Below are 47637 nucleotides of genomic sequence, written 5' to 3'. Positions count from 1 at the left end.
TCATTGATTTAACCGGGAATCCCCGCGTTTCATGGCAACTAAGCGGCCATTGATTTAACCGAGAATTTCGCGCTACAGGCAGGCGGCAAGCTGTGAAATCCCCGGGAGCTTACATAAGTAAGCGACCGGGGTTGAGGAGCGCAGCCAACGCACCTGTAGCGTGAAAGGCGAAGGTTAAATTATTTGGCGTCGGTCGCCGTGCCATCGGCATGCCAGGTAAACACGCCGAACTCGAAGCCTTTCAGATCGCCTTTCTGATCCCAGGAGAGCGGCCCCATAACGGTATCGACAGAGTTGGCCTTCAGGTATTTCGCGATCGCCGCCGGGTCTTCGGACTGATTCAGGCCCGCCTGCAGCGACTGAATTGCCGCGTAGGTTGTCCAGACGAAGGCGCCGCTCGGATCCTGTTTCTTCGCTTTGATCGCGTCAACAATCGGTTTGTTCGCCGGGACCTGGTCATAGTTCTTCGGTTTCGTGACCAGCATGCCTTCCGCAGACTGACCGGCAATGTTAGACAGGGAGACGTTGGCGACGCCCTCCGGTCCCATAAACTGCGTTTTCAGACCTGCCGCGCGGGACTGACGCAGAATCTGCCCCATTTCCGGGTGGTAGCCGCCGTAATAGACGAAGTCGATGTTTTCTTTCTTCAGGCGCGCAACCAGGGTAGAGAAATCTTTCTCCCCGGCGGTGATGCCGTCAAAGAACACCACGTTAGCGCCGCCCTTCTTCAGACCATCCTGCACCGCACGCGCCAGACCTTCACCATATTGCTGTTTGTCATGCACGATAGCGATGCGCTGAGGTTTAACCTTCTCAATAATGTATTTCGCCGCCGTCGGCCCCTGGTCAGAATCGAGACCGGTGGTACGCAGAATCATTTTATAGCCGCGGGCGGTCAGCTCCGGCGCTGTCGCAGCCGGGGTGATCATCAGAATGCCTTCGTCTTCATAGATATCGGACGCCGGCTGGGTAGAGGACGAGCACAAATGGCCGATAACGTACTTAATGCCATCGTTAACCACCTTGTTGGCGACGGCCACCGCCTGTTTCGGGTCGCAGGCATCATCATATTTCACGATCTGCAGCTTATTGCCTTTGATCCCACCCTTCGCGTTAATATCGGCAACCGCCTGCTCAGCACCGGTAAACTCCTGGTCACCGTACTGTGCCACCGGGCCAGACATCGCGCCAACCACGGCAATTTTGATATCTTCCGCCAGCGCGGCATTGCTCATAATTAAGGCGATACATCCTGCCAGTAGCGCTTTACCCTTCATGTTCATCCTGAGGCTCCCCATTATTATGGTTTTTTGCATTTGTTGTGATGTTGTTTGTTAGCGCATTATTCTAATTTAAGTCATAAATAAAGCATATGACGTCTACTTTTAGGTCTGCCGCCTGCGCTTTTGCAGCATACTATGCTAAACATACCGCCATTCAGGAGAATTTGAAATGACAAAATTGCGGGTTATGTAACAGATAAGTGACAAATAAAAAACCGCGTCAGGATGAACCGGACGCGGTGGAGTCAGGCGCCAGATTACCAACCGGCGGGCAGGTAGCCCAATGCGGAAGCTATCGCGTAAACGGCGCTACACAGGTAAAGCAACACAATGAAGGTCTGGATCAGCGGATGGGTTATCAGCGGCGGACAGCTCCAGCCTGGCGTGATATCACCGCGCTGCCGGGCGCCTTTGAGCATCAGAATCGGCATGATGGATAAAATCACGCCGCTAAAGACGCCGGCAAAATAGAGTGCATTCACAAACGACACCATGCCGCTGTATGCCAGAATAAATGGCGGGATGGCCACGATAGTCAGCACCATCAGGCGCTTGCGCGGTTGCTCATCGTTGCCGAGGCGAAACTGATCGAAAATATTCGTCAGGAAACTTCCCCCCAGACCCCAGTAAGAAGTCAGCATCGCACACAGGGCAAACAGGTTAGCGGAGAAAAAGGCCCACTCACCGAGCGCCCTGCCCCAGGAGATCGTCGCCACGTCGGAAATATTATCCAGCCCGCTCAGGGCGATCACCGACAGCGGGACCAGCGCCAGCAGGCAGAAAGTCAGCCCCATTCCCACCATAATGGCTTTCGGCAATTTCTCCGGCTTATCCGCAAACCCGCGGGCCATTTCCGGAACGATATACTGCGCCGAGAAACAGAATGCGACCACGTTGAACACCGGCACCATATACAGCCAGTTGCCGTCGAGCAGATAGCGGACCTGGGTCGTCTCTTTGAGCAGCGTCGCCGCCACCAGCACGGCGATCATGACCACCATGCCGATACTGATGAATTTTTCACCTCGCCCGATGGCCTTCAGCCCGAGATAAAGCACGCCTGCCGCCGGGATAAAAAAGAGCGCGCTCCCCAGCGCCGGAGAGATACCGAACAGCGAATGCAGCAGCTTACCGCTTCCGGTCATATAGGCCGTCAGCGCGCCGATGCTGTTCACGCAAACCGACAGGAACATCATCAGCGCCCCGAAGCGCCCGACATAGCGATGCGACAGCCCGCTCAGCTGTAAATGCTTACGGGTGCGCAGCGTCGATTCTGCGACATACAGCATGGTGACCGTCGTCAGGCTGCCGACCACCACCAGCCAGAACAACAGCGGTAAAAAGCCGGCCTTGCTGGACGCATAGGCGATAGACAGAACCCCGGCACCGATATTGGTGCCGACGATCATCGAGACCCCTTCCACGAAGCTAAGGGATTTTGCAGGTACAGCGGTACGCTCCCGGCTGGTGAGAACCGAGGAAAAGGTGGAATGTTCAGACATAATATTTTCCGTTTTATTCCGGCGACAGGCGCCGCCGGAAAAAAGGTGATATCAGGGTGATAAACCACTCACGCTGAGTATGAAAACTCGTGTGCGGCATCCTGTTTTATCTGGCTTCCCTGCCGCCGCACAGGAGTCGGGCACATCATCCCTTCAGGACGCGCGCCAGAATATCCAGCGCTTTTGTAAACTGCGCATCGGGGATAGTTAACGGATACAGGAAACGGATAACGTTGCCATAGACGCCGCAGCTCAGCAGCAGCAGACCATTTTCCTGCGCCTTTTGCTGAATGTGGCGGGTGAACTCCGGTGACGGCGCGCCGGTCTGCGGATCGTTAAATTCCACGGCAACCATTGAGCCCTGGCCGCGAACATCAACAATCGCCGGACAATACTCGCGCGCCTGATTCAGCACCTCTTTCAGGTGGCTGCCAAGCTGTTCCGCACGTTGACACAGCTGCTCTTCTTCAATGACGTCAAGGACCGCATGAGCCGCGGCGACCGCCAGCGGGTTACCGGCATAGGTGCCGCCCAGTCCGCCCGGCGCCGGCGCATCCATCACCTCGGCGCGCCCCACTACGCCTGACAGCGGGAAACCGCCGGCAAGGCTTTTCGCCATCGTCATCAGGTCCGGCTTCACATCGTAATGCTGCATAGCAAACAGCTTGCCGGTGCGGGCAAAACCGGTCTGCACTTCATCGGCAATCAGCAGGATGCCGTGGGTATCGCACAGCGTACGCAGCGCCTGCATAAACTCCGCTGGCGCGACGTTAAAACCGCCTTCGCCCTGAATCGGCTCGAGGATAATTGCCGCCACCTGGTCCGGGGCAATATCGGCTTTAAAGATACGCTCAAGGCTTTTCATCGCCTCATCGGTGGTGATGCCGTGGGCAGCATTCGGGTATACCCCGTGATAAACCGAACCAGGGAACGGTCCAAAACCGATTTTGTAAGGCGCGACTTTACCGGTCAGCGCCATGGTCATAAAGGTACGCCCGTGAAAGCCGCCGCCAAAAGTAATCAGCCCCGGACGGCCGGTATAAGCGCGGGCAATCTTCACCGCATTTTCCACGGCTTCCGCACCGGTGGTGAAGAAAGCGGTTTTGGCCGGGCCATCGACCGGCGCCAGCGCGTTAATGCGCTCCGCCAGCGAAACATAGCTTTCGTAAGGGACAATCTGATACGCCGTATGGGTAAAGGCCTCCAGCTGCTGCGCGACGGCGGCAACAATTTTCGGGTGGCGATGGCCGGTATTGAGCACGGCGATTCCCGCAGCAAAATCAATCACCTCGTTACCTTCCACATCCCACAGCGTAGCATTCTCCGCCTTCTCAACAAAGTAATTGCACATTACGCCTACGCCGCGCGGCGTCGCCTGCTGGCGACGTTGATTCAGTTCTGAACTTTTCACCCTCGAATCTCCTGTCATGTGTGTCACGTTATCGCAACAATCTCGAAACTATGTCGTTTATTTACACAGGAGTTGGCCCTATAATCGAGTACCAATTTAGATTATCTGAGGGATCCAATTGCGCTCACTCGTCGGTGACCTTGTGCTGGTCAGATTGCAGGAGGAGACAGACCCGCTGCTGCATAAACGCTTATACAACGCGGTTCGTCGCTCGATTCTGGACGGTTCTTTAGCGCCCCATAGCCGCCTGCCCCCCTCGCGAGATCTGGCCGGGGAGCTCGGCGTTTCAAGAAACACCATATTAACAACTTATGAACAATTGCAGGCGGAAGGATATGTGGTTTCCCGCCGCGGAAGCGGCACATTCGTCGCGAAAACCGGGCCGGATATTTCTCTTTCTACTGGCAGCATCGCCGAAAACAGCAGCGACTTGACGGCAACCCCCTTTTTGTCGCGCCGCGGGCAACAGCTGCTCAGCCACGTCAGCGCCAGCCCGCGCCAGTGGGGAGCGTTTATCCCTGGCGTACCGGACGTCAATGCTTTCCCCCACCCGCTATTTAGCAAGATTCAGGCCCGTATCAGCCGCCGCCCGAAACCCGAGCGACTGAGCTACAGCTGTAACGGCGGTACGCCGGAACTGCAGCAGGCGTTAGTGGATTACCTGCGCGTGTCCCGAGGCGTTCACTGCCAGGCAGATCAAATTCTTATTACGGAAGGGATCCATCAGGCAATCGATCTGGTGACGCGTATGCTCTGCGATAGTGGCGATCTGGCGTGGGTCGAGGAGCCCTCCTACTGGGGGATCCGTCACGTGCTGGCGATGAATGATGTGCGGGTCAATCCCATTACCGTCGATGCCAACGGCCTGTGCCCGCCGGAGACAGTTGAGGCGGCGCCGCACCTGATTTTTGTCACCCCATCGCATCAGTATCCGCTGGGGGCGGTGATGAGCCTGGAGCGCCGTCAGCGCCTGTTGGCTCTGGCGCGCCAGCACGGCTGCTGGATCGTCGAGGATGATTACGACAGCGAATTTCGCTTTTCCGGCCAGCCGATTCCGGCGCTGCAGGGACTGATTGCCGACGCGCCGGTCGTCTATATCGGAACATTCAGTAAGACTCTCTACCCGGGGCTGCGGTTGGGGTATGTCGTGCTGCCGCGTCCGCTGATTGGCGATCTGAAAAGCGCCCATGCCGAACTCTATCGCGGCGGCCACTCGCTGATTCAGATGGCGCTGGCGGAATTCATTAACGCGGGCCATTACTCCGCCCATATCCGACGAATGCGCCTGCTGTACAGCCGCCGTCGCGCCTGCCTGACCGAGCTGATTCAGCGCTATTGCAGCCCGCAGGCGCTGTCAGATTTCAGCGATAACGCCGGTCTGCATCTGATCCTCAACTTGCCAGACGACGCGGACGATGTCGCGATCGCCAGACAGGCCAATGCCCACAATATTCTGGTGCGTCCGCTCTCGCGCTACTATCTGACGGAAGAACGTAAGAAGGGGCTATTGATGGGCTTTGCCAGCCTGGCAGAAGCGCAAATGGAGCCGGCCTTCCGTATCCTGCTGGCATGTCTGCAGACGCTATGCCCGCAGGTGCTGGCCGAAAAAGCAGACGCAGAAAAACAAAACGCCCCAACGTAATGTGGGGCGTTATCGGGTGCCTGCACAGAGGCGAGTATGTACGCTGTTGCGTTATGCTTCGATGGCAGTACGCAGTTTCTTCATCGCGTTCTTTTCCAGCTGGCGCACGCGCTCAGCCGACACGCCATAGCGATCCGCCAGTTCCTGCAGCGTCGACTTATTGTCTTCGTCCAGCCAGCGGGCGCGGATAATGTCCTGGCTACGCTCGTCCAGACCTTGCATCGCGTCGGTCAGCTTGTTGGCCGCCTGCTCTTCCCAGTTATCATCTTCAATGCCATCGGCAAAGTTAGACGTTTTATCCTGCAGGTAGAGCACCGGTGCCATCGGCTGGCTATCGGACTCGTCGTCCGACGACATGTCGAAGGTCATGTCCTGCGCCGCCATACGGGATTCCATTTCACGTACGTCTTTGCTCGACACGCCCAGCTCACGGGCCACTATCTCGACTTCATCCTGGTTAAACCAGCCCAGACGCTGCTTAGTTTTACGCAGGTTAAAGAACAGCTTACGCTGCGCTTTGGTGGTCGCGACTTTCACAATACGCCAGTTACGCAGAACGTATTCGTGAATTTCAGCCTTAATCCAGTGTACGGCGAAGGAAACCAGACGCACGCCCACTTCCGGGTTGAAACGACGCACGGCTTTCATCAGGCCAATGTTGCCTTCCTGAATCAGATCCGCCTGCGGCAGGCCATAGCCCGAGTAATTACGAGCAATATGAACAACAAAGCGCAGGTGAGACAGGATCAGCCTTTTCGCTGCTTCCAGATCGCCCTGGTAATGCAGCTTTTCAGCAAGCTCCCGCTCTTCATCAGCCGATAACATCGGCCAGCTGTTCGCAGCCCGGATATACGATTCCAGGTTACCAACGGGGGCTAAAGCTAAAGTTTGCATATCTTTGGTCATTCAAATCCTCTCAATCGATATCGTCTGACGTGATGGTTCCCATGAGATGAGCAACAAACATGCCAGCGTTTATGAGCAACGAGAATATCACCCACATTAGTATCAGACAGTGATTTTATCCACAAGTTCCATGCAACGATGTGAATAGATTACGCACAAAATGTGACATGGAAATGAAACGTAGGGAAGAGACAACAGGGACTCTTTCCCTGCAGAGAGACATTCATCAGTGCAGGGAAAGATTATATCAGACTTTTTTTAATCGGGGGTAAAGTGACGTAAATGTTGCACGGTAGCCAGCCAGGCCGCCACCCAGCCAATCATCGAGCAGACAATCAGCATCAGCAGACACTCGTCGAAGCCTAACCCGCTGAGTTCAAACTTGGTTCCAAACACCTGCGCGACTTCCGTCACCGCGGACGACAGGCGCATCACCATAATTTCCGACAAAATCAGCGATAAAAAGGCACCGCAGAAGCCCAGCAGCGCACCGCCATACAGGAACGGACGCAGGATGAAGCCGTCGGTCGCGCCAATCAGTTTTTGCACGTTAATGGTATCGCGACGAGCAAAAATGCTCAGGCGTACGCTGTTGCCGATAACGAGGAACACAGCCGCCACCATCAGCACGCCAATCAGCGCCGACACCCGGCCCACCAGCCCGGTCAACGAGGAGAGGCGGGCAAACCAGCTGTCATCCATACGCACTTCGTCCACGCCCTGAATGTGCGTCACGCGATCGCGCAGCGTATTCAGCGCATTGGTGCTCTGGAAATCCAGCTTCGGCACGACAATCGCGACGGCCGGAAGGGGGTTCTCTTCCAGCATATCCAGCGCGCCACCAAAGCCAGACCAGTTGCGGAACTCGCCAAGCGCTTCATCCCGCGACAGATAGTTCACCTTCTCTACGCCTTGTTCTGCCTGGAGCTGGCCAACCACTCGCGCCGCCGCGTCATCGTCCAGCGTTTTCTCAAGATAAACGGTGATCTGCGGCGACGGGTAGTACTGCGCCGCCGCGCTGTTGACGTTCTTGTACACCATGTAGCACACGCTTGGTAGCGTCAGCGAAATGGCGATAACCATAATGGTCAGGAAGGTAGCCAGCGGCGTACTTTTTAAATCCTGGACCGCACCATGCCAGGCATAGCGAACCTGTTCGTTAAAGACATTGCTCTTACGGGAAGCCGGGCCCGGCGCTGCTTTTGGCCGCTTCGGCGCATTACGCCCACCGCCGCCGCCCGCGCCTGCGCCATTGCGGAGGCGATCGAGCCTGCTACCGAACTGGCGAATCTGGTTTATTGCGTCGCGCTTATTCACCCCAATGGCCTCCATGCATATGACCGTCGCTCAGGGTCAGCATGCGATACGAGCGGCTGGAAATCAGCCCCAGGTCGTGCGTCGCCATCAGAACCGTTACGCCTACGCGGTTAAACTCCTCAAACAGGCGTAAAATCCCTTCCGAGAGCGCCTCGTCGAGGTTACCGGTAGGTTCATCCGCCAACAACACCGCAGGCTTATTGACCACCGCGCGGGCAATCCCCACGCGCTGCTGTTCGCCGCCGGAGAGTTGAATAGGGAGGTTTTTCGCTTTGTCCAGCAGCCCGACCTTGTCCAGCGCCGCCGACACACGGCGACGAATATCATCGCCGCTGGCGCCGGCAATAATCAGCGGAATAGCGACATTATCAAACACCGTACGGTCCATCAGCAGGTGGTGGTCCTGGAAAATCATGCCGATCTGACGGCGCAAAAACGGCACCTCACGGCTTTTCAGGCGGCTAATATCGTGGCCGCCGAATAAGATTTTCCCGGCGCTCGGCCGTTCAATACCGCAGATAAGCTTAAGCAGGGTACTTTTCCCCGCGCCGGAGTGGCCGGTCAGAAATGCCATCTCGCCCGACTGCAGGTGGAAATTCACCCCCTGCAGCGCTTGTCTCCCACCGAGATAGGCTTTGCTGACTTGTTCAAAGCGAATCATGATTAATCCTCTCGGGCAAAAAGTGCCTCAATAAAGTCGCCCGCATTAAACGGACGCAGATCCTCAATACGTTCACCGACGCCAATGTAGCGAATCGGAATACCGAACTGGTCGGCGACCGAGAAGATAACCCCACCTTTCGCGGTACCGTCCAGCTTAGTCAACGTGATGCCGGTCAAGCCAACGGCTTCATGGAACAGTTTGGCCTGGCTAATCGCGTTTTGCCCGGTGCTGGCATCGATGGTCAGCATGACCTCATGCGGCGCATCTTCATCCAGTTTTTTCATCACCCGGACAATTTTCTTCAGCTCTTCCATCAGGTGCGATTTATTCTGCAGACGACCCGCGGTATCGGCGATCAGCACGTCAACATTTCGCGCCTTCGCGGCCTGAATAGCATCGAAGATCACTGATGCCGAGTCCGCGCCGGTATGCTGAGCAATCACCGGAATGTTGTTGCGCTGACCCCAGACCTGCAGCTGTTCTACCGCCGCGGCACGGAAGGTGTCCCCGGCCGCCAGCATCACCGATTTACCCTGCTGTTCGAACTGACGCGCCAGCTTACCGATAGTGGTGGTTTTACCCACGCCGTTCACGCCCACCATCAGAATAACAAATGGCGTTTTCCCTTCAACATTCAGCGGCTCATCCACTTTCGCAAGGATATCGCCCATCTCTTCTTTCAGCAGGCCATACAGCGCTTCCGCATCACGTAGCTGCTTACGGCTGGCGCCTTCGGTAAGATTGGTAATGATCTTACGGGTCGTTTCCACGCCGACGTCAGCAATCAGCAGCTGCTCTTCCAGCTCTTCAAACAGATCATCGTCGATTTTTTTGCCGCGGAACAGACTGATAAATCCGGAACCGAGGTTCTGTTTGGTTTTAATCAGGCTGCGTTTCAGACGGGCGAAAAAGCCCTCTTTCGTCGGTTTTTCCTGCTCCTGCTGAGCGGAATCATCCGGCTGACTCTGTTCTTCCGTTTCAACAACCTCTTTATCATCAATAGGTTGAGTGGAGAGCGCCAGAGCTTCAAGCTCTTCATCAGACAGAGCAGATTCAGGCTGCTCCTCACCGCGCGGCTCATCACTCACCGCGTCGTCCACGGCAGCGACTTGCGGCTCATCCGTCACCGCTTCCGGCGTCTGCCCTGCTACCGCTTCCGCGACAACCGGCTGAGCGATCGCATCTTCGACCAGCGACTCCGGAGCAGCGAGGTCTTCCGCCGGCAGCTTTTCAGCAACCGTCTCTTCAGCAGCGGTCTCAGCCACAACCTGTTCAACGGCAGCCTCTTCGACCCACGTACTGGCGGCTGGCGCTTCGTCAATAGCAGCGTGCGGCTGAGGGATCGCTTCGACTTCGGCCGGGGCTTCAACCGCAGGCGTCACCGGCTCAGAGTGCGGTAATTCGCTCTCAACAACCTGTTCAGTCACCTCAACGACATCGGCCGCAAAAGCTTCCGCGTCCTCTTTCTCCACCGTAGAAGCGCTTACCGTATCCGCTTCTGGTGCCGCCACCGTCTCAGCAGGCAACGCTGTAGCCGAATGCTGTTCGGCAACGTCGGTTTGCCCTTCTACTTTCTGTTCGGTCTCGGTTTCCTGCGCCTGTTCTTTTTGTCCAAAGCCCAGCCAGGAAAAGAAGCCACGTTTTTTCTCTTTTGCCATTTGCGACGACACTCCCGCTGTTTATTCATGGCACAGCTTCGGCATAACAATAGCGGAAGCTGAAAAATGATGAAATTAGTCGGATAGTCTATCACTTAACTTAACTCGCATCACCGCCCCCGGATTAAGGTTTCGTCATCCGCGTTCGATCGCTAGAATAGCGGGCTGAAAGTGGAGACCTGAGCAACGAGATGAAGAAACCAAACCACACGGGCAGCGGCCAGATCCGTATTATTGGTGGGCAATGGCGGGGGCGGAAATTACCGGTGCCCGAGAGCCCGGGCCTGCGCCCGACTACCGACCGGGTCCGTGAAACCCTTTTTAACTGGCTGGCGCCTGTCATGGTCGATGCGCACTGCCTCGATTGCTTTGCCGGCAGCGGCGCCCTCGGGCTGGAAGCGCTGTCGCGCTATGCGGGCAGCACCACGCTGCTGGAAATGGAGCGCGGCGTCGCTCAACAGTTGCAAAAAAACCTGGCGACCCTGAAAGCCAGCCATGGCAAGGTGGTCAATACCAATACGCTCAGCTACCTTAATCAGCCAGGCACGCCGCACCATATCGTGTTTGTCGATCCGCCTTTCCGCAAAGGTCTGCTGGAAGAGACGCTGCGTCTGCTGGAAAATAACGGCTGGCTCGCCGATGAAGCGCTCATCTACGTTGAGAGCGAAGTCGAAAATGGCTTACCGCCGGTGCCGACATGCTGGCATCTGTATCGTGAGAAAGTGGCCGGACAGGTCGCCTACCGTCTCTATCAACGTGAGGCAAAAGGAGAAAATCATGCTGATTAATTTTGGCCGCGTGTTGATGCTGTGCGTCTGGGCATTTTTATTATTAAACCTGTTTCAGCCTTTCCCGAAGCCGCTGAACATCTTCGTTAACGTTGCTCTGATCTTTATGATCCTGATGCACGGTCTGCAGCTGACGCTGCTGAAGGCCACTCAGCCGAAAGATGCCCCGCCGCTGGGCCGTTTTGAACAGGTCCGTATTTTTATCTTTGGCGTGTTTGAACTGGTGGCCTGGCAGAAAAAACTCAAGGCCACGCTACGTAAGAAGTAACCTCGTGGGCTCAAGGTTCTGGCGTAAACGCGACAAACCTTGAGCCTTTGTAGCTCAGCGTTCCCCGGTCACCGACGCTGAGCGCATGATATTGCGCCGCCTCAAGCCGAAAACTGACTTCCAGGCCACCGGTTTCCGGCCTGAAGCTCACGTCATAGCGCATATCGCTGCCGGCGGGGGCTACGGTTTGCTGGCGCGACCGGCGATCGTTGAGCACCTTCTCCCGCTTGTTACTCACCACCACCCGCTTTTGTAGCAGCGGCGCGGCGTCGTTAGCCATATTTTCCCGTCGTTGCTGTACATAGCGTACCGATGCGGCCACCACAATAATGGCGACGACGATAATAAAAAACAGGGGAACCTTGCTCATTCATCTCACCCATAAGAATTCTCAGGAATAAGCATACCGCGCCTTGATTAACGTTGTCATCTGCCCGCCCGAACCACTACACTAAGTTTCAGTACTGCCAATACACCACTCACTTAATAATAACAGATACAAGGACTTACTATGCTTTGGTCGTTTATTGCTGTCTGTTTCTCCGCATGGCTTTTCGTCGATGCGTCCTATCGCGGCCCCACGTGGCAGCGCTGGGTTTTTAAACCCGTCACGCTGATCCTGCTGCTGCTGCTGGCCTGGCAGGCGCCAATGTTCAACGCTATCAGCTACCTGGTACTCGCCGGGCTGTGCGCTTCGCTGCTGGGCGATGCATTAACGCTGCTGCCGCGCCAGCGGGTGATGTATGCGGTGGGGGCCTTTTTCCTGTCGCATCTGCTGTACACGATCTGGTTTGCCAGCCAGATGACGATGTCGTTTTTCTGGCCGCTGCCGCTGGTGCTGCTGGTTATCGGCGCGCTGCTGCTTGCGGTTATCTGGAGCCGGCTGGAAGATCTGCGCATGCCGGTTTTCACCTTTATCGGCATGACCCTGGTGATGGTCTGGCTGGCCGGTGAGCTGTGGTTCTTCCGCCCGACGGATACCGCATTCTCAGGCTTCGCCGGTGCGACATTCCTGCTGTTGAGTAATATTGTCTGGCTGATCAGCCACTATCGCCGTCGCTTCCGCGCCGATAACGCCATCGCCGCCGCCTTCTACTTTGCCGGCCACTTTCTGATCGTCCGCGCGCTGTATCTGTAATTTTGCGCTTGACTCTGGAGTCGACTCCAGAGTGTATCCTTCTGGTAATGAGAAAATTATCATTACCGGGAGGGTCCCATGTCGACTCCAGAAACGCAGGATAAAAAAGTCCCACAGTTCTCGTCATTCAAATTAAAGCCGGTTGTCGCCCAGGCTGACAGCTGCTGCACGGAATCTGGCTGTGCCGCCGATAACGCCGCCGACAGCGATGGGTTAAACGAGGCGCGCTATCGCTGGCTGGTTGAAGGCATGGACTGCGCCGCCTGCGCCCGTAAAGTCGAAACGGCGGTGCGCCAGGTACCCGGCGTCAACCAGGTGCAGGTTCTGTTTGCCACCGAAAAACTGCTGGTCAACGCCGATGCCGATATTCGCACTGCCGTCGAAAGCGCGGTACGTGCCGCGGGCTATACGCTGCGCGATGAAAGCGCCCCGCCGCCGGAAACCTCACCTCTGCGCGAGAACCTGCCGCTGATAACGCTGGTACTACTGATGGCGCTGAGCTGGGGTCTGGAGCAGCTCAACCACCCCTTCGGCGAGCTGGCATTCATTGCTACCACGCTTGTGGGTCTGTGGCCCGTCGCTCGTCAGGCTTTGCGCCTGATCCGCAGCGGTAGCTGGTTTGCCATTGAAACACTGATGAGCGTCGCCGCCATCGGGGCACTGTTTATCGGCGCAACGGCCGAAGCCGCGATGGTGCTGCTGCTGTTTATGGTTGGCGAGCGCCTTGAAGGCTGGGCGGCCAGCCGTGCCCGCCAGGGGGTAAGCGCGCTGATGGCGTTAAAACCCGATACCGCCACTCGCCTGCGTGACGGCGTGCGGGAAACCGTCGCCCAGCGCGATCTCCGCCCTGGAGACGTAATTGAAGTCGCAGCAGGTGGTCGCCTGCCCGCCGATGGTCAGCTACGCACGCCGTTCGCCAGCTTCGATGAAAGTGCCTTAACCGGTGAGTCGGTGCCGGTCGAGCGTCGCTCCGGAGAACGCGTGGCGGCAGGCGCCACCAGCGTCGACCGTCTGGTGCAACTGACGGTGATTTCTGAGCCGGGCGACAGCGCCATTGACCGCATTCTGAAGCTGATTGAAGAAGCGGAGGAACGTCGGGCGCCGATTGAACGCTTTATCGATCGTTTCAGCCGGATTTACACACCGGCCATTATGGTCGTCGCCCTGCTGGTCGCCATCGTACCGCCGCTGTTCTTTGCCGCCGCCTGGCTACCGTGGATCTACAAAGGTCTGACGCTGCTGCTGATCGGCTGTCCTTGTGCGCTGGTCATTTCCACTCCGGCGGCCATTACTTCCGGGCTGGCGGTGGCGTCGCGTCGCGGTGCCCTGATTAAAGGCGGCGCAGCGCTTGAGCAACTGGGTCGCATACGTCAGGTGGCTTTTGATAAGACCGGGACGCTAACCGTCGGCCAACCGCGCGTCACCGCCGCCATCGCCCTGAATGACGTGGATGAAAATGACTTGCTGGCGCTGGCGGCGGCAGTGGAACAAGGCTCCAGCCACCCGCTGGCGCAGGCCATCGTGCGCGAAGCCCAGCAGCGCCAGCTGACGATTCCGTCTGCCCGCGGTCAGCGCGCACTGGCGGGTTCGGGCATTGAAGCCGAAGTCGACGGTCATCAGATACTGATTTGCGCGGCAGGCAACGACGCCGCCGCAGAGCATGAGGCGCAGATTCAGCAGCTGGAGAGCGCGGGTCAGACGGTTGTGCTGGTACTGCGCGAACAGTCTCTGCTCGGCATTCTGGCGCTGCAGGATACGCTGCGAGACGACGCCCGTCAGGCGGTCGACGATCTGCATCGTCTGGGGGTGCAGGGCGTAATTCTGACCGGTGATAACCCGCGGGCGGCTGCCGCCATTGCCGGGGAACTGGGGCTGGAATTCCGTGCCGGGCTGCTGCCGGCCGATAAAGTGGAGGCGGTCACGGCGCTCAATGCCGCTGCGCCGCTGGCGATGGTCGGTGACGGGATTAATGACGCGCCGGCAATGAAGGCCGCCACCATTGGTATCGCCATGGGCAGCGGAACCGACGTGGCGCTGGAAACCGCCGATGCCGCCCTGACGCATAACCGCTTAACCGGTCTGGCACAGATGATTTCCCTGGCCCGCGCCACCCACGCCAATATTCGGCAGAACATTGCGATTGCGCTTGGCTTAAAGGGAATTTTTCTTATCACTACGCTGCTCGGACTGACCGGGCTGTGGCTGGCGGTGCTGGCCGATACGGGGGCAACGGTGCTGGTGACCGCTAACGCCCTGCGACTGTTACGTAAGAAGTAAGCGGAAAGACCCCGGTGGCGCGTTGCTAACCGGGACTACGGAAGCGTGCGTTTTTTGGACTTTATAGCCCCGCCTCCGGGAAGACGGCCTGCGGCAATCGCACCGTTTACCCCCGGTGGCGCGCTGCTTACCGGGGCTACGGGAGCGTGCGGTCTTTGGATTTTGTAGCCCGGACAGGGGCATTGCCCCGCCTCCGGGAGAGGCACGCAAACCCGTGCTTAATGGCTTTTACGAATCAGATAGCGATAGGGCAGCGCCGCGGTTTCTTGCGCCAGCAGCTCATGCTCCATAAAGCGGCAAAAACCCGGAATATCACGGGTTGTCGCCGGATCGTCGGCGATAATCAGCAGCGTTTCGCCCACCGGCATTGTACGTACGGTCTTACGCACCATCATTACCGGCTCCGGGCAACGCAGGCCCTGAGCATCCAGAGTGTGGTCAGGGCTGGAGAAAAGTTCGGTCATTTTCATCTCACATCAACAAAACGGCCCTAGTTTACCCCCACTTTTCCGCTACGCAAGTCAGGTTAACGTTTGCGCGAAAAACAACCATTGCAATACCCGCTCAACGCAGTATCATTCTGCCGCTTCAAACTGGTACTCGTGGGTTGGCAAAACACGGCACGAGTATTGATTTATTGGGTTCCCTCACCCCAATCACTAAAAAGGTCACAATATGAGTCCATTTACAACGTCACAGCGTCAAAAAGCGCTGGTCTGGCTTTCTCTTTTTCATTTGCTGGTTATCACCTCCAGCAACTATCTGGTGCAGCTCCCGATCTCCATTTTTGGTTTTCATACCACCTGGGGCGCGTTCAGCTTTCCGTTTATCTTCCTCGCCACCGATCTGACGGTGCGGATTTTCGGCGCGCCGCTGGCACGACGCATTATCCTGGCGGTGATGGTCCCGGCGCTGCTGATCTCCTATGGCATCTCGTCCCTGTTTTATATGGGCGAATGGCAAGGCTTTGCCGCGCTGACCCACTTTAACCTGTTCGTCGCCCGTATCGCCGCCGCCAGTTTCATGGCCTACGCGCTGGGCCAGATCCTCGATGTCCACGTCTTTAACCGCCTGCGTCAAAACCGCCGCTGGTGGCTGGCGCCGACCGCCTCGACCCTGTTCGGCAACGTCAGCGATACCCTGGCCTTTTTCTTCATCGCTTTCTGGCGTAGTCCGGACCCGTTTATGGCGGCGAACTGGGGAGAAATCGCGATTGTCGACTACAGCTTCAAGGTACTGATTAGCATTGTTTTCTTCCTGCCGATGTATGGCATGTTGTTGAATATGCTGCTGAAAAAACTGGCAGATAAATCTGATTTATCCGCATTGCAGCCAGGTTAAGAGTACTCGCAGGTTGATGTGATAAGATAAGCGAATGAGCCGTTAATGGCCGTTTATCGAAAGGAAGATGTCAATGCGCAATTTGGTTAAATATGTCGGTATTGGCCTGCTGGTTATGGGGCTTGCGGCCTGTGATAACAGCGACACAAAAACGCCGACTGCCGGGGCTGCTGCGGAAAGCAACGCCAGCGGACAAAATATCAGCCTGCTGGATGGCAAGCTGAGTTTTTCCCTGCCAGCAGGAATGACCGATCAGAGCGGCAAGCTGGGTACCCAGGCCAATAACATGCACGTCTATTCTGACGCCACCGGACAGAAAGCGGTGATCGTGATTGTTGGTGACAGCACCAATGAAGAATTGAGCGTGCTGGCTCAACGCCTGGAAGATCAGCAGCGCAGCCGCGATCCACAGCTGCAGGTTGTCACCAATAAATCGATTGATATCAAAGGCCACACGCTGCAGCAGCTGGACAGCATCATCTCCGCCAAAGGCCAGACCGCCTGGTCTTCCGTCATTCTCGGCAAGGTTGACGATAAGCTGCTGACCCTGCAGATCACGCTGCCGGCAGACAATCAGCAGCAGGCGCAAAGCGCAGCTGAAAACATCATCAATACCCTCGTCATCCAGTAACTACTGGCCTGACGTAGCGGCCTCCGGTGACACCGCCGGGGGCCGTTTTTTTAACCGCCAGCTCAGCAACAGCGCCACCGCCACCAGCCCCGCCGCCGCCAGATAAATGGTGGAAATCCCGGCCCATGCCATCAGCAGCCCGGCCAGCGGCCCGGTAATGCCTAAAGACAGATCCATAAATACCGTATAGGTCGCCAGCGCCGAGCCCTGATTCTGCTGCGGCACCGCCTTCACCGCCACCACCCCCAGCGCAGGGAAGACCAGTGAAAAACCGGCGCCAGCAAAGAAGGTCCCGACTTTGGCGATCGATGAAGTCTCAGCCAACCCCACCAGCAGAAGTCCGACAATCTCAACGCTAAAGCACAGCATCGCGACGTTCAGTCCCCCCAGACGATTAATGCCATTGGGGAACAGCAGACGCGTGCCAACAAACGCGCAGCTAAATAGCGTCAGCGCAAACGCCGCGCCGTCCCAGCCTTTGGCGTCGTAAAACAGGGTAATAAACGTCGCGATCGTGCCAAACCCGGCGGAAGCCAATGCCAGCGCCATCCCATACGGCCAGACCCGGCCCAGCACGGCGCGAAACGTCATCGCTTTGCCCTTCGTCGCTCTGACCGCCGCCCTCGGCAGCGCGCACAGAATAGCGACCAGCGCCACGGCCATAATCGCCCACGCCAGCCCCGGCAGCCCGACAAGGGAGTAACAGAGCACGCCGAGCGGCGCCCCCATCGCCATCGCCCCGTAAGTCACGATTCCGTTCCACGAAATCACCCGCCCGATATGCAGCGAGCCCACCACCCCCACTCCCCATAGCGTTGAACCAGTACCGGCAAAGCTTTGCCCGATACCGAGAATCACCCGGCCGAGGCACAGCAGAGCCAGGCTAAGGATCGGCCAGCCGCTGCCGACGGCCGCCAGCAGATAGCTCAAACCGCTGAGAAAACAGCCGCACAGCCCGAAGATCACGATCTTTTTCGGCCCAAGGAGATCGGCGTAGCGTCCGGCATGAGGGCGGCTGAGGAGAGTGGCAAAATATTGCAGGCTAATGACCAGGCCGGCCCAGAACGCGCTAAATCCCATTACATCATGGACATAGCCCGGCAGAACGGCCAACGGCAGGCCAATTGTCAGGTAGCTGGCAAAATTAAACATCACCACGGAGACAACCCGCAGATTAAGGCGCACTCCATTGAGCGCCGGTTCGTCAACGGGTTCGGGCATTGGGTCCACCTGACTTTTACAACAATGTTTCACTATTACCACGTCGTCTGCTCAAAAGCAGCCCGCGGCGCAGAAATTCGCGCTCGACGGGCCGCACGGTCAATCTCAGCATCGAGTACAGCGTCTGCCAGCAAGTGCTGCCAGAGGATAACTGACGGTCATTTTCGCTCCGCCACGGGATGAATGTTTTTGTCGCTAGCCGGAACAGGCCGGCAAGAGAGCCCCATTCGTCAGGAGCAAATGTGAATAGCCGAAGGCGGCGTCGGGTGAGGAGCAAGACTCGCCCGGGAACACCGATAACCCGGTCAGCGGAGTGAACGGACGTCGCCAACACACATGCCACTGGCAATCTACGACATATTTATTTAAATACCGTCAGCGATCTACCTGAATATCCCCCGCGAATTAACGGTCTGGCGAATAATAATGTCAAGGGTATAAGCTTCGGGAATTCCCGCCATGTCGTTAAAATTCAACCTCATCAAACCATTCATTATCACTCATAACTGCTGGTGGCCTCGCTCGCTATCCTTTATGATGAAAACCGTCTCATCTTAAGACAACACGGAAATCCATACCGGATATTTATCCGGAACGATATGGCGACTGACATTCATTTTTAACGTCAGCCATTTCATTGTATTACCGGTAATTTGACAGGGAGTGTTCATGAAAAAGTATGTGCAGTGGTTCGCCGCTATTGCGGTTGCAGGCGCGTTGGCCGGCTGTGCGCGCACCGCGCCGGTGGAGCAAATCCAGACCGCCGTGAGCGCCGGTCATACTGAGGATCAGGTGAAACAGGCCATTCTGCGGGCCGGCGTGCAGCGCCAGTGGATCATGTCGCAAACCGCGCCTGGCGCGATCGCCGCGCGTCAGCAGGCTCGCGACCATGTCGTTGAGGTCCGTATTAATTACTCCGCCAGCGGTTATTCTATTCACTACGTCAGCAGCAGCAATATGATGGCCTCCGGTGGGAAAATCCATAAAAACTATAACCGCTGGGTCCACAATCTGGATAAAGATATTCAGGTAAATTTAGCCGCTGGTTCGAGCCTGTGATTGTCCACGTCATCTCAGCCCATCATTGATTCAGGAGTCAGCGCGCAAATGCTGACTCCTGAAGAGGAACAGGATCAGAGACTATTCTGATGCGAGACCGGTTTCGGCATTATCCTATGTATTCGTTTGCCACCCGGTAGAATATGTGGCGGAAATGTCAGAGTCAGGTCACAGACCTGTTGATGGAATAACAGAATATCTCTCTCAGGCGCGAATAGTTACCATAATAAATTGCGCTGGCATGTGAAAATATCGAAAATACGCCCTGACTTCGCCGCATAAATTGCCATACGGTGAATACGCTTGCCGATATGCCCTCAGTCTCATTCTGAGGCCGGATATCCGGTCGGCCAAAAGCGGAACGGTAAACAATCCAGGCCGGTAATACATCGTTGGTCCAGGCGTTAGCCATACTGTATACGCGTGCCACAACAAAAATAAAAAGTGCCGTTAAAAATGGCACTAAGATCACCGATTTATCGCGGATACGCGTTGATGAAATTTGCACTAAACATAGTTGACTGGCAGGGCAGAGCCCCGGGAATGAGCGAAGCGACACAGTGGCAGCAATGGTCACGGCATCCGCACGCCTTCGATCCCTCAGCCCCGCAGGCAAAATTAACCGAATTACCGATGATGACCGCCAGACGTCTTAGCTCCGGCAGTAAACTCGCCGTTGAGTGCGGGCTGGCAATGCTGCGCCGTCATCAAATCGACGCCATACTGTACACCAGTCGCCACGGCGAACTTGAACGCAATTATCGTATTCTCCACGCCCTGGCGCAGCAGCAGGCCATCTCCCCGACCGACTTTGCCCTCTCCGTCCATAATTCGGCGGTGGGCAATCTGACGATTGCCGCACAGCGGCCGATCGTTTCCTCCTCTCTGTCGGCCGGGCGGGATACCTTCCAGCAAGGGCTATGCGAAGTCATGTGCCTGCTGCAGGCAGGCTATCAGCGGGTATTAATGGTGGATTTCGACGGCTACCTGCCCGAGTTTTATCATCCGCAGCTATCGCCAGAAATGCCGACCTGGCCCTATGCGCTGGCGCTGGTGATTGAAGCCGGGACGGCGCTGCGCTGTGTCACCCGTCGCGGCGAAACGTCCGCAGAGACCGCGCTACCGCAAAGCCTGTTATTTTTACAACACTATTTGCAGGACAGCCCCACCTTTACCCTGCCCGGCGAGCGCGTGCAGTGGCAATGGAGCCGCGCATGAACCCTATCCTGGCACGTCTGAACCGGGTCTGGCGGGGAGCCATGACCGGCGTCTGTTTCGCCTTGTTCGGTCTTGGTGGACTGCTGCTGTCCCTCATCTGGTTCAACCTGCTGCTGATCGTTATCAGGAACAAACCCCGTCGCCGTCGCCTGGCGCGGCGCAGCATTGCCGCCAGTTTCCGCCTCTTTTTGGCGGTGGTCAGAGCCGTCGGCGTGCTGGATTACCGCATTGAAGGCGGTGATATTCTACGCCAGGAGCGAGGCTGTCTGGTGGTGGCCAACCATCCCAGCCTGATCGACTACGTGATGCTGGCTTCGATCATGCCGGAAACCGACTGCATGGTAAAAAGCAGCCTGCTGAAGAACCCGTTCGTCAGCGGCGTGATTCGCGCAGCGGATTATCTGCTTAATGACCAGGCGGATTCGCTGCTGCCCGCCAGTCTGAGCCGCCTTCAGCAGGGGGATACCATTTTGATTTTCCCCGAAGGCACGCGGACGCGCCCCGGTGAACAGATGACGTTACAGCGCGGCGCGGCCAATATTGCCGTGCGCTGCGCCAGCGATTTACGGGTCGTGACAATCCGCTGCAGCGAGCACATGCTTGGCAAGCAGTGCAAGTGGTACGATGCGCCGCCCACCAAACCTCTGTTTACGATTGAGGTGCGGGAGCGGATACGTATCAACCAGTTTTTCGATGCCAGCTCACAGACGCCATCGCTGGCGGCACGGCAGCTAAATCGGCATCTTTTGCTTCAATTACAATCAGGTACTACGCCTACTTCAGGAATTAATGATGCAAGCGCTCTATCTTGAAATTAAAAATCTCATAATTACTACGTTGAATCTGGAAGAACTGTCGGCTGACGACATTGACACCGATGCGGCACTCTTTGGCGATGGCCTGGGTCTGGATTCCATCGACGCCCTGGAACTGGGGCTGGCGGTAAAAAACCGCTACGGCGTGGTGCTCTCCGCCGAAAGCGACGAGATGCGCCAGCATTTCTTCTCCGTTGCCACCCTGGCCGCGTTTATCGACGCTCAACGTACCTGAGGCTCGCCCCATGACTGAATCACATGATATTTATGCCGACGTCTCGGCACTGCTGGTTAAGCTGTTCGAGATCGATCCTGAAGACATCAAACCGGAAGCGCGGCTGTACGAAGACCTGGAGCTGGATAGCATCGACGCGGTCGATATGATCGTCCACCTGCAGAAGAAAACCAGCAAGAAAATCAAAGCAGAAGAATTTAAAGCCGTGCGTACCGTGCAGGATGTGGTTGATGCCCTCGAACGCCTGTCCCGGGAAGCCTGATCCGCATGTCGGGGGCACTTCCACGCAAGGGTATTCTGCTGCTGACAAGCCTGCTCCTGCTGGCCTGGCCTGGCGTCATCTGGCTGGGCCTCGCGCATAACAGCCTGCGCTGGCTGCTCCCTTTAATGGTGCTGCTGCTCTATTTACGCCTGCGCCAGACCCGGCGCCAGGCGGGTCCGCTGCGCATCGTCACCCAGGTGGTCGCGCTGGCGGGGATCGCCCTCTGCGTGGCCAGCACACTGCTGAAAACGCACCAGCTGCTGCTGTTTTACCCGCTGGTGGTCAACGCCGTGATGCTGGCTGCGTTCGGCGGTTCGCTGTGGACAACCATGCCGCTGGTGGAACGCCTGGCCCGCATACGAGAGCCTCACCTCCCCGCCGCCGCCGTGCGCTATACCCGTCGGGTCACGCAGATCTGGTGCCTGTTTTTTATCGTCAATGGCAGTATCGCCCTCTTGACGGCGCTGTACGGTGATATGGCGCTCTGGACCGCGTGGAACGGCATGATCGCCTATCTGCTGATCGGCGCCCTGATGGCCGGAGAGTGGCTGGTACGCCGTCGGGTGATGAAGCGAGAATCCTTATGATGCCGCCTCTTTCTGTGGTCCGCTGGCTGAGTGCCCCGCGTTCGGCCGACACCCTCGTGGCCTGGCGAGGAGACCAGTTCTGGACATTGGGCCATCTGCGCAATGACGTTGCGCGCTGCGTGGAGCGGCTGCAGCAGCACCAGGGTCAACGCTGGGCGCTCTGTTTTGACGACAGCTATCTGTTTCTGGTCGCGCTGCTGGCCACGCTGCATGCCCACAAAACGCCGGTGATCCCGGGGCACAGCCGCCTCTCTCAGCTGGAAGAGCAACGCGCGCTGTTCGATGGCGTGCTCAGTGAAAAGCCCCTTGGCTGGAGCGGCCCGACATGGGTCATCAGCCGTTCCCGACGCTCTCCCACGCAGACGGTCACCTTTCACCCGCTGGCTGATGACGCCGCCATTGAGCTGTTCACCTCAGGTTCGACGGGGCAACCGAAGCGAATTATCAAATCGCTGGCCGTTCTCGACCGCGAGGCTGAACTGCTGGCCACGCACTTTGCCGACCGGCTGGCCGGCTGTCGTATTGTCGCGTCGGTAGCACCCCAGCATCTTTACGGCCTGACCTTTCGCATTTTCCTGCCCATGGCGCTCGGCCTGCCGCTAGACGCGGCAATGCTGAATTATGCCGAGCAACTCAGCGCGCTGGATCCCCGGCATCGCTATGCGTTTATCAGCAGTCCGGCCTTTTTGAAGCGCCTTGACCCCAGACTGAATCCGCCGCCGGTGGCGATCTTGTTCTCTGCCGGCGGAGTACTGTCCTGGGAGCAGGTGACCGGGGCGAACGACTGGCTTAAATGCAGGCCGGATGAGATTTACGGCAGTACCGAAACCGGCATCCTTGCCTGGCGCTGCCGCGAGCAGGAGCAAGGCGACTGGCGGCCTTTCCCCGGGGTCAGCTTTCTCCCCGAAGGCGAAGCGTTTCGCGTATTTTCGCCGCTGATTGCCCATCAAGATGGCCTGCTACTCGACGATACACTGCAATTCACCGATGACGGACAGTTTCGTCTGGCCGGACGCCGGGGACGGGTGGTTAAAATTGAAGAAAAGCGGATTTCACTCAGCGAAATTGAACAGCGCCTGCTGGAACTGGAGGGAATTCAGGACGCGGTGGCTTTACCCGTCAGCCGCGGTGGCCGCCAGGCCATCGGTGTCCTGCTGGTGCTCAATGGCCATACCCGTCAGAAGTGGCAATCCGCCAATAAACCCCTTGAGCAGGCGTGGAGACGAGCGCTTCGGCCAAGGCTTGAGTCGGTCGCCATTCCCCGCTACTGGCGCATTATCGACGAGATCCCGGTGAACAGCATGAACAAGCGCGTATATGCGCAATTACAGGAGTTATTTCATGAAACCCCATGAAATTGAAGGGAATCAGGCGCATCAGCAGCAGGTTGAGATTGTCTTGTACCTCGATCCTGGCCTTTTCTGGTTTAGCGGCCATTTTGCCGTACAGCCGCTGCTGCCCGGCGTTGCCCAGCTGGACTGGGTCATGCATTACGCCACCACGCTGCTGGCGCCAGGCTGGCGGTTCCACAGCATTCAGAACGTCAAATTCCAGGCGCCGCTCCTGCCGGATGCGACCGTCACGCTCACCCTGCACTGGCAGGAAGCGCGCCAGATACTCACCTTCAACTATCAGCGCCACGATGGCGAAGCGCGGCATATCGCCAGCAGCGGGAAAATCCGTCTATGTCAGTAACCTTCGCGCCCTGTGTGGTGATCCCTTGCTACAACCACGGCGCGATGATGCCCCGGGTACTGGCCCGTTTACGGCCCTGCAATCTGCCGTGCATTGTGGTCGACGATGGCAGCGACGCGCCGACGCGCCAGGTGCTGGAACAACTGGCGGCGCAGGATCCCGGGTTGACGCTGATTCGCCTGACGGAAAATGCCGGCAAAGGCGCGGCGGTGATCCGCGGTCTGCAGGCCGCAGCCGCGGCGGGTTTCAGCCACGCCGTGCAGGTGGATGCCGACGGGCAGCACGCCATTGAGGATATTCCACAGCTGCTGACCCTCGCGCAAGCGCACCCGACCGCGCTGATCTCCGGGCGTCCCGTTTACGACAACACGATCCCCCGCTCACGCCTCTATGGCCGCTGGATTACCCACATCTGGGTGTGGATAGAAACGCTCTCGCTCCAGTTGAAAGACAGCATGTGCGGCTTTCGCGTCTACCCGATTGCGCCAACGCTACAGCTGGCACAGCGCGTGGCGCTGGGTAAACGGATGGATTTCGATACCGAAGTTATGGTGCGTCTCTACTGGCAGGGTAATGACAGCCATTTTGTTGCGACCCGCGTGACCTATCCCGCGGACGGGCTGTCTCATTTTGATGCGCTTAAGGACAACTGTCGCATCTCGTGGATGCACACTCGCCTGTTCCTCGGCATGCTGCCGCGTATCCCTTCCCTGCTGTTTCGCCGTCGGACAATCCACTGGGCGCAGCAGCAGGAGGTCAAAGGGCTGTGGGGAATGCGTCTGATGCTGCTGGTCTGGCGACTGCTGGGGCGTAGGGCGTTTTCGTGGCTGCTCTACCCGGTGGTGGCCGTCTATTGGCTGATCGCACACCGCGCCCGTCAGGCCTCGCAAAACTGGCTGTCACGCGTGCGCGTGCAGCTTACCGCCCGTCAGCAGCCGCTGCCCGCGCACCTCAACAGCTATCGCCATTTTCTGCGCTTTGGCGAGGCGATGCTCGACAAAATCGCCGGCTGGCGCGGCGAATTACGCTTCGGACGCGATGTGGTTTTCGCTCCCGGAGCGGAAGAAGCGCTCAGCAACAGGACTCCCGGCGGCAAGCTATTGCTGGCCTCCCATCTCGGCGATGTCGAGGCCTGCCGGGCGCTGGCGCAATTGCAGGGCGGTCAGGTCATTAACGCACTGGTGTTTAGCGATAACGCCCGCCGCTTTAAACAGATCATGGAGGAGATGGCGCCGCAGGCCGGGATCAACCTGATGCCGGTGACCGATATCGGCCCGGAGACCGCGATGCTGCTCAAAGAGAAGCTGGAGCGGAACGAATGGGTGGCTATCGTCGGCGACCGCATCGCCGTGACGCCCCAGCGCGGCGGCGAATGGCGCGTCTGCTGGAGTGAGTTCATGGGACAACCCGCGCCTTTCCCGCAGGGGCCGTTTATTCTGGCGTCGATCCTGCGCTGTCCGGTGCAGCTGATTTTTGCGCTGCGCCAGCAGGGCAAACTGCATATTCATTGCGAACCCTTCGCCGACCCGCTGACGCTGCCTCGCGCAGAACGCCAGGCGGCGTTACAGCATGCCATTGACCGCTATGCACAGCGCCTTGAGCACTACGCGCTGCAGTCGCCGCTGGACTGGTTCAATTTTTTCGATTTCTGGCAGCTGCCGGATGCCAAAGAGAAGGAGTAAAGGGTGCTTAACGATCCCCGTTTTACTGCCGAGGTAGAGCTGACCGTACCGTTTCACGACGTCGATATGATGGGCGTGGTGTGGCATGGCAACTACTTTCGCTACTTTGAGATTGCCCGCGAGGCGCTGCTCAATCAGTTCAACTATGGCTACCGCCAGATGAAAGAATCCGGCTATCTGTGGCCGGTGGTGGATACCCGGGTGAAATATCGCGACGTGCTGACCTTTGAACAACGTTTTCGCGTGCGCGCCCGGATAGAAGAGTACGAAAACCGGCTGCGCATCGGCTATGAAATTTTCGCCGCCGACAGCGGAAAACGCACCACCACCGGCTATACCATCCAGGTCGCCGTGGAGGAGAAAAGCCGTGAGATGAGCTTCGTCAGCCCGGACATCCTGTTTGAGCGCATGGGGGTGAAGCCATGAGATGGTGGCCCCTGCTGGCGCTGCTGATTAGCCCGTTGCTCAGCGCCCTGACGCTTGACGATCTGCAGCAGCGCTTGACCGAACAGCCGGTGATCCGCGCCCACTTCGATCAAACCCGTACCATTAAGGATCTGCCGCAGCCGCTGCGATCCCAGGGCCAGATGCTGATCGCCCGCGACCAGGGGCTGCTGTGGGATCAGACCGCCCCGTTCCCGATGCAGCTCCTGCTGGATGATAAACGGATGGTACAGGCGATCGGCGGCCAGCCGCCGCAGACGATCACCGCCGAGAACAACCCGCAGATGTTCCAGTTCAACCATTTGCTGCGCGCGCTGTTTCAGGCCGACCGTCAGGTGCTGGAGCAGAACTTCCGCGTCGAGTTTGCCGATACCGGCGAAGGGCGATGGACCCTGCGCCTGACGCCGAAAACCACACCGCTGGATAAAATCTTCGCCACCATCGACCTGGCGGGCCAGCGCAACCTGGAAAATATTCAACTCAATGATAAACAAGGCGATCGTACCGATATCGTCCTCTCTCAACATCAACTGACGCCCGCGCAACTGACCGATGACGAACGACAACGATTTGCTGCACCGTAACCGCCGGAGCATCGCGCTGCTGTGGGGCTGCGTCTGCCTGCTGATGCTGGGCGTTCTGCTGACGCTGCTGCCGCAATCGCGGGTCAACAGCAGCGTACTGGCGATGTTGCCGAAGCAGACCCTTGGCGCTATTCCCCCGGCCCTGAACGATGGCTTTATGCAGCGGCTGGACCGGCAGATAGTCTGGCTGGTGAGCCCCGGCAAGCAGGCCGGTCCTCAGGCGGCAGGCGAATGGCTCACTCTCCTTCAGCAATCGCACGCTCTCGCGGACGTGAAAGGCCCAATGGATGCCGCCAGCCAGCAGGCGTGGGGAGCCTTTTTCTGGCAGCACCGCAACGGGCTTATCGATGATGCCACCCGCGCTCGCCTGCAAAACGGCGGCGCGGCGCAGGCGCAGTGGGTCCTCTCCCAGCTCTACTCCGCCTTTTCCGGCGTCAGCGGCAAAGAGCTGCAAAACGATCCGCTGATGCTGATGCGCGGCTCGCAGCTGGCGATGGCGCAAAACGGCCAGCGTTTGCAGCTCAAAGACGGCTGGCTGGTAACCCAGGATAAGCAGGGAAATGACTGGTATCTGATCCACGGCGAGCTGGCAGGTTCCTCATTCGATATGCAGCAGACGCATCGCGTCGTGACGACCCTCGCGGAGCTGGAAGAGCAATTAAAAGCGCGCTACCCGCAGGCACAGGTGCTCACCCGCGGGACGGTGTTTTACAGCGACTACGCCAGCCAGCAGGCGAAGCAGGATATCTCCACCCTCGGCATCGCCACGCTGCTTGGGGTGATCCTGCTTATCGTCGTGACCTTCCGTTCGCTTCGGCCGCTGCTGCTGTGCGTGATTTCCGTCGGCATTGGCGGGCTGGCGGGCACCGTCGCCACGCTGCTGCTGTTTGGCGAACTGCATCTGATGACGCTGGTGATGAGCATGAGCATTATCGGTATCTCCGCCGACTATACGCTGTACTATCTCACGGAACGTATGGTCCACGGGCATGATGCCACGCCGTGGCAAAGCCTTGCCAAAGTCCGCCGCACGTTGCTGCTGGCGCTGCTGACGGCCGTGGTGGCCTATCTCATCATGATGCTCGCCCCCTTCCCCGGTATTCGCCAGATGTCGGTGTTCGCCGCCGTCGGACTGAGCGCCTCCTGCCTGACGGTGATTTTCTGGCATCCGCTGCTGTCCCGCGGTCTGCCGGTTCGTCCGGTGCCGGCGATGGGGCTCATGCTTCGCTGGCTGGCGGCATGGCGACGCAACAAAAAACTGTATATTGGCCTGCCGCTGACGCTGGCGCTCTTCTCGCTGGCCGGTATCGCCACCCTGCGGGTCGATGACGATATTTCACAGCTCCAGGCGCTGCCGCAGCATCTTCTGGCCGAAGAAAAAGCGATCGTCGCCCTGACCGGCCAGAGCGTTGATCAGAAATGGTTCGTGGTCTACGGTGCGACGCCGCAGCAGACGCTGGAGCGGCTGGAGGCCTTTGCACCAGCCCTTGCCGAGGCGAAACGTCAGGGGATGCTCAGCGGTTATCGCACGCTTCCGCTCAATTCGCTGGCCCGTCAACGCCAGGATCTGGCGCTGCTCAACGCGGCAGCACCGGCGGTCACCGCCGCGCTGCAAAACGCCGGGCTCAAAACGGTCGATGCGGATCTGTCAGCCATGCCGGTCACGGTCGATGACTGGCTTGCCAGCCCGGCCAGCGAAGGCTGGCGCCTGCTGTGGCTGACGCTGCCAGCGGGCGAGAGCGGCGTGCTGGTTCCGGTTGACGGTGTGAAAACAAGCGCGGCGCTACGGGCCCTGAGTGAAAAGCAGCCCGGCGTCGCGTGGGTAGACAGAAAAAGTGCCTTTGACGAACTGTTTACTCTCTATCGCCATATTTTGACGGGCCTGCTGGTCGTTGCGCTGGCGGTCATCGCCTGTGGCGCCATATTGCGTCTCGGCTGGCGCAAAGGGTCGATCGGCCTGGTGCCCTCCGTGCTGTCGTTAGGCTGCGGGCTGGCAGCCCTCGCCTTCAGCGGCCACCCGGTGAACCTGTTTTCACTGCTGGCGCTGGTGCTGGTGCTGGGGATTGGTATCAACTACACCCTGTTTTTCAGCAACCCGCGCGGAACGCCGCTGACGTCGCTGCTGGCCATCATCCTCGCCATGATGACCACCCTGTTGACCCTCGGCATGCTGGTCTTCAGCGCCACCCAGGCCATCAGCAGTTTTGGCATTGTGCTGGTCAGCGGTATTTTCACCGCTTTCCTGCTCTCCCCGCTGGCGATGCCCGGTAAAAAAGAGAAAAAAAGACGATGATCAAACACAGACTCTGGTGCGCCGCGGCGCTGGCCGCCACCTTCATCCTCGCCGGGTGCAGTCACTCGTCCAGCCCCGGGCAAGGGCGACCGCAGGCATGGCTGGAGCCGGGAACCCGCGTGACGTTACCGGCGCCAGGCATCACCCCGCCGCTGAATGCCCAGCAGCTGCTTACCGGGCGTTTTCACGGCCAGACTCAGTCGCTGCTGGTGATGCTCAACGCGGATGAGCAAAAAGTCACTCTCGCCGGTCTCTCATCGATGGGGATCCGCCTGTTTCTTGTGACCTATGATGAAAAGGGACTGCACACCGAGCAGTCTATCGTCGCTCCGCAGCTGCCGCCGGCAAGTCAGGTGCTGGCCGATGTGATGCTCAGCTACTGGCCTGTCGCCGCCTGGCAACCGCAGCTACCGGAGGGCTGGACCCTGATCGACACCGGCGACCGCCGCGAGCTACGCAACGCCCGCGGGCAGCTGGTGACGGCGATCGCCTACCTCAACCGGCAGGGTAAGCGCGAGCCGATCGGCATTGAGCAGCGGGCCTTTAAATACCACATCACCATTCAATATCTGGGTGACTGAGATGATCTACATTTCTGCTGTCGGCATGATCAATGCGCTGGGTGACAACTGCGATGAAATCGCCGCGAATCTGACGCGCGGCATTGCCCCCGGTATGCGCCCGCGTCCGGGCTGGCTAGAGGGACAGCCCGCAGCGGTACTCGGCGGCGTGGATGCCGTCCTGCCTGCCATTGCCGATGATTTTGCGGCCCACCGATCGCGTAATAACCAGCTGCTGCTGGCGGCGCTAACCCAGATCCGTCCCCAGGTCGACGAGGCCATCGCGCGCTTCGGAAGCGACCGCGTCGCGGTGGTGCTCGGCACCAGCACCTCCGGCCTCGACGAGGGCGATATTCACGTGGCTGCCACGCTGAACGGCGGGACCAGCGCCGGCTGGCAATATCCGCAGCAGGAGCTGGGCGATCCGTCGCGCTTTCTGAGCCACTGGCTGGCGCTGGACGGCCCGGCGTTCACCCTCTCCACCGCCTGCTCCTCCAGCGCCAGGGCCATTATCAGCGGGCGACGGCTGATTGAAGCCGACCTCGCCGACGTGGCTATTGTCGGCGGCGCCGATACGCTGAGCCGGATGCCGGTGAACGGTTTTCATAGTCTGGAGTCCCTTTCGGTGACGCGATGCCAGCCCTTTGCCCTTCACCGCTGCGGGATCACCATCGGTGAAGGGGCGGCGCTGATGCTGCTGACGCGCGAGCCGCAGCCGATCGCGCTGCTGGGCGTCGGCGAATCAAGCGATGCGCACCATATTTCGGCCCCGCATCCGCAGGGCGAAGGCGCCATCCGCGCCATTACCCAGGCGCTTGACGATGCCGGCATCACCGCCGGGGCGGTGGGCTATATCAACCTGCACGGCACCGCCACGCCGCTTAACGATCGGGTGGAGTCGCAGGTCGTGCAGCAGCTGTTTGGCGACACCGTGCCGTGCAGCTCAACCAAACACCTCACCGGACATACTCTCGGCGCCGCCGGGATCACCGAAGCGGCAATAGGTATGCTGATTTTGCAGCGTCATTTGCCACTGCCGGCGCAGGATTTCAGCCTCTCGCCGCGCGACCCGGCGCTGGCGGAGTGCGGTATCATCGCGACGTCGCAGCCTCTGGAACGCCCGCTGATTTTGTCCAACTCATTTGCTTTTGGCGGCAACAACGCCAGCATTTTGCTCGGGAGACTTTCATGAGCCATTACCTGGCGCCCGGCGCCTATCTGCCGCACGATGCCCCGATGCTGCTGCTCGAAGAGGTGCTGGAGGTGTCCGAGGAAACGGCCACCTGCCGCGTGACCGTCGCCTCCGGGGGCGTACTGACGCCGTTTCTTGATGCCAACGGCGATCTGCCGGGCTGGTTTGCGCTGGAGCTGATGGCGCAGACCATTGGCGTCTGGTCCGGCTGGCATCGTCATCAGAAAAACCTGGGCAACATCGCCCTCGGTATGGTGCTGGGAGCCAGAGAACTGGTGTGCGCCGCCGGCGTTCTGCCCGCCGGGCAAACGCTGACCATCGCGGTCAGCTTATTAATGCAGGATGAACGTTTCGGTAGCTTCGACTGCACGATCTGCTGCGGGAATGACACGCTGGCAACGGGCCGCATCAACACCTTCCAGCCCACCCAGGAAGAGTTAACGACGCTTTTTAATCAGGGAGAGAAACCATGAGTCGTTCCGTATTAGTGACCGGTGCCAGCAAGGGTATCGGGCGTGCCATCGCCTGCCAGCTGGCGGCCGATGGCTTTATTGTCGGCGTCCATTATCATCGTGACGCAGAGGGTGCGCAGGAGACGCTGAAGAGCATCCGCGCCGCCGGGGGAGCGGGCCGGACATTGAGTTTTGATGTCACCAACCGTGAGCAGTGCCGCGAGGTGCTGGAGCAGGATATCGCGACTCATGGGCCGTGGTACGGTGTGGTGAGCAATGCCGGCATTACCCGGGATGGCGCCTTCCCGGCGCTCAGCGACAGCGACTGGGATGCGGTGATCCACACCAATCTCGACAGTTTTTATAACGTCATTCAGCCATGCATCATGCCGATGATCGGCGCCCGCCAGGGCGGACGGATTATCACGCTCTCTTCGGTGTCAGGCGTCATGGGCAACCGCGGGCAGGTTAACTACAGTGCCGCCAAAGCGGGCATTATCGGCGCGACCAAAGCGCTGGCCATTGAGCTGGCAAAACGCAAGATCACCGTCAACTGCATTGCCCCAGGGCTGGTTGATACCGGGATGATCGTCATGGAAGAGGCCGCCCTCAAAGAGGCGATGTCGCTCGTTCCGATGAAACGCATGGGTCAGGCCGAAGAAGTCGCCGGACTCGCCAGCTATTTGATGTCGGATATTGCAGGCTATGTGACGCGTCAGGTGATTTCCATCAATGGAGGTATGCTATGACTCGTCGCGTCGTCATTACCGGTATGGGCGGCGTCACCGCCTTCGGCGAAAGCTGGCAGGCGGTATCCGCCAGGCTACAGGCCTACGAGAACGCCGTGCGCACAATGCCGGAGTGGCAAATCTATGATGGTCTGCATACGCTACTCGGCGCCCCCATCGACGATTTCACCCTGCCGGAGCACTATACGCGCAAGCGCATTCGCGCCATGGGCCGCGTCTCGCTGATGTCCACCCGCGCCAGCGAGCTGGCGCTGGAGCAGGCCGGACTGACTGGCGAGGCGGTTCTCACCAATGGCGAAACCGGTATTGCCTACGGCTCCTCTACCGGTAGCACCGGTCCGGTCAGCGAATTCGCGACCATGCTGACGGAAAAGCATACCAATAACATCACCGGCACGACCTACGTCCAGATGATGCCGCACACAACCGCAGTGAACACCGGCCTGTTCTTCGGCCTGCGCGGGCGGGTCATTCCCACCTCCAGCGCCTGCACCTCCGGCAGCCAGGCGATTGGCTATGCCTGGGAGGCGATTCGTCACGGCTATCAGACCATCATGGTGGCCGGCGGCGCTGAAGAGCTGTGTCCGTCGGAAGCGGCTATTTTCGATACGTTGTTCGCGACCAGCCAGCGCAACGATGAGCCGAAAACCACACCATCGCCGTTCGATGAAGCCCGTGACGGTCTGGTGATTGGCGAAGGCGCCGGCACCTTTGTGCTGGAAGAGCTGGAACATGCCAAAGCCCGGGGAGCGACGATTTACGGTGAAATCATCGGCTTCGCCACCAACTGCGACGCGGCGCATATTACCCAGCCGCAGCGGGAAACCATGCAAATTTGCATGGAGCAATCGCTCAGAATGGCCGGTTTAAGCGCCCAGGATATTGGCTATATTTCGGCGCACGGCACGGCGACCGATCGCGGTGATATTGCCGAGAGCCAGGCCAGCGCCGCCGTGTTTGGCGACCGCGTTCCGATCTCTTCACTAAAAAGCTATTTTGGCCATACCCTGGGCGCCTGCGGGGCGCTGGAGGCCTGGATGAGCCTGCAAATGATGCGGGAGGGCTGGTTTGCCCCTACGCTCAACCTGCGCCGGCCGGACCCGCAGTGCGGCGAGCTGGATTACATTATGGGCGAGAGCCGCCGGATTGATTGCGAATTTATCCAGAGTAATAACTTCGCCTTCGGCGGGATCAATACGTCCATCATTATTCAGCGCTGGCCCTGATATGTATCGACTTTTCCTGGGAAAAATCTCGACGTTAAGCACCCGGCCTCTGCCGCATAAGCTCGCGGCTCAGGCGCCGCAGGGCAGTCGTCGCGCAAGCTGGCTGGCGGGCCGGGTCCTGTTGGCGCAGGCGGTGTCGCCGCTGCCTGAGATTATTTACGCTGAACACGGTAAACCGGGGTTCTCCGGCGAGACGGGACTCTGGTTTAACCTCAGCCACAGCGGCGATGATATCGCCCTGCTGCTCAGCGATGAAGGCGAGGTCGGCTGCGATATCGAAGTGATTCGCCCTCGCCCGAACTGGCGCAGGCTGGCTAACGCCATTTTCAGTCCTGGGGAGCATGCGGAAGTAGAAGCGGAGCATCCGGAGCGGCAGCTCGACGCCTTCTGGCGTATCTGGACGCGCAAAGAAGCGATGGTTAAGCAGCGCGGCGGCAGCGCCTGGCAGATTGCCAGCGTCGACAGCACGCGCGGCGCGGCGTTCCCGGTCAGTCAGATCCAGCTTGCCAATCTGAGTCTGGCGGTCTGCACACCAACGCCGTTTGCGTTGAAGGCCGACAGGATCCGCTGACTCAGGTTTTGCGCTTCGCCGGCCAGAAGATTGTCAGCACGCCGGCGATGATAATCAGCACCCCCAGCAGGGAGCGCCAGTGGAAAGGTTCATGCCAGCCGGGCAGCCAGATAGCGGCGGCCCAGACCAGAATATAGCTCAGACTGAGTAGCGCGTAGGCTTTGGCCAGCGGCAGCTGATGCAGCGCAAAGTACCAGCAGACCATCGACAGCAGGTAGCCGCTCAGTCCCAGCCCCAGGCCGATAGTTCCGGCACGCAGATGGAAAAGATGATTGAGAAACGCGAACAGGTCACTCAGCGGCGGCAGTTCAACCATCGCCCCGCGCAGCAGAAGCTGTGCGGCGCTGACCAGCCCGACGCTGAATAACGCCCAGATTAAGCCCATCAGACGCTACTCCCGAGCACCACGATGCCGACCACAATCAGCCCGACGCCGACCCAGTGCCGCCGGGCTACCGGCTCTCGCCAGATCCCCCAGGCCGCTAACGTCACCCAGACAAAATTGAGGCTCAGCATGGGATAGGCCACGCTCACCGGAATGGATTGCAGCACGCTCAGCCACAGCAGCATACCGCCGCCGAGCGCCAGCAGCGCAAGGCCCAGCCAGCCGAGAATATGGCGGCCGCGCCGCCGTGATTTAGACGGGCGCGTCGCCTGCTTCTGGCACAGCTGCCCGGCGCAGCTTAACAGGCTCGCCAGCGCCAGGCAGATCCAGGTACTCATTGCGGCAGATACTGGAGAAACACAACCCGCTCCAACACGTAGGTGTTGTCAGGTTTCGGTAGAGGTAAATCGGCCATGTTTTCTCCTTTGTCCATCAGCAGCACCAGCGATACCGGTCCTTCCTGGCGATGCGCTGCCAGCCAGCTGGCAAACTCACTCTGGCTCACAAAGCCATTCTTCGCATCCGGCCAGTCTAAACCGTACTTCAGTTCGCCCTGCTTGTCATACATGATGATATCGTTACGCTTGAGTTCCCACGCCAGACCGGCGGCAATGCCGACGTTGTTGCTCAGCACATAGCGGCTTGGCGCCAGCGATTCACCAATGATATCGACCATGAACTGCGGTTGCTTACTATCAATCACCCGGTCAGGAATGGCAAAGCCAATCAGCAGCGCCAGCCCCAGAGGACAGCAGGCGGCTAATGTCCAGCGACGGCCGTTATCTTTCATCGCCAGCCAGCCCATCAGCGCCCAGACGGCAAACGCAATCGCCGCCAGCAGACATTTATACAGCTCAATCTGCGTCCAGACCGGTTTATGCATCACGCCCCACGGCGACACCACCAGCACGGCAATCAGACCCACCAGGCCAAAGATCAGGTTGATGAGGCCGTTAATGCGCAGCGCCTTCGCTCCCGCCTTCGCCGCATCCAGCCCATAGCGAGCCATCAGAATCGACAGCGGCCCGAAGCACGGCAGAATGTAGGTCGGCAGTTTCCCTTTGGCGATACTGAAAAACAGGAACGGCATCGCCACCCAGCCAAGCAGATACAGCGCGCCGCGCACATCATCGCGCTCGCTCCAGCCGCGCTTCAGCGCCCCGGGCAGCAGCGCCAGCCACGGCAGACTTCCGGCGAACAGGAACGGGATGTAATACCAGAACGGCGCCTTGTGCTGGGCATCTTTCTCGGCAAAGCGTTGAATATGCTCCACCCAGAAGAAATAGCGCCAGAAGTCCGGTTCGCGTTTGGCGATAGCCAGGCCCCAGGGCAGCACCGTCAGGATACAGACCCCCACCGCCAGCCAGCCGTAGGTCAACACTTCACGCCAGCGCTTCTGGGCAATCACCCACGGCAGAACCCCGACAACCGGCACCGCCAGCGCCAGGAAGCCTTTGGTCATCACCCCCATTCCACAGGCCGCCCCCAGCAGCGCGTAGCCGATGATTTTACCGTTTCGGGTCTGCGCCTGAGCGGCGCCCCAGAAACTGCACATCGCCAGCGCCATCCACAGGGTGATCATCGGGTCCAGCACCGCATAGGTGCCAATACCGTAGACCAGCAGTGCGGTCAGGAAGATCACGGCGGACAGAATCGCCACCCGTTTGTCCTGCCAGATGCGCCATGCCAGCCACGCAATCAGCAGCGCGGTGACGCTAATGGAGAAGACCGAGCCAAAGCGCACGGCAAAGTTATTGTGGCCAAACAACCACTGCCCGATGCTGTTAATCCAGTATCCGGCAATTGGTTTTTCAAAATAGCGCAGCCCGAGAAAATGCGGCACCACCCAGTCACCGGACGCCAGCATCTCGCGGCTGATCTCCGCATAGCGCGTTTCATCAGGCTGCCAGAGCAGTCGGAAATTCAACGGAAGTAGATAATACAGCGCAAATAACACCACTAAAGAGACGCTATAACGAATGCTTTTCATACGTCCTGACTCAATAATTGTTCACGCCCAAGCCAGCCTTCCCGGCCGGCCAATTCACCGCGAACCACTTTACCCAGCGGCAGCTCGCTAAAATCTGCGGGCAGCAGTTGGCTCAGCGGGCAAAACTGGATTTCTTCCTGTGCGGCCATCGTCAGCAGTTCATCAAACTGCTGCGCGAAGGCAATGCCTTCCACTTCAGCATGAATGGTGTAGACCGGCGTACCGCTATCCCGGTGAATACAATCCAGCAGATAGCGATTGAAGCCCCCGGCATCGACGCGACTGCCGACCACTTCATCCCAGGTAGGCAGCGTAACGGGGATCTGCACCGTACCTGTCACCTTGTCGCCCAGCAACGGCAGGAAGGGGCGCGAGCCCCGGCAGTCGCTGTTGTAGAGGAAATTGAAGGACTCTTTGGCTTTAATCACCCGCTGATCCGCGCGCCAGCCCGCCACGGCGGAACAGGTGACCGACCGGCCGATGATCCGCTCCAGCTCGAGCAGGCCGCGTTCGACCTCCAGCGCCAGCCGTTCCTGTGGCCAGACGCCGCTCCATGCCTGCCAGCTGTAATGATCCCAGGCATGCAGACCCACTTCATGCGCCTGCGCCGTCGCACGGATAACCTCTTCATTACCCGCGCCAATCCGTCGCCCAGGCCATGCGGTGCCGGCCAGCAAAATATCCCAGCCGTACAGCGAAGCGGCGTTTGAGCGCAGCATCTTCCACAGAAACTTCGGTTTTATCAGGCGCCATAAATGGCGCCCCATATTGTCCGGCCCAACGCTGAAGAAGAAGCTTGCCTGAACCCCGTGCTGGCCCAACAGGCTCAGCAGACGCGGTACCCCGTCCCGGGTACCGCGAAAGGTATCGACATCTATGCGTAAGCCGACCTGTTTCATGATGTCTTGTCGTCCACCAGCTCAACCGTACGCAGGAAGAAGTCGAGCGTATGCTCCACGGTTTCTTCCATCGGAACCGTCGGCGTCCAGTTCAGACAGCGCTTCGCGTTACGAATGCTCGGCTTACGATGCTCCACGTCCTGATAGCCTTTACCGTAGTAATCGCTGCTCTCGACGTCGCGGAAACCGGCGAACGGCGGGAAGTTATTGCGCAGCGGATGACGCTCGAAGCACGCCAGCAGCATCTCCGCCAGCTCTTTAATACTGGCTTCGTTTTCCGGGTTACCGATGTTGATAATCTGCCCGTCGCAGCGGCCGTCTTTGTTCTCGATAATGCGGAACAGCGCTTCAATACCATCGCTAATATCGGTGAAGCAGCGTTTTTGTTTACCGCCTTCGATAAGCTTGATCGGCGAACCTTCAACCAGGTTCAGGATCAGCTGAGTAATCGCACGAGAGCTGCCGATACGTGCGGCATTCAGGTTATCCAGACGCGGTCCCATCCAGTTAAACGGACGGAACAGGGTGAAGCGCAGGCCGGACTTGTCGCCATAGGCCCAGATAACGCGGTCGAGCAGCTGCTTCGATACCGAGTAAATCCAGCGCTGTTTGTTGATCGGGCCCACCACCAGGTTTGAGGTGTCTTCGTCGAAGTTTTTGTCGGTGCACATGCCGTACACTTCGGAGGTCGACGGGAAGATAATGCGCTTATCGTATTTCACACAGTCGCGGATGATCTTCAGGTTCTCTTCGAAGTCCAGCTCGAACACGCGCAGCGGGTTGCGGGTATATTCGATTGGCGTCGCGATGGCCACCAGCGGCAGTACCACGTCGCATTTCTTAATGTGGTATTCGATCCACTCGGAGTGAATGCTGATATCGCCTTCAACGAAGTGGAAGCGCGGGTTGCCCAGGAAACGACCGATCGCGTCCGACCCGATATCCAGACCATAGATTTCATAGTTGTCGTCGGCGAGCAGACGCTCGGTCAGGTGGTTACCGATAAAACCGTTCACGCCAAGGATCAGCACGCGGGTACGGCGTTTAATCGCCACAACCGGCTTGCTGCTCAGTACCGCACCGGATACCAGCCCCAGCGCCTGCGCCAGCTGCGTACCCTGCATGTAAACGCCGCGCTCGGTTTGACCGGTTACGATCTCCAGCGCGCCATCCTGGCAAGCGATCACCAGCGGAGAGGTCGACATCACCGTTCCAGGCTTCGCCGCGGCCAGGTCCTGGCGCACGCGGGATTTCCAGACGATAAATTTATTCGCACCAACATAGCCAAACGCGCCCGGCCACGGATCGGAAACGGCGCGGACCAGGTTATGCAGCGTCAGCGCAGGTTTGTCCCAGTCGAGACGGCCATCTTCCGGCGTACGGCGACCAACGTAGGTGGCCTGGCTTTCATCCTGCGCACGATCCTGGATTTTATCTTCACGAATCGCCGGCAGGGCCTGGTTCAGCAGCTCTGACGCCGCGGCGCACAGCTTGCGATGCAGGGTCAGCGCGACATCATCCGCGCCGATAGCAACCGTCTGCTGCGCCACGATAGCGCCGGCATCCGCACGGCTGACCATGCGATGCAGAGTCACGCCGGTTTCCGTTTCACCGTTAACCAGCACCCAGTTCAGCGGCGCGCGGCCGCGATATTGCGGCAGCAGAGAACCGTGCAGGTTAAAGCCGCCTTTTGGTGCAAGGCTGAGGATATCGTCGCCCAGCATGTTGCGATAGTAGAAAGAGAACAGGACGTCCGGCTTCATGTCGCGAATGCGTTCAATCCACAGCGGGTGGTTAACATCTTCAGGTGCCCACACCGGGATACCTTGTTCAGCAGCAATACGCGCAACCGAGCCAAAGAAATGGTTTTCGCCAGGGTTATCCGGATGGGTGAAAATAGCGGCGATTTCATACCCGGAATCCAGCAGAGACTGAATGCCAGCACAACCCATATCGTGATAAGCGAAGACTACAGCTTTCATGAACGATCTTCCTCTTGAGACGCCGTTTCCGGCTGACGAACAACACGTTGAATAAAGTAGCGGGGACGGGCGCGGACATCGTTATAGATGCGTCCGATATACTCCCCGAGCAGCCCCATGCCGACAAACTGGGCACCGATGAACATGAACAGTACGGCAAACAGCATGAACACCCCTTCCGCCGCCCATTGCGGGCCAAATACCAGTCGCAGGAACACCAGCAGGAAGGCGAAAGCGAAGCCCAGCAGGGCAATCACGCTGCCAAAGACGCTCAGCAGACGCAGCGGCGTGGTGGTCAAACAGGTCACCAGGTCGTACATCAGATTAATCAGGCGCATAAAGCTGTATTTGGAATCGCCAAATTCACGCTCCGCGTGCATCACCGGGATTTCGACCGCCCGGCGCGCGAAGGTATTTGCCAGAATCGGGATAAACGTACTGCGTTCATGGCAATTGAGCATCGCGTCGATAATGTGGCGGCGATAGGCGCGCAGCATGCAGCCGTAGTCCCCCATCGCTTTACCGGTGGTGCGCTGAATCAGGCGGTTGATCATCTTCGACGCGCTTTTACGGAAGAAGGTGTCCTGGCGGTTCTGCCGAACGGTACCGACCACGTCGTAACCTTCGTCCGCCTTCGCCACCAGGCGCGGGATCTCTTCCGGTGGGTTTTGCAGGTCGGCATCAAGGGTAATAATCAGATCGCCGGTCACATGGCTGAATCCCGCCATAATTGCCGAGTGCTGGCCATAGTTGCGGTTAAGCAACACCGCGACCACATGGCTGCCTTCGGCTTCAGCAGCCTCGGTCAGCATGCGGGCAGAATCATCGCTGCTGCCATCGTCGACCAGCAGAATCTCATACTGGCGGCCCAGCGTCGCGCAGGCGGCATCCGTACGGCGAATCAGCTCAGGCAGGCTCTCCTGTTCGTTATAAACCGGAATAACGACCGAGACTTTTTTCACGGGTGGGTAAGTAAACATATCAACATCCTGACAGCTGGTGCAGCGCGGAAATGACCCGAGTGACGTCATCGTCGGTCATATCCGGGAACAAAGGGAGTGAACAGATACGCGCGCTGTTCCATTCCGTATTCGGTAAGGAAAGCGTCGGGAAACGCTCGCGGTAATATTTTTGCGTGTGGGCCGCACGGAAGTGCAGGCCGGTGCCGATGCCCATGGCTTTCAGTTTTTCCATCAACGCATCGCGGCTGATTCCGCAGGTCGCTTCATCCACGCGAATAATAAACAGGTGCCAGGCGTGCTGGTGTTCCCATTCCGGTATCGCCAGCGGCTTAAACGGCGTATCCGCCAGCTCGCGCAGATAGCGTTGGGCAATCTCGCTACGACGCTGGTTGGCATGGGCCAGTTTATCCAGCTGTACCAGCGCCAGCGCGGCGTTGATATCGGCCAGATTGTATTTGAAGCCCGGCGAAATCACCTCCGCCTGCGGCGCCCGACCATGCGTCTGACGGTCATAGGCATCGACGCCAAGACCGTGGAATTTCAGGCTACGAATGCGCGATGCCAGCGCATCGTCATCGGTCACGATCAGTCCGCCTTCGGCGCAGGTCATATTTTTAATGGCGTGAAATGAGAAGATCGCGCAGCCGCGACCGCCCACATGTTTGCCCTTGTAATACGTTCCCGCCGCGTGCGCGGCATCTTCAATCACCGGGATACCGTGACGTTCTGCCACGGCGCGAATCGCGTCGATATCCGCAGGCGCGCCCGCGTAGTGCACGGGAATAATCGCTTTGGTGTTGGGGGTAATCGCCGCTTCAACCGCCTCGGCGGTAATCATCAGATTGTCGCGATCGACATCGATCATCACCGGTGTCGCGCCCAGCAGACAGATCATGTTCAGCGTGGAAACCCAGGTCTGGGATGGCGTGATGACTTCATCGCCCGGGCCAATGCCCAACGCCATCAGCGTGACGTGCATGCCACCGGTCGCCGAACTCACCGCCACGGCGTGACGGTTGCCGGTCAGCGTGCAGAATGCCTCTTCCAACGCCTGGTTTTTCGGTCCGGTAGTAATCCAGCCCGATTGCAAAACTTCACGCAGCGCAGCCAGCTCTGCGTCGCCCATCGACGGGCGCGAAAACGGCAAAAATTCGCTCATCATTTTCCTGTTCTGTATATGACCCTTTCAGGGTTGCGGGTCGATAGAAAAAATATCCTGCGCCAGCGGACTTAAACAAAATGAAAATGGAATCTCTTCAATGCCACTTTTCATTCCAGGGTATTTGACGTTATTAAATTTAGACGGGGTTGCTTAGGATAATATTAAGAAATTAATATAATTTGCCGAATAGACAATAATCAATTGTTTTTAAATGGAATTTACAAATGACAACGCGGGGGAAGAGTGGGAAACCGGCTCCCGTTTATGGGCAAAACAGGAGCACGATGTAGTAAAGTAAACAGACATTAAACAGTTAAACAATAAATAGAATTTTATTCTGCAATCTGAATTTCAAAAACACATCTTAGCTCACAAAATCATTTCCGGTAGATGACAAATTTGCAGGAAAGTCAGCCGGTAATTGATTAGCCGGGCAATTAATGACGCTGTTATTATCCGCGCCGCAATCACGTATAAAGGTGATGGTGGCGAACTCGTCAATCACTTCCGTCGGGTAAGCCGGTCCGGCTTCACGGTAAGAAACCATCAGCGGGATATGATCGTTCTGGAAGCAGACGGTTTTTTCCGGATTATTCATCACCCAGCGCGGGAAGAAGATGGTGCCGTGAAACAGTTTGTCGCCGAGGTTTACGATCAGACTCACATCAGTGCCGGTCGGTTCGGTCCAGGAAATTTTGTAGATGCTTTCGCCGACGCGAACGATGTAAGCCTGCTGATCTTTCACCCAACGATTCGCGACGATACCGCTGTGAATGCGGTAATCCAGGGTGTGGGCGTTTTTCACGTAAATTTCGTAATTCCAGCCGTTATCGTAGGTATAAACCAGATGTTTGCCGATAAAACCGCTCAGGTCATGTTGGTCAAATGAGCTCATAATCTGTTCTCCTCTATGTGTTGAGAACAAGCATACTGCTTTAAAAAATGGATGAATAACGCTATGTTTTGATGAAATTCATTCACTTTTTCGATAAATCATGCACAAAACAACGCTGGAACAGTGGGCCTTGCTGGAAAAAGTCATCGAGCTGGGTAGCTTCGCAAAAGCAGCAGAAGAGACTCATCGCAGCCAGTCCTCGGTGAGCTATAACCTCGCCCTGCTGCAGGAAAGACTGGGTGTCGCGCTGCTGCACCCCTCTGGCCGCCGCGCGGTACTCACTCCGGCCGGGGAGCTGCTGCTAAGCCAGGTAAAACCGCTCCTGCAGGCATTTTCATACGTTGAAACCCGCGCGGCGACCCTGCACAACGGCGCACGAACCCGTCTGGACCTGGTTGTGGACAGTATTTTCCCTCGCGAACGGCTGTTCGCCATTCTGCGCCAGTTTCAGCAACGCCATCCGCAGACTCAGGTGAGGCTGACCGAAGTCCTCGAAAACATGAAAGATGAGCAGGAGGCCCGCAGCGAAGCCGACGTGATGGTTCTCACCCGCCGCCAGGATATTACCGGACGCGGCGAATGGCTGATGAACATTGATTTTGTTGCCGTTGCCCACCGGGACCATCCGCTTGCCAGACTGAGCGGCCCCCTCGACGACAGTGCGCTGGCCTCCTGGCCGCTGGTGCGTATCGCCGATCGCAGCGACGACCCGCAGACAGGGCGCGATGCGTGGACATTTTCCACCATTGATGCCGCTATCGATGCGGTGCTCTATCAGGTTGGCTTCGGCTGGCTCCCGGAAGAGCGCATCCGCTCCCGGTTGGATCAGGGTCTGTTGAAAATATTGCCGCTCAGCCACGGCGCCCGACGCGCCACGCCGCTGCATCTGATCGTCAAACGCGATCTGGCGCCCATTGATGAGCAGCTCGCCACGCTGCTGGCGCTGTTCCGGGCGCCCTGAATCGCCCGCTTGCGCGAGCCTTCGGGCCACGAATCCTTTACGTTGTCTCGACCTGGCTGACCGGCAGACAACCTGACGGACGAAGTGGGTATATGAAATTCTTATACTTTCCGTCCTGAGATTGATCCAGGTTAGGCCTGAAGTATGATGAATTATTAAAATCATCATACTTTCCTTCCTGTTGAGATAAAGACCTTGTCTATTTTCCGCACCACGCTGCTGGCGCTTCTCGCCTGCGCACCTCTGCTGACCGCCGCCGCTTCATACGACATCACCACCGCCTGGCCGGTGAACGTGGGTCCGCTGAATCCGCATCTGTATACCCCCAACCAAATGTTTGCCCAAAGCATGGTCTACGAGCCGCTGGTCAAATACCAGCAGGATGGTTCGGTCAAGCCGTGGCTGGCGAGCAGCTGGAGCCACTCTGCAGACGGGAAAGTGTGGCTCTTTACCCTGCGTAACGACGTGCAGTTTTCTAACGGCGAGCCGTTCAATGCGCAGGCCGCGGTCGCCAACTTCCAGGCGGTGCTGGCTAACCGGCAGCGCCATGCCTGGCTGGAGCTGACCAACCAGATTACCGACGTACGGGCGCTCAGCGATACGCAGCTGCAGATTACGCTCAAAAGCGCCTACTACCCTTTCTTGCAGGAGCTGGCGCTGCCGCGCCCGTTCCGTTTTATCGCCCCTTCGCAATTTGTTGAAGGGGGAACACTGCACGGTATCAAAGCGCCGATCGGCACCGGCCCCTGGGTGCTGAAAACCTCGCAGCTCAACCAGTATGATGTGCTGGTACGTAACGACCGCTACTGGGGTAACAAACCGGCGATCCGCCAGGTGACCGTGAAAGTGATTCCGGACCCGATGACCCGCGCCGTCGCTTTTGAAACCGGCGATATCGATCTGCTTTACGGCAACGAAGGCCTGCTGCCGCTGGATACCTTCGCTCGTTTCAGCCATAACCCGGCCTGGCGTACCCAGCTCTCTCAGCCTGTCGAAACGGTGATGCTGGCCCTGAACTCCGCCAGAGCTCCCACGAACGAACTGGCGGTGCGTGAAGCGCTGAATTACGCGGTGAACAAAAAATCGCTGATCGACAATGCGCTGTACGGTACGCAGCAGGTGGCCGACACGCTTTTCGCCCCTTCCGTGCCATACGCCAATATTGGCCTGAAACCGCGCCACTACGACCCACAGCAGGCCAACGCCATGCTGGAAAAGGCCGGTTGGGTCAGGCCCGCGGGCAAAGCGATTCGCGAGAAGAATGGCCAGCCGCTGCACATCGAACTGTCGTTTATCGGTACCGATGCCCTGAGTAAGTCGATGGCGGAGATAATCCAAGCGGATATGCGCCAGGTCGGGGTGGATGTGGCGCTGGTTGGCGAAGAGGAGAGCAGCATTTACGCCCGCCAGCGCGACGGCCGCTTTGGCATGATTTTTAACCGTACCTGGGGCGCGCCGTACGACCCGCACGCTTTTATGAGCTCAATGCGCGTCCCCTCGCATGCCGATTACCAGGCGCAGCAAGGGCTAGCGGACAAGCAGCTGATTGATAAAGAGATTGGCCAGGTTCTGACCACCAGCGACGATGCGCAACGCCAGGCGCTGTATCGCGATATTCTCACCCGTCTGCACAACGACGCGGTCTATCTGCCCGTCAGCTATATCTCAATGATGGTGGTGGCAAAACCCGAGCTGGGAGCGATTCCTTACGCAGCGGTTACCGCTGAAATTCCGTTCGAACAGATCCAGCCGGTGAATCCCTGATGCAACGTTATCTGCTGCGACGCATACTGCTGATGGTTCCGATGATTTTTGCCGCCTCGGTGATTATCTTCCTGATGCTTCGCCTCGGCACCGGTGACCCGGCGCTCGACTATCTGCGGCTTTCAAACCTGCCGCCCACGCCGGATATGGTGGCCTCTACGCGGACGATGCTCGGATTGGATCAGCCGCTCGTCGTCCAGTACGGCCGCTGGCTCTGGCGGGCGCTACATCTCGATTTTGGCGTATCATTTGCCACCCAGCGTCCGGTGCTTGACGATGTGCTGCGCTTCCTGCCCGCAACGCTGCAGCTGGCGGGCGCGGCGCTGGTGCTGATCCTGCTGACCTCCGTACCGCTGGGTATCTGGGCCGCGCGTCACCGCGAGCATTTGCCGGATTTCATCGTGCGGCTCATCGCCTTTCTTGGCGTGTCGATGCCTAACTTCTGGCTCGCCTTTTTGCTGGTGCTGTTCTTCTCGGTCTATTTACAGTGGCTGCCAGCTCTGGGCTACGGCAGCTGGCAGCATATCGTCCTGCCGGCCGTGTCGATTGCGTTTATGTCGCTGGCGATTAACGCCCGCCTCCTGCGCGCCAGCATGCTGGAAGTCGCCGGACAGCGCCATGTCACCTGGGCTCGCCTGCGCGGCCTGAATGCCAGGCAAATCGAACGTCGTCACATTCTGCGCAACGCCTCGCTACCGATGATTACCGCCGTAGGAATGCACATTGGCGAACTGATCGGCGGGACGATGATCATCGAAAATATCTTTGCCTGGCCGGGCGTCGGGCGCTATGCCGTTTCGGCCATTTTTAACCGTGATTATCCTGTGATTCAATGCTTTACGCTTATCATGGTGGTGGTATTCGCCCTGTGCAATCTGGCGGTCGATCTGGTCAATGCCGCGCTGGACCCGCGTATTCGTCGTCATGAAGGAGCGCACTCATGAGCTTTTTCTTCTCAGCGCGCGGTTCGGTGCGCGCGGCGCTGGTCATTATCGTTCTGCTGATGCTGGTGGCGCTCACCAGCCAGTGGTGGCTACCGTACGATCCGCAGGCCATTGATTTACCTTCCCGTCTGCTGCCACCTGACGGCCAGCACTGGCTGGGGACCGACCATCTTGGCCGCGATATTTTCTCCCGTCTGCTGGCGGCGACCCGGGTGTCACTGGGGGCGGTGATGGCCTGTTTACTGCTGGTTCTGGCGCTGGGGCTTCTCGTTGGCGGCTGTGCCGGACTCATGGGCGGGCGCGTCGATCAGCTCACCATGCGGGTGGCCGATATGTTTATGACCTTTCCTACCTCTATTCTGTCGTTTTTTATGGTCGGCGTGCTGGGGACCGGGTTGACCAACGTGATTATCGCTATCGCCCTGTCTCACTGGGCCTGGTACGCGCGCATGGTTCGTAGCCTGGTGGTATCCCTGCGCCAGCGCGAGTTTATTCTCGCCGCGCGGCTGAGCGGCGCAAATCGCTGGCGGCTTTTCCTCGATCACCTGGCCGGCGCGGTGGTGCCCTCGCTGCTGGTTCTCGCCACCCTCGATATCGGTCATATGATGCTGCACGTCGCCGGGATGTCGTTCCTCGGTCTTGGCGTCAGCGCCCCCACGGCGGAATGGGGGGTAATGATTAACGATGCGCGGCAGTTTATCTGGACCCAGCCGCTACAGATGCTGTGGCCCGGCCTGGCGCTGTTTATCAGCGTGATGGCCTTTAACCTGGTGGGCGACGCGCTGCGCGATCGTCTCGATCCTCACCTAATCGCGGAGCACAGCCACTGATGCCGCAAAAGATCCAGTTAGAACAATTGACGCTGTGCGCCGGCCGCCCGCTGGTGACGGAGCTGTCGCTGACCCTGCGTCGCGGGCAGGTGCTGGCCCTGCTGGGTAGCAGCGGTTGCGGAAAATCGCTGACCTGCGCCGCAGCGCTTGGCGTTCTGCCTCCCGGTGTCCGGCAAACCGCCGGGCGTCTGCTGCTGGACGGCATTCCGGTGCACGGCGAACAGCTGCGGGGCGGTACCGTCGCCACGATTATGCAGAATCCGCGCAGCGCCTTTAATCCGCTGTATACGATGGCAACTCACGCGCGAGAAACCTGCCGCGCCACCGGCCAGCCCGCGGATGATGCGGCGCTTATTGCCGCCATGACCGCCGTCGGTCTGGAAACCCCGTCTCAGCTCCTGAAACGCTATCCCTTCGAGATGAGCGGCGGGATGTTGCAGCGAATGATGATCGCCCTCGCCCTGCTGAGTAAAGCCCCCTTTATCTTCGCCGATGAACCTACCACCGACCTCGATGCCGTGGCGCAGGGGCGCATTCTGGATCTGCTGGAAGAGATTGTCTCCAGCCGCGGCCAGGGCCTGCTGCTGGTCACTCACGACATGGGCGTGGTGGCGCGGCTGGCGCATGAGGTCGCGGTGATGGACCACGGGCGCATCGTCGAGCGTTGCGACGTCAACACCCTGTTTAGCGCTCCCCGACATCCGGTCAGTCAACGGCTGCTGGCGGCACACCTGGCGCTGTACGGAATGGAGTTTGCAGGATGAACCTACTGAACGTGACCGACGTCAGCCACGATTACCCGCACCATCCGGGCGTGCTGCGCGACGTCAGCCTGAGTATCCAGGCGGGTGAAACGGTGGCGCTGCTCGGACGCAGCGGCTGCGGTAAAAGCACCCTGGCGAGGATGCTGGTCGGCCTTGAAACACCGGATCACGGCGAGATAACCTGGCGCGGAACGCCGATTCAGACGTTAAAAGGCGACGCGCAGCGGGCATTTCGTCGCGATATCCAGCTGGTTTTCCAGGATGCACAAAGCGCGGTGAACCCGCGCAAAACGGTGAATGAGATCATCAGCGAGCCGCTGCGCCATCTGTTCCGCTTCGCGCGCGATGAGCGCCAGGCGCGGGTCGAAGCGATGATGCAGGCGGTGGACCTTTCTCCACACCTGCTCGACAAACGCCCGCACCAGCTC

Annotated in this window: 49 protein-coding genes (1 of these 49 only partly in view); 31 read left to right on the top strand and 18 right to left on the bottom strand. The window is 58.6% G+C overall.

What is annotated here, in order from left to right; all coding sequences use genetic code 11:
* Positions 1–179: 179 nt before the first annotated feature.
* The 3 genes from livJ to ROR01S_RS17255 all read right to left on the bottom strand — a co-directional run bounded on the left by livJ (position 180) and on the right by ROR01S_RS17255 (position 4196).
* Complete coding sequence (gene livJ / locus ROR01S_RS17265) at positions 180–1283, bottom strand: branched chain amino acid ABC transporter substrate-binding protein LivJ (RefSeq protein WP_015585591.1); 1104 nt, start codon at positions 1281–1283, stop codon at positions 180–182.
* Positions 1284–1540: 257 nt separating this feature from the next.
* A complete protein-coding gene (locus tag ROR01S_RS17260; RefSeq protein WP_004868557.1) occupies positions 1541–2785 on the bottom strand; it encodes an aromatic amino acid transport family protein in 1245 nt (414 codons plus the stop codon).
* A gap of 145 nt (positions 2786–2930) precedes the next feature.
* Positions 2931–4196 (bottom strand): 4-aminobutyrate--2-oxoglutarate transaminase, encoded by a 1266-nt coding sequence (locus tag ROR01S_RS17255; RefSeq protein WP_004868558.1) that lies wholly within the window; start codon positions 4194–4196, stop codon positions 2931–2933.
* Between the two features lie 118 nt (positions 4197–4314).
* On the opposite strand from ROR01S_RS17255, the gene pdxR reads away from it, so the two are divergent.
* Positions 4315–5838 carry a MocR-like pyridoxine biosynthesis transcription factor PdxR gene (gene pdxR / locus ROR01S_RS17250; RefSeq protein ID WP_004868560.1) on the top strand — a complete coding sequence of 508 codons (1524 nt, stop codon included), beginning with the start codon at positions 4315–4317 and terminating at the stop codon, positions 5836–5838.
* 51 nt (positions 5839–5889) lie between these two features.
* Here the strand turns inward: pdxR and rpoH are convergent, their stop codons facing one another.
* The 4 genes from rpoH to ftsY all read right to left on the bottom strand — a co-directional run bounded on the left by rpoH (position 5890) and on the right by ftsY (position 10383).
* The gene (gene rpoH, locus ROR01S_RS17245) at positions 5890–6744 is read right to left on the bottom strand and encodes an RNA polymerase sigma factor RpoH (protein WP_064359722.1); all 855 of its coding nucleotides are present in this window, start codon (positions 6742–6744) and stop codon (positions 5890–5892) included.
* Between the two features lie 258 nt (positions 6745–7002).
* Entirely contained in the window at positions 7003–8061 is a 1059-nt protein-coding gene (gene ftsX, locus ROR01S_RS17240) for a permease-like cell division protein FtsX (protein WP_004868563.1), read from the bottom strand.
* The gene (ftsE, locus tag ROR01S_RS17235; protein WP_004868565.1) at positions 8054–8722 is read right to left on the bottom strand and encodes a cell division ATP-binding protein FtsE; all 669 of its coding nucleotides are present in this window, start codon (positions 8720–8722) and stop codon (positions 8054–8056) included. Before ftsE ends, ftsX begins: the two co-directional genes overlap by 8 nt.
* Positions 8723–8724: 2 nt before the next feature.
* The gene (gene ftsY, locus ROR01S_RS17230; protein WP_064359721.1) at positions 8725–10383 is read right to left on the bottom strand and encodes a signal recognition particle-docking protein FtsY; all 1659 of its coding nucleotides are present in this window, start codon (positions 10381–10383) and stop codon (positions 8725–8727) included.
* Positions 10384–10574: 191 nt separating this feature from the next.
* Between ftsY and rsmD the strand changes: the two genes are divergently transcribed.
* Together rsmD and ROR01S_RS17220 are read left to right on the top strand one after the other, a co-directional pair.
* The gene (gene rsmD / locus ROR01S_RS17225) at positions 10575–11171 is read left to right on the top strand and encodes a 16S rRNA (guanine(966)-N(2))-methyltransferase (protein WP_064359720.1); all 597 of its coding nucleotides are present in this window, start codon (positions 10575–10577) and stop codon (positions 11169–11171) included.
* Entirely contained in the window at positions 11161–11439 is a 279-nt protein-coding gene (locus ROR01S_RS17220; protein ID WP_004868571.1) for a DUF1145 family protein, read from the top strand. Before rsmD ends, ROR01S_RS17220 begins: the two co-directional genes overlap by 11 nt.
* A gap of 10 nt (positions 11440–11449) precedes the next feature.
* Here ROR01S_RS17220 and ROR01S_RS17215 read toward each other — a convergent pair whose 3' ends face one another.
* Positions 11450–11809, bottom strand: a complete 360-nt coding sequence (locus tag ROR01S_RS17215; RefSeq protein WP_004868574.1) for a DUF2500 domain-containing protein — start codon at positions 11807–11809, stop codon at positions 11450–11452.
* 141 nt (positions 11810–11950) lie between these two features.
* Here ROR01S_RS17215 and ROR01S_RS17210 point away from each other — a divergent pair, with 141 nt between their 5' ends.
* Both ROR01S_RS17210 and zntA read left to right on the top strand, forming a co-directional pair.
* Complete coding sequence (locus ROR01S_RS17210) at positions 11951–12577, top strand: lysoplasmalogenase (RefSeq protein ID WP_004868576.1); 627 nt, start codon at positions 11951–11953, stop codon at positions 12575–12577.
* Between the two features lie 78 nt (positions 12578–12655).
* Positions 12656–14854, top strand: a complete 2199-nt coding sequence (zntA, locus tag ROR01S_RS17205) for a Zn(II)/Cd(II)/Pb(II) translocating P-type ATPase ZntA (protein ID WP_064359719.1) — start codon at positions 12656–12658, stop codon at positions 14852–14854.
* Between the two features lie 218 nt (positions 14855–15072).
* Here the strand turns inward: zntA and tusA are convergent, their stop codons facing one another.
* Positions 15073–15318: a sulfurtransferase TusA gene (gene tusA / locus ROR01S_RS17200; protein WP_004868581.1), complete on the bottom strand. Its 246-nt coding sequence runs from the start codon at positions 15316–15318 to the stop codon at positions 15073–15075.
* Between the two features lie 211 nt (positions 15319–15529).
* Here tusA and ROR01S_RS17195 point away from each other — a divergent pair, with 211 nt between their 5' ends.
* Together ROR01S_RS17195 and ROR01S_RS17190 are read left to right on the top strand one after the other, a co-directional pair.
* Positions 15530–16195: a 7-cyano-7-deazaguanine/7-aminomethyl-7-deazaguanine transporter gene (locus ROR01S_RS17195; protein WP_004868583.1), complete on the top strand. Its 666-nt coding sequence runs from the start codon at positions 15530–15532 to the stop codon at positions 16193–16195.
* A gap of 73 nt (positions 16196–16268) precedes the next feature.
* Positions 16269–16826, top strand: a complete 558-nt coding sequence (locus tag ROR01S_RS17190) for a DcrB family lipoprotein (protein ID WP_004868586.1) — start codon at positions 16269–16271, stop codon at positions 16824–16826.
* Here the strand turns inward: ROR01S_RS17190 and ROR01S_RS17185 are convergent, their stop codons facing one another.
* Entirely contained in the window at positions 16827–18047 is a 1221-nt protein-coding gene (locus tag ROR01S_RS17185; RefSeq protein ID WP_064359718.1) for an MFS transporter, read from the bottom strand.
* A 669-nt stretch (positions 18048–18716) separates the two neighbouring features.
* Here ROR01S_RS17185 and ROR01S_RS17180 point away from each other — a divergent pair.
* From ROR01S_RS17180 to acpT, 18 genes are all read left to right on the top strand, one after another.
* A complete protein-coding gene (locus ROR01S_RS17180; RefSeq protein ID WP_004868592.1) occupies positions 18717–19106 on the top strand; it encodes a hypothetical protein in 390 nt (129 codons plus the stop codon).
* A 495-nt stretch (positions 19107–19601) separates the two neighbouring features.
* On the top strand, positions 19602–20324 hold the full coding sequence (locus ROR01S_RS17175; RefSeq protein WP_064359717.1) for a beta-ketoacyl synthase chain length factor: 723 nt from the start codon (positions 19602–19604) through the stop codon (positions 20322–20324).
* The gene (locus ROR01S_RS17170; RefSeq protein ID WP_004868595.1) at positions 20321–21136 is read left to right on the top strand and encodes a lysophospholipid acyltransferase family protein; all 816 of its coding nucleotides are present in this window, start codon (positions 20321–20323) and stop codon (positions 21134–21136) included. The genes ROR01S_RS17175 and ROR01S_RS17170 overlap by 4 nt, the downstream gene beginning before the upstream one ends.
* Positions 21117–21374 carry a phosphopantetheine-binding protein gene (locus ROR01S_RS17165; RefSeq protein WP_004868598.1) on the top strand — a complete coding sequence of 86 codons (258 nt, stop codon included), beginning with the start codon at positions 21117–21119 and terminating at the stop codon, positions 21372–21374. Before ROR01S_RS17170 ends, ROR01S_RS17165 begins: the two co-directional genes overlap by 20 nt.
* Positions 21375–21384: 10 nt before the next feature.
* Positions 21385–21636: an acyl carrier protein gene (locus ROR01S_RS17160; RefSeq protein WP_004868599.1), complete on the top strand. Its 252-nt coding sequence runs from the start codon at positions 21385–21387 to the stop codon at positions 21634–21636.
* A 5-nt stretch (positions 21637–21641) separates the two neighbouring features.
* The gene (locus tag ROR01S_RS17155) at positions 21642–22223 is read left to right on the top strand and encodes a COG4648 family protein (protein WP_064359716.1); all 582 of its coding nucleotides are present in this window, start codon (positions 21642–21644) and stop codon (positions 22221–22223) included.
* On the top strand, positions 22220–23578 hold the full coding sequence (locus ROR01S_RS17150) for an AMP-binding protein (RefSeq protein ID WP_064356607.1): 1359 nt from the start codon (positions 22220–22222) through the stop codon (positions 23576–23578). The genes ROR01S_RS17155 and ROR01S_RS17150 overlap by 4 nt, the downstream gene beginning before the upstream one ends.
* A complete protein-coding gene (locus tag ROR01S_RS17145; protein WP_004868605.1) occupies positions 23565–23918 on the top strand; it encodes an ApeI family dehydratase in 354 nt (117 codons plus the stop codon). The genes ROR01S_RS17150 and ROR01S_RS17145 overlap by 14 nt, the downstream gene beginning before the upstream one ends.
* Positions 23909–25600, top strand: a complete 1692-nt coding sequence (locus ROR01S_RS17140; protein ID WP_015585583.1) for a glycosyltransferase family 2 protein — start codon at positions 23909–23911, stop codon at positions 25598–25600. The genes ROR01S_RS17145 and ROR01S_RS17140 overlap by 10 nt, the downstream gene beginning before the upstream one ends.
* 3 nt (positions 25601–25603) lie before the next feature.
* On the top strand, positions 25604–26026 hold the full coding sequence (locus ROR01S_RS17135; RefSeq protein WP_004868610.1) for an acyl-CoA thioesterase: 423 nt from the start codon (positions 25604–25606) through the stop codon (positions 26024–26026).
* Positions 26023–26628 (top strand): outer membrane lipoprotein carrier protein LolA, encoded by a 606-nt coding sequence (locus tag ROR01S_RS17130; RefSeq protein WP_004868611.1) that lies wholly within the window; start codon positions 26023–26025, stop codon positions 26626–26628. Before ROR01S_RS17135 ends, ROR01S_RS17130 begins: the two co-directional genes overlap by 4 nt.
* The gene (locus ROR01S_RS17125; protein ID WP_032718350.1) at positions 26597–28921 is read left to right on the top strand and encodes an MMPL family transporter; all 2325 of its coding nucleotides are present in this window, start codon (positions 26597–26599) and stop codon (positions 28919–28921) included. Before ROR01S_RS17130 ends, ROR01S_RS17125 begins: the two co-directional genes overlap by 32 nt.
* Complete coding sequence (locus tag ROR01S_RS17120; protein WP_064359715.1) at positions 28918–29502, top strand: DUF3261 domain-containing protein; 585 nt, start codon at positions 28918–28920, stop codon at positions 29500–29502. Before ROR01S_RS17125 ends, ROR01S_RS17120 begins: the two co-directional genes overlap by 4 nt.
* Before the next feature lies 1 nt (position 29503).
* Positions 29504–30673, top strand: a complete 1170-nt coding sequence (locus tag ROR01S_RS17115) for a beta-ketoacyl-[acyl-carrier-protein] synthase family protein (protein ID WP_064359714.1) — start codon at positions 29504–29506, stop codon at positions 30671–30673.
* Entirely contained in the window at positions 30670–31146 is a 477-nt protein-coding gene (locus ROR01S_RS17110) for a hotdog family protein (protein ID WP_048022864.1), read from the top strand. The genes ROR01S_RS17115 and ROR01S_RS17110 overlap by 4 nt, the downstream gene beginning before the upstream one ends.
* Entirely contained in the window at positions 31143–31874 is a 732-nt protein-coding gene (locus tag ROR01S_RS17105) for a 3-ketoacyl-ACP reductase FabG2 (RefSeq protein WP_064359713.1), read from the top strand. The genes ROR01S_RS17110 and ROR01S_RS17105 overlap by 4 nt, the downstream gene beginning before the upstream one ends.
* Positions 31871–33100 carry a beta-ketoacyl-ACP synthase gene (locus ROR01S_RS17100; RefSeq protein WP_015585577.1) on the top strand — a complete coding sequence of 410 codons (1230 nt, stop codon included), beginning with the start codon at positions 31871–31873 and terminating at the stop codon, positions 33098–33100. The genes ROR01S_RS17105 and ROR01S_RS17100 overlap by 4 nt, the downstream gene beginning before the upstream one ends.
* 1 nt (position 33101) lies before the next feature.
* Positions 33102–33671, top strand: a complete 570-nt coding sequence (acpT, locus tag ROR01S_RS17095; protein WP_048022859.1) for a 4'-phosphopantetheinyl transferase AcpT — start codon at positions 33102–33104, stop codon at positions 33669–33671.
* Position 33672: 1 nt separating this feature from the next.
* On the opposite strand, the gene arnF is transcribed toward acpT, so the two are convergent.
* The 8 genes from arnF to ROR01S_RS17055 all read right to left on the bottom strand — a co-directional run bounded on the left by arnF (position 33673) and on the right by ROR01S_RS17055 (position 41949).
* Positions 33673–34056, bottom strand: coding sequence for a 4-amino-4-deoxy-L-arabinose-phosphoundecaprenol flippase subunit ArnF (arnF, locus tag ROR01S_RS17090; protein WP_004868628.1), 384 nt, complete (start codon positions 34054–34056; stop codon positions 33673–33675).
* Positions 34056–34394 (bottom strand): 4-amino-4-deoxy-L-arabinose-phosphoundecaprenol flippase subunit ArnE, encoded by a 339-nt coding sequence (arnE, locus tag ROR01S_RS17085; protein WP_004868642.1) that lies wholly within the window; start codon positions 34392–34394, stop codon positions 34056–34058. The genes arnF and arnE overlap by 1 nt, the downstream gene beginning before the upstream one ends.
* Positions 34391–36046 (bottom strand): lipid IV(A) 4-amino-4-deoxy-L-arabinosyltransferase, encoded by a 1656-nt coding sequence (gene arnT / locus ROR01S_RS17080; protein ID WP_032718353.1) that lies wholly within the window; start codon positions 36044–36046, stop codon positions 34391–34393. Before arnT ends, arnE begins: the two co-directional genes overlap by 4 nt.
* A complete protein-coding gene (gene arnD, locus ROR01S_RS17075) occupies positions 36043–36945 on the bottom strand; it encodes a 4-deoxy-4-formamido-L-arabinose-phosphoundecaprenol deformylase (RefSeq protein ID WP_004868644.1) in 903 nt (300 codons plus the stop codon). The genes arnT and arnD overlap by 4 nt, the downstream gene beginning before the upstream one ends.
* Entirely contained in the window at positions 36942–38927 is a 1986-nt protein-coding gene (gene arnA, locus ROR01S_RS17070) for a bifunctional UDP-4-amino-4-deoxy-L-arabinose formyltransferase/UDP-glucuronic acid oxidase ArnA (RefSeq protein WP_015585575.1), read from the bottom strand. The genes arnD and arnA overlap by 4 nt, the downstream gene beginning before the upstream one ends.
* Positions 38924–39907: an undecaprenyl-phosphate 4-deoxy-4-formamido-L-arabinose transferase gene (gene arnC / locus ROR01S_RS17065; RefSeq protein WP_004868646.1), complete on the bottom strand. Its 984-nt coding sequence runs from the start codon at positions 39905–39907 to the stop codon at positions 38924–38926. Before arnC ends, arnA begins: the two co-directional genes overlap by 4 nt.
* A 1-nt stretch (position 39908) precedes the next feature.
* Entirely contained in the window at positions 39909–41048 is a 1140-nt protein-coding gene (gene arnB / locus ROR01S_RS17060; RefSeq protein ID WP_004868647.1) for a UDP-4-amino-4-deoxy-L-arabinose aminotransferase, read from the bottom strand.
* Between the two features lie 367 nt (positions 41049–41415).
* Positions 41416–41949, bottom strand: a complete 534-nt coding sequence (locus ROR01S_RS17055; protein ID WP_162268842.1) for a phenolic acid decarboxylase — start codon at positions 41947–41949, stop codon at positions 41416–41418.
* 97 nt (positions 41950–42046) lie between these two features.
* On the opposite strand from ROR01S_RS17055, the gene ROR01S_RS17050 reads away from it, so the two are divergent.
* From ROR01S_RS17050 to nikE, 6 genes are all read left to right on the top strand, one after another.
* A complete protein-coding gene (locus tag ROR01S_RS17050) occupies positions 42047–42907 on the top strand; it encodes a LysR family transcriptional regulator (protein ID WP_004868649.1) in 861 nt (286 codons plus the stop codon).
* 195 nt (positions 42908–43102) lie between these two features.
* Complete coding sequence (gene nikA / locus ROR01S_RS17045; protein ID WP_064359711.1) at positions 43103–44671, top strand: nickel ABC transporter substrate-binding protein; 1569 nt, start codon at positions 43103–43105, stop codon at positions 44669–44671.
* Complete coding sequence (gene nikB / locus ROR01S_RS17040; RefSeq protein WP_004868652.1) at positions 44671–45615, top strand: nickel ABC transporter permease subunit NikB; 945 nt, start codon at positions 44671–44673, stop codon at positions 45613–45615. The genes nikA and nikB overlap by 1 nt, the downstream gene beginning before the upstream one ends.
* Positions 45612–46445, top strand: a complete 834-nt coding sequence (gene nikC / locus ROR01S_RS17035) for a nickel ABC transporter permease subunit NikC (RefSeq protein WP_015585573.1) — start codon at positions 45612–45614, stop codon at positions 46443–46445. Before nikB ends, nikC begins: the two co-directional genes overlap by 4 nt.
* Positions 46445–47209 carry a nickel import ATP-binding protein NikD gene (nikD, locus tag ROR01S_RS17030; protein ID WP_064359710.1) on the top strand — a complete coding sequence of 255 codons (765 nt, stop codon included), beginning with the start codon at positions 46445–46447 and terminating at the stop codon, positions 47207–47209. Before nikC ends, nikD begins: the two co-directional genes overlap by 1 nt.
* Positions 47206–47637: the 5' portion of a nickel import ATP-binding protein NikE gene (gene nikE, locus ROR01S_RS17025; protein WP_032724994.1), read on the top strand. The gene runs 360 nt beyond the window's last position; 432 of the gene's 792 nt are visible here — the first part of the coding sequence; its start codon is at positions 47206–47208; its stop codon lies beyond the right edge, outside the window. The genes nikD and nikE overlap by 4 nt, the downstream gene beginning before the upstream one ends.

This window comes from Klebsiella ornithinolytica NBRC 105727 = ATCC 31898, assembly GCF_001598295.1.
Classification (GTDB): domain Bacteria; phylum Pseudomonadota; class Gammaproteobacteria; order Enterobacterales; family Enterobacteriaceae; genus Klebsiella; species Klebsiella ornithinolytica.
The sequence above is the reverse complement of the archived record's forward strand: the minus strand, read 5'-3'. Positions and strand labels throughout refer to the sequence as shown.

Bases quoted from the DNA above. Each gene is read 5' to 3' on its own strand.
- ROR01S_RS17190 (WP_004868586.1), top strand. From the start codon at position 16,269: ATGCGCAATTTGGTTAAATATGTCGGTATTGGCCTGCTGGTTATGGGG.
- ROR01S_RS17145 (WP_004868605.1), top strand. From the start codon at position 23,565: ATGAAACCCCATGAAATTGAAGGGAATCAGGCGCATCAGCAGCAGGTT.
- nikC (WP_015585573.1), top strand. From the start codon at position 45,612: ATGAGCTTTTTCTTCTCAGCGCGCGGTTCGGTGCGCGCGGCGCTGGTC.
- ROR01S_RS17105 (WP_064359713.1), top strand. From the start codon at position 31,143: ATGAGTCGTTCCGTATTAGTGACCGGTGCCAGCAAGGGTATCGGGCGT.
- ROR01S_RS17150 (WP_064356607.1), top strand. From the start codon at position 22,220: ATGATGCCGCCTCTTTCTGTGGTCCGCTGGCTGAGTGCCCCGCGTTCG.
- nikD (WP_064359710.1), top strand. From the start codon at position 46,445: ATGCCGCAAAAGATCCAGTTAGAACAATTGACGCTGTGCGCCGGCCGC.
- ROR01S_RS17110 (WP_048022864.1), top strand. From the start codon at position 30,670: ATGAGCCATTACCTGGCGCCCGGCGCCTATCTGCCGCACGATGCCCCG.
- ROR01S_RS17120 (WP_064359715.1), top strand. From the start codon at position 28,918: ATGATCAAACACAGACTCTGGTGCGCCGCGGCGCTGGCCGCCACCTTC.
- ROR01S_RS17185 (WP_064359718.1), bottom strand. From the start codon at position 18,047: ATGCCCGAACCCGTTGACGAACCGGCGCTCAATGGAGTGCGCCTTAAT.
- ROR01S_RS17050 (WP_004868649.1), top strand. From the start codon at position 42,047: ATGCACAAAACAACGCTGGAACAGTGGGCCTTGCTGGAAAAAGTCATC.
- ROR01S_RS17195 (WP_004868583.1), top strand. From the start codon at position 15,530: ATGAGTCCATTTACAACGTCACAGCGTCAAAAAGCGCTGGTCTGGCTT.
- ROR01S_RS17175 (WP_064359717.1), top strand. From the start codon at position 19,602: ATGAAATTTGCACTAAACATAGTTGACTGGCAGGGCAGAGCCCCGGGA.
- tusA (WP_004868581.1), bottom strand. From the start codon at position 15,318: ATGACCGAACTTTTCTCCAGCCCTGACCACACTCTGGATGCTCAGGGC.
- ROR01S_RS17125 (WP_032718350.1), top strand. From the start codon at position 26,597: ATGACGAACGACAACGATTTGCTGCACCGTAACCGCCGGAGCATCGCG.
- arnF (WP_004868628.1), bottom strand. From the start codon at position 34,056: ATGGGCTTAATCTGGGCGTTATTCAGCGTCGGGCTGGTCAGCGCCGCA.
- arnA (WP_015585575.1), bottom strand. From the start codon at position 38,927: ATGAAAGCTGTAGTCTTCGCTTATCACGATATGGGTTGTGCTGGCATT.
- arnE (WP_004868642.1), bottom strand. From the start codon at position 34,394: ATGAGTACCTGGATCTGCCTGGCGCTGGCGAGCCTGTTAAGCTGCGCC.
- ROR01S_RS17260 (WP_004868557.1), bottom strand. From the start codon at position 2,785: ATGTCTGAACATTCCACCTTTTCCTCGGTTCTCACCAGCCGGGAGCGT.
- ROR01S_RS17130 (WP_004868611.1), top strand. From the start codon at position 26,023: ATGAGATGGTGGCCCCTGCTGGCGCTGCTGATTAGCCCGTTGCTCAGC.
- rsmD (WP_064359720.1), top strand. From the start codon at position 10,575: ATGAAGAAACCAAACCACACGGGCAGCGGCCAGATCCGTATTATTGGT.
- arnB (WP_004868647.1), bottom strand. From the start codon at position 41,048: ATGAGCGAATTTTTGCCGTTTTCGCGCCCGTCGATGGGCGACGCAGAG.
- ROR01S_RS17220 (WP_004868571.1), top strand. From the start codon at position 11,161: ATGCTGATTAATTTTGGCCGCGTGTTGATGCTGTGCGTCTGGGCATTT.
- ROR01S_RS17140 (WP_015585583.1), top strand. From the start codon at position 23,909: ATGTCAGTAACCTTCGCGCCCTGTGTGGTGATCCCTTGCTACAACCAC.
- ROR01S_RS17210 (WP_004868576.1), top strand. From the start codon at position 11,951: ATGCTTTGGTCGTTTATTGCTGTCTGTTTCTCCGCATGGCTTTTCGTC.
- livJ (WP_015585591.1), bottom strand. From the start codon at position 1,283: ATGAACATGAAGGGTAAAGCGCTACTGGCAGGATGTATCGCCTTAATT.
- arnT (WP_032718353.1), bottom strand. From the start codon at position 36,046: ATGAAAAGCATTCGTTATAGCGTCTCTTTAGTGGTGTTATTTGCGCTG.
- arnC (WP_004868646.1), bottom strand. From the start codon at position 39,907: ATGTTTACTTACCCACCCGTGAAAAAAGTCTCGGTCGTTATTCCGGTT.
- ROR01S_RS17180 (WP_004868592.1), top strand. From the start codon at position 18,717: ATGAAAAAGTATGTGCAGTGGTTCGCCGCTATTGCGGTTGCAGGCGCG.
- ROR01S_RS17215 (WP_004868574.1), bottom strand. From the start codon at position 11,809: ATGAGCAAGGTTCCCCTGTTTTTTATTATCGTCGTCGCCATTATTGTG.
- ROR01S_RS17170 (WP_004868595.1), top strand. From the start codon at position 20,321: ATGAACCCTATCCTGGCACGTCTGAACCGGGTCTGGCGGGGAGCCATG.
- ROR01S_RS17160 (WP_004868599.1), top strand. From the start codon at position 21,385: ATGACTGAATCACATGATATTTATGCCGACGTCTCGGCACTGCTGGTT.
- ROR01S_RS17115 (WP_064359714.1), top strand. From the start codon at position 29,504: ATGATCTACATTTCTGCTGTCGGCATGATCAATGCGCTGGGTGACAAC.
- nikB (WP_004868652.1), top strand. From the start codon at position 44,671: ATGCAACGTTATCTGCTGCGACGCATACTGCTGATGGTTCCGATGATT.
- rpoH (WP_064359722.1), bottom strand. From the start codon at position 6,744: ATGACCAAAGATATGCAAACTTTAGCTTTAGCCCCCGTTGGTAACCTG.
- ROR01S_RS17155 (WP_064359716.1), top strand. From the start codon at position 21,642: ATGTCGGGGGCACTTCCACGCAAGGGTATTCTGCTGCTGACAAGCCTG.
- ftsY (WP_064359721.1), bottom strand. From the start codon at position 10,383: ATGGCAAAAGAGAAAAAACGTGGCTTCTTTTCCTGGCTGGGCTTTGGA.
- acpT (WP_048022859.1), top strand. From the start codon at position 33,102: ATGTATCGACTTTTCCTGGGAAAAATCTCGACGTTAAGCACCCGGCCT.
- ROR01S_RS17165 (WP_004868598.1), top strand. From the start codon at position 21,117: ATGCAAGCGCTCTATCTTGAAATTAAAAATCTCATAATTACTACGTTG.
- ROR01S_RS17100 (WP_015585577.1), top strand. From the start codon at position 31,871: ATGACTCGTCGCGTCGTCATTACCGGTATGGGCGGCGTCACCGCCTTC.
- ftsE (WP_004868565.1), bottom strand. From the start codon at position 8,722: ATGATTCGCTTTGAACAAGTCAGCAAAGCCTATCTCGGTGGGAGACAA.
- arnD (WP_004868644.1), bottom strand. From the start codon at position 36,945: ATGAAACAGGTCGGCTTACGCATAGATGTCGATACCTTTCGCGGTACC.
- zntA (WP_064359719.1), top strand. From the start codon at position 12,656: ATGTCGACTCCAGAAACGCAGGATAAAAAAGTCCCACAGTTCTCGTCA.